The organism is Burkholderia sp. MSMB0856 (assembly GCF_001524645.2).
GTDB classification, from domain to species: domain Bacteria; phylum Pseudomonadota; class Gammaproteobacteria; order Burkholderiales; family Burkholderiaceae; genus Burkholderia; species Burkholderia diffusa.
In genome coordinates this window covers 342633-398989 of sequence record NZ_CP013429.1, presented here as the reverse complement: position 1 = coordinate 398989, position 56357 = coordinate 342633, and the positions used below count along the sequence as shown (strand labels likewise).

55 protein-coding genes (2 of these 55 cut by a window edge) are annotated in these 56357 nt (G+C 68.1%); 29 read left to right on the top strand and 26 right to left on the bottom strand.

The window, feature by feature from the left end; translation table 11 throughout:
• Together WS87_RS30565 and WS87_RS30560 are read right to left on the bottom strand one after the other, a co-directional pair.
• On the bottom strand, positions 1–1596 hold the 5' portion of the coding sequence (locus tag WS87_RS30565) for a serine hydrolase (RefSeq protein ID WP_107938232.1). The gene continues 783 nt to the left of window position 1, outside the view; only the first 1596 of its 2379 coding nucleotides appear in the window; the start codon lies at positions 1594–1596; its stop codon lies off the left edge, out of view.
• A 142-nt stretch (positions 1597–1738) separates the two neighbouring features.
• The gene (locus WS87_RS30560) at positions 1739–2200 is read right to left on the bottom strand and encodes a carboxypeptidase regulatory-like domain-containing protein (protein ID WP_059816744.1); all 462 of its coding nucleotides are present in this window, start codon (positions 2198–2200) and stop codon (positions 1739–1741) included.
• A 468-nt stretch (positions 2201–2668) separates the two neighbouring features.
• Between WS87_RS30560 and WS87_RS30555 the strand changes: the two genes are divergently transcribed.
• Positions 2669–3166 carry a lecithin retinol acyltransferase family protein gene (locus WS87_RS30555; protein ID WP_059816746.1) on the top strand — a complete coding sequence of 166 codons (498 nt, stop codon included), beginning with the start codon at positions 2669–2671 and terminating at the stop codon, positions 3164–3166.
• A gap of 263 nt (positions 3167–3429) precedes the next feature.
• Here WS87_RS30555 and WS87_RS30550 read toward each other — a convergent pair whose 3' ends face one another.
• On the bottom strand, positions 3430–5862 hold the full coding sequence (locus tag WS87_RS30550) for a YadA-like family protein (RefSeq protein WP_082750571.1): 2433 nt from the start codon (positions 5860–5862) through the stop codon (positions 3430–3432).
• Positions 5863–6029: 167 nt separating this feature from the next.
• Between WS87_RS30550 and WS87_RS33790 the strand changes: the two genes are divergently transcribed.
• Entirely contained in the window at positions 6030–6383 is a 354-nt protein-coding gene (locus tag WS87_RS33790; RefSeq protein ID WP_159085721.1) for a hypothetical protein, read from the top strand.
• A 417-nt stretch (positions 6384–6800) separates the two neighbouring features.
• On the opposite strand, the gene WS87_RS30545 is transcribed toward WS87_RS33790, so the two are convergent.
• The 4 genes from WS87_RS30545 to WS87_RS30530 all read right to left on the bottom strand — a co-directional run bounded on the left by WS87_RS30545 (position 6801) and on the right by WS87_RS30530 (position 10142).
• Complete coding sequence (locus tag WS87_RS30545) at positions 6801–6989, bottom strand: hypothetical protein (protein ID WP_059700890.1); 189 nt, start codon at positions 6987–6989, stop codon at positions 6801–6803.
• Between the two features lie 45 nt (positions 6990–7034).
• Entirely contained in the window at positions 7035–8300 is a 1266-nt protein-coding gene (locus tag WS87_RS30540; protein ID WP_059816754.1) for a putative glycoside hydrolase, read from the bottom strand.
• Complete coding sequence (locus WS87_RS30535; protein ID WP_059816757.1) at positions 8297–9088, bottom strand: polysaccharide deacetylase family protein; 792 nt, start codon at positions 9086–9088, stop codon at positions 8297–8299. The genes WS87_RS30540 and WS87_RS30535 overlap by 4 nt, the downstream gene beginning before the upstream one ends.
• A gap of 118 nt (positions 9089–9206) precedes the next feature.
• Complete coding sequence (locus WS87_RS30530; protein WP_059542047.1) at positions 9207–10142, bottom strand: 1-phosphofructokinase family hexose kinase; 936 nt, start codon at positions 10140–10142, stop codon at positions 9207–9209.
• A gap of 216 nt (positions 10143–10358) precedes the next feature.
• On the opposite strand from WS87_RS30530, the gene WS87_RS30525 reads away from it, so the two are divergent.
• Positions 10359–12155: an adenosylcobalamin-dependent ribonucleoside-diphosphate reductase gene (locus tag WS87_RS30525; protein WP_059816760.1), complete on the top strand. Its 1797-nt coding sequence runs from the start codon at positions 10359–10361 to the stop codon at positions 12153–12155.
• A 52-nt stretch (positions 12156–12207) separates the two neighbouring features.
• On the opposite strand, the gene ftsH is transcribed toward WS87_RS30525, so the two are convergent.
• The 3 genes from ftsH to WS87_RS30510 are packed head-to-tail and all read right to left on the bottom strand — an operon-like array spanning position 12208 to position 15344.
• Positions 12208–14115 carry an ATP-dependent zinc metalloprotease FtsH gene (ftsH, locus tag WS87_RS30520; RefSeq protein ID WP_059816762.1) on the bottom strand — a complete coding sequence of 636 codons (1908 nt, stop codon included), beginning with the start codon at positions 14113–14115 and terminating at the stop codon, positions 12208–12210.
• Between the two features lie 32 nt (positions 14116–14147).
• Complete coding sequence (locus WS87_RS30515) at positions 14148–14657, bottom strand: BCAM0308 family protein (protein ID WP_059542048.1); 510 nt, start codon at positions 14655–14657, stop codon at positions 14148–14150.
• Positions 14658–14696: 39 nt separating this feature from the next.
• A complete protein-coding gene (locus WS87_RS30510; protein ID WP_059537371.1) occupies positions 14697–15344 on the bottom strand; it encodes a BON domain-containing protein in 648 nt (215 codons plus the stop codon).
• A 289-nt stretch (positions 15345–15633) separates the two neighbouring features.
• On the opposite strand from WS87_RS30510, the gene WS87_RS30505 reads away from it, so the two are divergent.
• The 10 genes from WS87_RS30505 (at position 15634) to WS87_RS30460 (ending at position 27307) form a co-directional block, all read left to right on the top strand.
• Positions 15634–15822 carry a DUF2964 family protein gene (locus WS87_RS30505; protein WP_059816764.1) on the top strand — a complete coding sequence of 63 codons (189 nt, stop codon included), beginning with the start codon at positions 15634–15636 and terminating at the stop codon, positions 15820–15822.
• Between the two features lie 222 nt (positions 15823–16044).
• Complete coding sequence (locus WS87_RS30500; protein ID WP_059816766.1) at positions 16045–17538, top strand: efflux transporter outer membrane subunit; 1494 nt, start codon at positions 16045–16047, stop codon at positions 17536–17538.
• A complete protein-coding gene (locus WS87_RS30495) occupies positions 17535–18608 on the top strand; it encodes an HlyD family secretion protein (RefSeq protein ID WP_059693100.1) in 1074 nt (357 codons plus the stop codon). The genes WS87_RS30500 and WS87_RS30495 overlap by 4 nt, the downstream gene beginning before the upstream one ends.
• Positions 18605–21418 carry a ribosome-associated ATPase/putative transporter RbbA gene (rbbA, locus tag WS87_RS30490; protein ID WP_059816769.1) on the top strand — a complete coding sequence of 938 codons (2814 nt, stop codon included), beginning with the start codon at positions 18605–18607 and terminating at the stop codon, positions 21416–21418. Before WS87_RS30495 ends, rbbA begins: the two co-directional genes overlap by 4 nt.
• Positions 21419–21420: 2 nt before the next feature.
• Positions 21421–22545: an ABC transporter permease gene (locus WS87_RS30485; RefSeq protein ID WP_059816771.1), complete on the top strand. Its 1125-nt coding sequence runs from the start codon at positions 21421–21423 to the stop codon at positions 22543–22545.
• Between the two features lie 156 nt (positions 22546–22701).
• The gene (locus WS87_RS30480) at positions 22702–22887 is read left to right on the top strand and encodes a DUF2964 family protein (protein ID WP_059536579.1); all 186 of its coding nucleotides are present in this window, start codon (positions 22702–22704) and stop codon (positions 22885–22887) included.
• Positions 22888–22919: 32 nt separating this feature from the next.
• Positions 22920–24056 carry an ABC transporter permease gene (locus WS87_RS30475; protein WP_059816773.1) on the top strand — a complete coding sequence of 379 codons (1137 nt, stop codon included), beginning with the start codon at positions 22920–22922 and terminating at the stop codon, positions 24054–24056.
• On the top strand, positions 24053–24757 hold the full coding sequence (locus WS87_RS30470; protein ID WP_179952360.1) for an ABC transporter ATP-binding protein: 705 nt from the start codon (positions 24053–24055) through the stop codon (positions 24755–24757). Before WS87_RS30475 ends, WS87_RS30470 begins: the two co-directional genes overlap by 4 nt.
• Positions 24754–25839: an HlyD family secretion protein gene (locus WS87_RS30465; protein ID WP_059700881.1), complete on the top strand. Its 1086-nt coding sequence runs from the start codon at positions 24754–24756 to the stop codon at positions 25837–25839. The genes WS87_RS30470 and WS87_RS30465 overlap by 4 nt, the downstream gene beginning before the upstream one ends.
• Complete coding sequence (locus tag WS87_RS30460) at positions 25817–27307, top strand: efflux transporter outer membrane subunit (protein WP_059816777.1); 1491 nt, start codon at positions 25817–25819, stop codon at positions 27305–27307. Before WS87_RS30465 ends, WS87_RS30460 begins: the two co-directional genes overlap by 23 nt.
• Positions 27308–27348: 41 nt before the next feature.
• Here WS87_RS30460 and WS87_RS30455 read toward each other — a convergent pair whose 3' ends face one another.
• Positions 27349–27798, bottom strand: coding sequence for a hypothetical protein (locus tag WS87_RS30455; protein WP_059816779.1), 450 nt, complete (start codon positions 27796–27798; stop codon positions 27349–27351).
• Positions 27799–28067: 269 nt separating this feature from the next.
• Here WS87_RS30455 and WS87_RS30450 point away from each other — a divergent pair, with 269 nt between their 5' ends.
• Positions 28068–29471, top strand: coding sequence for an MBL fold metallo-hydrolase RNA specificity domain-containing protein (locus WS87_RS30450; RefSeq protein ID WP_059817341.1), 1404 nt, complete (start codon positions 28068–28070; stop codon positions 29469–29471).
• Positions 29472–29552: 81 nt separating this feature from the next.
• Here the strand turns inward: WS87_RS30450 and WS87_RS30445 are convergent, their stop codons facing one another.
• The 5 genes from WS87_RS30445 to WS87_RS30425 are packed head-to-tail and all read right to left on the bottom strand — an operon-like array spanning position 29553 to position 34701.
• Positions 29553–30593 (bottom strand): zinc-dependent alcohol dehydrogenase family protein, encoded by a 1041-nt coding sequence (locus WS87_RS30445; RefSeq protein WP_059816781.1) that lies wholly within the window; start codon positions 30591–30593, stop codon positions 29553–29555.
• Complete coding sequence (locus tag WS87_RS30440) at positions 30590–31621, bottom strand: bifunctional enoyl-CoA hydratase/phosphate acetyltransferase (RefSeq protein WP_059816783.1); 1032 nt, start codon at positions 31619–31621, stop codon at positions 30590–30592. Before WS87_RS30440 ends, WS87_RS30445 begins: the two co-directional genes overlap by 4 nt.
• Positions 31618–33438: a PHA/PHB synthase family protein gene (locus WS87_RS30435; RefSeq protein ID WP_059816785.1), complete on the bottom strand. Its 1821-nt coding sequence runs from the start codon at positions 33436–33438 to the stop codon at positions 31618–31620. Before WS87_RS30435 ends, WS87_RS30440 begins: the two co-directional genes overlap by 4 nt.
• Positions 33435–34181 (bottom strand): beta-ketoacyl-ACP reductase, encoded by a 747-nt coding sequence (locus tag WS87_RS30430; protein ID WP_059816788.1) that lies wholly within the window; start codon positions 34179–34181, stop codon positions 33435–33437. The genes WS87_RS30435 and WS87_RS30430 overlap by 4 nt, the downstream gene beginning before the upstream one ends.
• Complete coding sequence (locus tag WS87_RS30425; protein ID WP_059816791.1) at positions 34171–34701, bottom strand: hypothetical protein; 531 nt, start codon at positions 34699–34701, stop codon at positions 34171–34173. Before WS87_RS30425 ends, WS87_RS30430 begins: the two co-directional genes overlap by 11 nt.
• A 190-nt stretch (positions 34702–34891) precedes the next feature.
• Here WS87_RS30425 and WS87_RS30420 point away from each other — a divergent pair, with 190 nt between their 5' ends.
• From WS87_RS30420 to WS87_RS30405, 4 genes are all read left to right on the top strand, one after another.
• A complete protein-coding gene (locus WS87_RS30420) occupies positions 34892–35731 on the top strand; it encodes a universal stress protein (protein WP_059816794.1) in 840 nt (279 codons plus the stop codon).
• 8 nt (positions 35732–35739) lie between these two features.
• Positions 35740–36942, top strand: a complete 1203-nt coding sequence (locus tag WS87_RS30415) for an acetate/propionate family kinase (protein ID WP_059816797.1) — start codon at positions 35740–35742, stop codon at positions 36940–36942.
• A 69-nt stretch (positions 36943–37011) separates the two neighbouring features.
• Positions 37012–37515, top strand: a complete 504-nt coding sequence (locus tag WS87_RS30410) for a universal stress protein (RefSeq protein ID WP_059816799.1) — start codon at positions 37012–37014, stop codon at positions 37513–37515.
• The gene (locus tag WS87_RS30405; protein ID WP_059452445.1) at positions 37512–38345 is read left to right on the top strand and encodes a universal stress protein; all 834 of its coding nucleotides are present in this window, start codon (positions 37512–37514) and stop codon (positions 38343–38345) included. The genes WS87_RS30410 and WS87_RS30405 overlap by 4 nt, the downstream gene beginning before the upstream one ends.
• Positions 38346–38395: 50 nt before the next feature.
• Here the strand turns inward: WS87_RS30405 and WS87_RS30400 are convergent, their stop codons facing one another.
• Positions 38396–38866 (bottom strand): universal stress protein, encoded by a 471-nt coding sequence (locus WS87_RS30400; RefSeq protein WP_059816801.1) that lies wholly within the window; start codon positions 38864–38866, stop codon positions 38396–38398.
• Positions 38867–39113: 247 nt separating this feature from the next.
• Here WS87_RS30400 and WS87_RS30395 point away from each other — a divergent pair, with 247 nt between their 5' ends.
• The 3 genes from WS87_RS30395 to fnr all read left to right on the top strand — a co-directional run bounded on the left by WS87_RS30395 (position 39114) and on the right by fnr (position 42949).
• Positions 39114–41108: a PAS domain S-box protein gene (locus tag WS87_RS30395; RefSeq protein WP_059816804.1), complete on the top strand. Its 1995-nt coding sequence runs from the start codon at positions 39114–39116 to the stop codon at positions 41106–41108.
• A complete protein-coding gene (locus WS87_RS30390; RefSeq protein ID WP_059816805.1) occupies positions 41105–41752 on the top strand; it encodes a response regulator in 648 nt (215 codons plus the stop codon). Before WS87_RS30395 ends, WS87_RS30390 begins: the two co-directional genes overlap by 4 nt.
• Before the next feature lie 423 nt (positions 41753–42175).
• On the top strand, positions 42176–42949 hold the full coding sequence (fnr, locus tag WS87_RS30385) for a fumarate/nitrate reduction transcriptional regulator Fnr (RefSeq protein ID WP_059816807.1): 774 nt from the start codon (positions 42176–42178) through the stop codon (positions 42947–42949).
• 25 nt (positions 42950–42974) lie between these two features.
• On the opposite strand, the gene WS87_RS30380 is transcribed toward fnr, so the two are convergent.
• Positions 42975–43964 (bottom strand): zinc-dependent alcohol dehydrogenase family protein, encoded by a 990-nt coding sequence (locus WS87_RS30380; RefSeq protein ID WP_059816809.1) that lies wholly within the window; start codon positions 43962–43964, stop codon positions 42975–42977.
• A 172-nt stretch (positions 43965–44136) separates the two neighbouring features.
• On the opposite strand from WS87_RS30380, the gene WS87_RS30375 reads away from it, so the two are divergent.
• From WS87_RS30375 to WS87_RS30355, 5 genes are all read left to right on the top strand, one after another.
• Positions 44137–45144 (top strand): Acg family FMN-binding oxidoreductase, encoded by a 1008-nt coding sequence (locus tag WS87_RS30375; protein WP_059816812.1) that lies wholly within the window; start codon positions 44137–44139, stop codon positions 45142–45144.
• 19 nt (positions 45145–45163) lie between these two features.
• Positions 45164–45499: a c-type cytochrome gene (locus tag WS87_RS30370; RefSeq protein ID WP_059816814.1), complete on the top strand. Its 336-nt coding sequence runs from the start codon at positions 45164–45166 to the stop codon at positions 45497–45499.
• Positions 45500–45521: 22 nt separating this feature from the next.
• Complete coding sequence (locus WS87_RS30365; RefSeq protein ID WP_059816816.1) at positions 45522–46550, top strand: LOG family protein; 1029 nt, start codon at positions 45522–45524, stop codon at positions 46548–46550.
• Between the two features lie 140 nt (positions 46551–46690).
• Complete coding sequence (locus WS87_RS30360; RefSeq protein ID WP_059816818.1) at positions 46691–46924, top strand: hypothetical protein; 234 nt, start codon at positions 46691–46693, stop codon at positions 46922–46924.
• Positions 46925–47088: 164 nt separating this feature from the next.
• Positions 47089–48846, top strand: coding sequence for a SulP family inorganic anion transporter (locus WS87_RS30355; RefSeq protein ID WP_059816821.1), 1758 nt, complete (start codon positions 47089–47091; stop codon positions 48844–48846).
• 90 nt (positions 48847–48936) lie between these two features.
• Here the strand turns inward: WS87_RS30355 and WS87_RS30350 are convergent, their stop codons facing one another.
• Complete coding sequence (locus tag WS87_RS30350; RefSeq protein ID WP_059816823.1) at positions 48937–49176, bottom strand: hypothetical protein; 240 nt, start codon at positions 49174–49176, stop codon at positions 48937–48939.
• 48 nt (positions 49177–49224) lie between these two features.
• Positions 49225–49875: a BON domain-containing protein gene (locus WS87_RS30345; RefSeq protein ID WP_059452433.1), complete on the bottom strand. Its 651-nt coding sequence runs from the start codon at positions 49873–49875 to the stop codon at positions 49225–49227.
• Positions 49876–50105: 230 nt separating this feature from the next.
• On the opposite strand from WS87_RS30345, the gene WS87_RS30340 reads away from it, so the two are divergent.
• Positions 50106–50771: a nitroreductase family protein gene (locus WS87_RS30340; RefSeq protein WP_059816830.1), complete on the top strand. Its 666-nt coding sequence runs from the start codon at positions 50106–50108 to the stop codon at positions 50769–50771.
• 105 nt (positions 50772–50876) lie between these two features.
• Here the strand turns inward: WS87_RS30340 and WS87_RS30335 are convergent, their stop codons facing one another.
• The 4 genes from WS87_RS30335 to WS87_RS30320 all read right to left on the bottom strand — a co-directional run bounded on the left by WS87_RS30335 (position 50877) and on the right by WS87_RS30320 (position 52923).
• Positions 50877–51311, bottom strand: coding sequence for an Hsp20/alpha crystallin family protein (locus tag WS87_RS30335; RefSeq protein WP_059452431.1), 435 nt, complete (start codon positions 51309–51311; stop codon positions 50877–50879).
• A gap of 177 nt (positions 51312–51488) precedes the next feature.
• Positions 51489–51764, bottom strand: coding sequence for a DUF1488 domain-containing protein (locus WS87_RS30330; RefSeq protein WP_059452516.1), 276 nt, complete (start codon positions 51762–51764; stop codon positions 51489–51491).
• Between the two features lie 41 nt (positions 51765–51805).
• Entirely contained in the window at positions 51806–52279 is a 474-nt protein-coding gene (locus WS87_RS30325) for a universal stress protein (protein ID WP_059816831.1), read from the bottom strand.
• A 203-nt stretch (positions 52280–52482) separates the two neighbouring features.
• Entirely contained in the window at positions 52483–52923 is a 441-nt protein-coding gene (locus WS87_RS30320) for a hypothetical protein (protein WP_059816832.1), read from the bottom strand.
• 319 nt (positions 52924–53242) lie between these two features.
• Between WS87_RS30320 and WS87_RS30310 the strand changes: the two genes are divergently transcribed.
• Complete coding sequence (locus WS87_RS30310; RefSeq protein ID WP_059816833.1) at positions 53243–54835, top strand: bifunctional aminoglycoside phosphotransferase/ATP-binding protein; 1593 nt, start codon at positions 53243–53245, stop codon at positions 54833–54835.
• A 61-nt stretch (positions 54836–54896) separates the two neighbouring features.
• On the opposite strand, the gene WS87_RS30305 is transcribed toward WS87_RS30310, so the two are convergent.
• Positions 54897–55346 carry a CBS domain-containing protein gene (locus WS87_RS30305; protein WP_059817342.1) on the bottom strand — a complete coding sequence of 150 codons (450 nt, stop codon included), beginning with the start codon at positions 55344–55346 and terminating at the stop codon, positions 54897–54899.
• Positions 55347–55637: 291 nt separating this feature from the next.
• Between WS87_RS30305 and WS87_RS30300 the strand changes: the two genes are divergently transcribed.
• Complete coding sequence (locus WS87_RS30300; RefSeq protein ID WP_059816834.1) at positions 55638–56231, top strand: rhomboid family intramembrane serine protease; 594 nt, start codon at positions 55638–55640, stop codon at positions 56229–56231.
• A 31-nt stretch (positions 56232–56262) separates the two neighbouring features.
• Here WS87_RS30300 and WS87_RS30295 read toward each other — a convergent pair whose 3' ends face one another.
• Positions 56263–56357: the 3' portion of a hypothetical protein gene (locus WS87_RS30295; protein WP_059452427.1), read on the bottom strand. 370 nt of this gene lie beyond the right edge of the window; 95 of the gene's 465 nt are visible here — the last part of the coding sequence; the start codon falls outside the window, past its right edge — the gene reads right to left on this strand; it ends in the stop codon at positions 56263–56265.

The window sequence follows — 56357 nt, the reverse complement described above, 5'->3', positions numbered from 1 at the left end:
GAAGCGTACGCCTGCGTCCTGCAGGTCGAGCACCAGCACGTCGACATCGGCGAGCAGCACGGGCGCGATCCGGCGTCGATCGCCGTAGAGACTGTGAACGACCACACCGGTCGCGGCGTCGAGCGTGTCGCCGAATGTCTCGTCGACGTTGGTGCCGAGCCCGTGCTCGGGCGCGAACAGCGCGACGAGCCGCGCGCCCGGCGCCTGCGCGAGCAGGTCGACCGTGCGCCGGCCGAACCGGTCGAAGCCGCTGCGGTTCGTGACGAGCGCGATGCGCTTGCCCGCAACGGCCGCGAAGCCGCTCGCCGCGAGCACGTCGATGCCGGCCAGCACCGGCCCGCGCGATACCGGCAACCGGGCGGCTTGCGCGACGGCTGCCGCCATCGCGGGCACGCGCGTCGCAATCCGCGACGACGTCACGGGCGCGGCCCCGCTCGATACGACGCCGAGCACGAGCGAGCGCAATGGCATCGCCGTGCCGGTTTCGTCGGGATACAGCCGGCTGGTGAGCACGATCGCGAAGCGGCGCGTCACCGGATCGATCCACAGCGCCGTGCCGGTGTAGCCGAGGTGTTGCAACGCGCCGACCGGCGGCAGCCGATAGCGGTTCGCGACGAGCGGCGGCCCGACCGCCCAGCCGGGCGTGTGCAGATCGCCTTCCGCGTCGAGCGTGGCCGGCGTCTCGAGCGCGGCGACGCTGCGGCGCGCCAGCACGCGCACCGGACCGAGAGCGCCGCCGTTCAGCAGCATGCGCGCTAAACGCGCCAGGTCGTCCGCACTCGCGAACAGGCCCGCATTGCCGGCGACGCCGCCCATCGCGGCCGCGACGGGATCGTGGACGCTCCCGCGCAGCAGACGGCCATCGCGAACGGTGGTGGGCGCCACGCGCGCGAACAGCGACGCGGATAGCCGAAACGCGGTGCTCGCCATCCCGAGCGGCGCGAACACATGTGCGGCGCACCACGCGTCGAGCGGCCGGTGCGACACGCGCTCGACGATCTCGCCAAGCACCACGTAGTTGACGTCGCTATAGCGCACCTGCGTGCCGGCCGGTGTGCCGGGGGGCATCGCGACGATGTCGGCCAGCACGGCGGAGCGGCTGCGCAGCGCGCGGGGCGACGACACGCCGTCCGGCAGCCCCGACACATGCGCGAGCAACTGGCGGATCGTGATGCCGGCCTTGCCGTGCGCGCCGAACGCGGGCCAGTAACGCGCGGCCGGCGCATCGAGGCGCAGCATGCCGCGCTCCGCGAGCTGCATGATCACGACCGCCGTCGCCACCGGCTTGGTCAGCGAAGCAAGATCGAAGACGGTATCGGCCGTCATCGCCTCGGCGTGCTCGCCCGTCACGCGCAGGCCGCGCGCGATGCGCACGCGCACGCCGTCCGCGTCGCCCGTCACGACCACGGCGCCGGCAAGATGGCCGTCGGCGATCTCGGCGGCGATCGCCTCGTCGATCGCGGTGGTCTGCTGCTGCGCCACGGCCGTATCGGATTCCGCGCGCGCACCGGCTGACGCAAGCGTGAACAGCAGCGCGCCGGTCAGCGCGGCAGCGCAGCGGGATCGTCGTGATCGAGCCTGTTTCACTGCGTTCATTTCTTCGTGATGGCCGCATCGATTGAGTCGAGCTGCGCGCGGAGGTCTGCCACGTCGATGGCGTCAGGATCCGCGATCGGCCGACGCAGCGTCGCTTCTCCAGCCACGCCGGTCCTGAACGAACGCGCCGCTAGCGGGCCGGTTACTGCGGCGATGCGGAACAATCGGCGCACAGACGTATCGCGCCGTGCCGGTCCGGGTCGTGCCAGTAGAAGCGCACATCGACCGCGCCCCGCGCCGGTACGACGACGTGCCGGACTTCCTGAACGGCCCTGTCGTGCGCGGACACGGTATATCGCCCCGGCGGCACTCGCGCGAACAGGAACGGGCCGTTCGTGTGCGCGTCGAGAATCGTCGACTTGCCGGACGACAGCGTGACATCGACATCGGAAAGATACTGGCCCCGCTTCGATGCGAACGTGATCCGCAGGTTGTAGCGAGGCGCGACATCGCGAAACGCAGTGACCTCGTCCTGGCCGATTCCGCCGGTGATGTAAGCGACACCGTTGTGCACGACCGGCTCGGTCGACGGGTCAGCCAGCGCGTTCGCACCGATGTTCAGCAGGCAGGCTGCCAGCAGCATCTTCACGGTTCCGGTCCACATCTTCACTCTCCTGATTGAGCCAGCACGGCTGCGATGCCGCTCGTCCGGTCGCGGAACGGGCTGCGTGCGGTGACGTCGCGCATTCGCGTCGACGACGATGCCAGCGTCGCGCGGAACGTCGATTTTCCGTTGACTCAAGTCAAGTGCGCGCCTGTCGAAACCGAACGAAGCCGGACGGGCCCCGCGAGACAGTCATCGCGCCCCATCTGCCCGAGCGCCGCGGCACGCCTGAAAACACGGGGGAGCAGGCTCCGGGCGGCGCAATCGTCCGTGAAGGCTGTCAGCCGATATTGCACGGCCCGTCGGAAATTTCCGACACGGCGGCCCGACGTCGGACAGCAAGCTCAGGCCACGCTGATTGTTCCGCGCGGCTCCACTGCCAATACTGGAGACGTGACAGGACGCAACGTGTTTCGCGGCCGGCGCGCGGCTCTTCCGCCCCGCCGCCGCAGGACCGAGGAGCTGGCGATGATTGATCCGACCGCAGCGCACGCCGACGACGCCATGCTGGATGGCGAACCGCCGGTCGGTGCCCACCTCGTGACCCGCCGCCCCGGCTATCTGCATCACGGGATCTACATCGGCAATGGCAACGTGATTCACTACGCGGGATGGTCGCGCCATGCGAGCGGTGGTCCAGTCGAGATCGTCACGCTGGACGGCTTCCGTGCCGGTTTCGGGCTCGCGATCATTCGCCACGCGAGCGCGCTGTACGATGGAACGGAAGCGGCGCGCCGCGCGGCATCGCGCCTTGGCGAATGCCAGTACCGGTTGCTCACGAACAACTGCGAGCATTTCTGCCTGTGGTGCCTGTTCGGTGTGGCGAGGAGCGAGCAGGTCGCATCGTGTCTGCGCAACCCGGTGCACGGCATCGCGGTGGCTGTCATGCTGATGGCGTGCGTTCTGGCCACGCGATTGCATCCGGAAATGACCGGGCGCGACTGCCCGGTGCGGTGTATGGCCTAACAGTCCGTGCACATCGACAACCATGGGCGCCCACACGCCACCCTGGAATACAAAACGCCCGATGCGGTGCATCGGGCGTTCTAGCGTCTGAATACTGTCAACCTATTCCAGGACTTGACACAGCCAATCGAGCCGCTTGCCTGATGAATGCGTTGAATTGTGACGCGATTTCCTCGCCAGCACGGCAACGGCGCGACCGGGCGCAACAGACATCATCACGCGCCGATCGCGCCGGTTGAATCCCGACTCGCGAGGCTTGCGGGTCAGAACTCGTAGCCGACCTGGGCACGCACGCCCGCATCGCCCACCGACGTGATCGACACCGCGCCATTCATCAGCCAATTGCCGTTGCGCGACCGGTAGGTGGCGCCGGCCGCGACGGCCGAGCCATTCTTGAAGTTTGCGGCGCCGACCGCGACCACCGTCTTGCCCGGCTGCGACGGCGTCATGTTCGGCATCGCCATCGCGGCTGCAATACCGGCGTATGCATTCTTCGCCACGTCGTTGATCATCCGGTTCGTATCCCCGAAGCGCTGGTCGATCGACTGCATTGCGCCATCGAGCTGGCGTTTGTTGATGGCGTCGGTTGGCGCCGTGCCGTCGGCGACGTTCGTGATCTGGCGCTCGTTGCCGACCGAGCCAACCGACACAGTGTTGTCTCGATTCGCGACCGAACCCTGGCCGAGAGCGACCGAGCCGCTGCCGGTAGCCGTCGAGCCCTGGCCGATGACCGTGCTGTTTTCGCCCGAGGCGACTGAACCCTGACCGACAGCAGTGCCGTTCCCGCCGGATGCGACCGAGCCCTGGCCGATGGCCGAGCTGTTCCCTCCTGATGAATCCGAACCCTGTCCCATGGCAGAGCTGTTTTCACCCGATGCGCTCGAACCCATGCCGTTGACGGTCGAACCGTCGCCCCCCGTGCCTGGGCCACCTGTGCCTGAGCCACCCGTGCCGGGGGTGTTCTCGCGATCGGTGACGCGATCAGACAAGTCGTCAACACGGACGCTCAGCTCCCCGAACTGCTTCGCGAACTGCTCTTGCAGCCCGAAGAGCTGGCTGCCGTTGATGGCCTCCATGCTGTTGGCGCTGACCTCGCCGGCCGCGACGCCCCGCAGGGTCGTGCCGAGCGCGCCGGCAAAAGTCACGCTGTCGAACGACAGGCCGCTGTCGTAGGTGACGGCACCGACTTCCTTGCCGGTGTAATCGATCAGGCCGGTTGCGCGGAGCTGCGCGATCGTCACCGCTTCGTCGTCGTTCACGCCGTTTGCGATGCCCGACAGCGTGCGTGTGCCGCCGGTGCCTGCGAAGTTCACCACCGAGCCGCCGCTGTTCGCACCGACCGCGATCATGCCGGTCGTCTGATCCAGCTGAACGACGCCGATCGTACCGATGCCGATCCGGTCGGCGAGATGCTTGAGGTCACCTTCGTTGACTGTCGTGCGACCGTCGAGATTCGATACCGCATCCGAAAGTGTATTGACAGTGGTCGTGCCGCCCTTGCCGTCGCCGATCGTGAAGGACGGTGCGGAAATCGTGCCGTCCGCGTTCGCCTTGGAGTCACCGCCGATGGCCGCGGCGACGCTGCCCGCGACGCCGTGCAGTTGCGAGCCGTTGACGGCGTCGGTGCTGAGTGCGGATACATCACCGGCAGCGATGCCGGTGAGCTTGCGCCCGCCCGCGGTGCCGGCAAAGTTCACCGCAGCACCATCGGTATCCGCACCAACCTTGAGATCGTCACCCGCCTTGGCCTGCTGAACGAGGCCAGTCGTGCCGGTGGACAGATTGTCGAGTCGCTTGGTGATGGTCGAGATATCGGACGTTTGCATCGCGATGTTGTTTTTCGCGGTCGTCATGTCGCCGTCGAGCTGCTTGATGCTTGCCTCGTTGGCCGTCGTGCGGCCATCGATTGCAGTTATCTGGGTATTGGTCGTCGACAGTCCCGTTTTGACGTCAGCAATCGCGGTGGTCGTCGTTGACAGGCCGGCGTTCATCTGGCCGACGTTCACGGCGTCGGTATCCGCCGTACCTTTGGCCAGGTTCGTAATGCGTCGCTTCACAGTCTCCGAACCCACGGAAACGGTATAATCTTCGCTCGCGACAGAACGATCTCCCAGCGCGACGCTGTAATGCCCCCTCATTTCGGCACCATCGCCCAGTGCCACGCCTCGCGCTGACACCGTGGTACCCCGACCGATTGCAATGGCCCCACCGGCGGGCTGTTCCGTTACAGACGCGCCATCACCAAAGGCGATTTGCCCGAAACCACCCGCCGTATTTGCTTTCGCTCCAATAGCGATGTTGGTCTGGCCGCCATCACCGCCGGTTGCGCGCGCAATCGCGCCATCGCCGATCGCGATTGAACGAGTTCCTTCGCCCTTCGCGGCTGTCGTCGTGCCGCGAACCTGGAGGTACGTGTCTTCGATCGCGGCCCTCGTTCCGACCTGCGCACGGATACCACCTTGGTCCGATCCTGCCGGTTTGCATGTTCCCGCCGCATCGACGGTGCCGGACGATCCGTCGCTCGTCGTGCACACGTCCGCCATCGCATCGCCCATCGTGACGCCGCCCAGTGCGATCGCAATCATGGCTGTCCGCGTCGCGCGCGACGCTCCTTGCGAATGCGACTTCGCCGTTTCGGCCACTGCCGTCCACGTGTTGGTCGCGGTGTTCCAAATGCTTCGGTAGGTCTTGTTCAAGGCTTTGTTCCTTTCAGTTTTCTGGGTTAAGCGCGACGCCGTAGCCTGGCTTGATATACATCGATCGAGCTGTTCCGCGTCCGGGTCCGGGTCCGGGTCCGGGTCCGGGTCCGCTGCTTCGGCAGCACCAATCGCGACCCGCTTCGCGTACGAGTCGAGCAATCGACATGGCTGTGCATGACCGGATGGCGTTACATCGTGCGCTGAGAATCGAGCGTGATCGCGCTACGAACTCGCTGCATCCTTCAGTTGTCCGAATTTCGGATCTGATCCGCATGGCGCCGATCGCCTCGATGAGACGGAACGGAGTAACCCCGATCGTCATCCGAGCGACATCCGATCCATATCTTCGGATTTATCAATACAAATCCGCGCGTGACAAATCGTGTGAACAATCGATTTTCGACGTCACATCGGCACGGAACCATTCCGCTCTGGAATTCCGAGGCTCGCCGAGCAAGGCCAATGGATCGTTGCTTGCCGTCGAGACGAACAATGATTTCGCATTGCTCGCTGCATGAGATGAGCCACGCGTGAAACCACTCGATGCCAGGATGTCGACATGAGATTCACTTCATGCCCTATATCGATCAAACGGCCATGGCGTCACCAACTTGACGCAGCAGCAAAGGACCAAATCGTCCGTGAAGCATGGACATGTCTCTGCCGATTCATCAACGTCGATCGGATACCGTTGACCTGCAACGCATCGCTCATCCGGCAATTCTGATCAGATGGCGAGTCCGCGAATATAAGAATCGTCCTAAATGGAGGGTGTACCGGCGCAAGCGTGGCGCTGCGTCCGGTATCTCGAAAGCGAGCCCGACTTTTCAGAGATTGATCGGGTATCGCAAGCGACAGCGGAGAACAGGCCATCGCATCAGCAGAAGCGAGTGCCCTGAAGACGCGTGTATTCGACACGATTCGAACACGACACCTCACCCGCGGCCACGAAAAACGGCATGTGCACGCCCCCACCGTTTCGCCTGCGCAATCGCGATGCGGATCGCGCTGCCCTCGGTGCGCCCCTGGCGCAGCAGCGCGTTGGCAATCTCGATCGCCTTGCCGCGAACCGGCGGCGGCAGATTCCGCATCGAAGGCGGATAACGCTCGTCATTCCACGGCATGATCGATCGGATGCCTACATGTTCTCGCCGGTCCGCACCTGCCGCTCAGCGCGGCAAATCGGCAGGATCGTAGCGATTGCGCGGGTTCCACAGCATCCAGCCGTCCGTGCCCGCCGCATCGGCCGCGTCGACCTGTGCGCGGATCTCGTCGGCATCGAACGGCCGGTGGTCGAACGCATAGTCGCGAAACGCCTGGAGCCACGGCCGGAACCGGACCCCGTCCATTCCGGTCCGGCGCTTCGCCTCGGCCAGCGACCGCGAAACGATCTCGCCCGGATGCTCGGTCGGCTTCCGGCAACCGGGCAGGCCCCACGTGAAGCCGGACGGATACAGCATCGGCGACACGTAGTCGACAACCGGTCCGAGCGCGTCGAGCCGCTGTCCGATCGCGGTGTCGTCGGTGTTCCAGCAGACGTACCCGAAGATGTCGGCCGACACGTAGAGGTTGTACGGACGCAGCCGTTCCCGCGCACCGGTCAGGAATCCCGAGATCGCCGCGACCCGGTTCGCCTCGGTATTCGCCTCGGCGAACCGGAGGCCGTTGGCATCGGGAAAACGCAGGTAGTCGAACTGGATTTCGTCGAAACCCATGCGGGCCACCTCTTCGGCGACGTCGTAATTGTGTTGCCAGGCCGCGCGCGAGGTCGGGTCGATCCAGCGCTGATGCTCGCGGTCCTGCCAGATCTCGCCGGCCGCATCGCGCACGGCCCACTCGGGATGAGCGCGCGCCAGCGGGTCGTCCTTGAACACGACGATGCGGGCGATCAGGTAAAGGCCGCGCGCGTGGAACGTCCGCACCAGCTCCGGCAGATCGGGCGGACGAACGATGGCGCCGGCGACATTGTTCGCGGCGCCGGAGATCTCACGCGCCAGGCTGCGATACGGCGTCACGCCGCTGTCGCCCTTCACGTCGATGACGAGCGCGTTGATCGCCGTCTTGTCCTGGAGGGACAGCGCCGCCTCGCGCAGCGTGCGGTCCGCGACGCCGTAAGCGGACAGATAGACGGCTTTCGGCCGCACCGGCGTCATGCGGATCGTCTGTGCGCCGCCGGCGGGTGCCAGCGTGACTTCGGTTCGCGCGTAGCCGGGCGCACGCACGCTCAGGCGTGCCCCCGCCGCGTCGATCTCGAGTGAAAACGCGCCGTCGCGATCCGCGGTCCGGTTCGCGCCCGACGCGTGGCCGATCGCGCCGGCGAGCGGGCGCCCGTTCGTCGCATCGACGACGGTGATCGTGACGGGCGCCGCCCGGGCGGCGAATCCGGTGAATCCGGCGAGCGACACGAGCAGACAGACGATCAGACGCGCAATCACGGCTTCCCCCCGGCGGTTCTCAACAATCCATTCATGCATCGTATGTCGCAGGCGTCTGTCATCAGATAGCGCGGCAGCGCCATGGCCGGGTCGGTGACACGAACGGGGCGCGCGTCGAGCGTGAATGCCGCCACGTAGCCTTCGCGAGCGGCCAGCTGATCGGTCTGCGCATCATGGACGCCGAACGGCCAGGCCAGCATCCGGACCGGCTGGCCGGTTTCGGATTCGAGCCGTTCGCGCGACCGGCTCAACTGGAACGACACGAAGCGCAGGTAGTCGTCCGGCGTGAGTCGGGCGCGTTCGGTGCGGAAATTCGGATGCCAGTACGTGTGGGACTCGATGTCGACGCCGCCGGACTGCCCGAGCGTGCGCAACTGGTCCCATGTCATCGCATAGCTGGCGTTGGAGATGGCCGACGGATAGATGAACAGCGTGACCGGCATCGGATGGGCGGCCAGCAACGGGCGCAGCACGTCGTAGACGGAGCGATGACCGTCGTCGACGGTGATCGCGACCGCGCGCGCCGGCACGGCATCGGCCTGGCCGCCATGCCAGCGCACGACGTCGGCGAGCGGCACGACGCGGTAGCCGTTCGCCTCGATCGCCTGCAGCTGGTGGCGGAACGTCTCGGTACGGACCGTCATCGAATCCAGTTGCGCGCTGGCGAACCGGTGGTAGACCAGGATCAGCACACGCTGCGATGGCGAATCGACGGTCGCGACGTCGGCGGACGAAGCCGGCGGCATACACGACAACAAGAGCAGGCAGGCGATCAGGCGAAAGGCCATGGCGGGTCTCGTGGAATGGCTGCCCCATTTTTCTCGATCGCGGCACGAAAACCGCTGAGCCAGATCAACGATCGATCGTGCGTCGACGCGATCGTGCGCGCGTCACGCCGCGTGGCCGTCAGCTTGCCTGCGCAACCAGTTCGGCATGAATCCGCTCGACGTCCTCGCGCGTGCATAGCGCCGTCCCAGGGTGCTCGACCGACGCGGCCGATGCCGCCAGCGCATAGCGGCACGCTTCGTCGAACGGCACGCCGCGCGCCAGCGCCCAGACCATGCCGCCGACGAAACTGTCGCCGGCGCCGACCGTGCTGCATACCGCTGCCGGCCTGCCGGGCAGGCGCAGCGCGCCGTCGCGCGTGACGACCCATGCGCCGCGCGCGCCGAGCGTCAACGCGACGATGTCGGCTTGCCCTCGCGCGACGAGTTCGCTGGCCTTCCGGCATGCCGACGTGTCGTCGAGCGGTTCGCCGGCCAGCGCGCTCAGTTCGCCGAGACTGGGCTTCACGAGATGAACGCCGGCCTCGAGGGCCGCTTGCAGCGCCCTGCCCGCCGCATCGACGACCACCCGGCTGCCCCTTGCACGGGCGGTCCGCGCGAGCGTCGCATACAGGTCGTCGGGCGCGCCGGGCGGCAGGCTGCCGCTCAGCACGAGATAGCGCGGCGCCGGTTGCATGGCGTCGATGCGGGCTGCGCAGTCGCGCCACTCGGCCTCGGTGACCATCGGCCCCGGCATCAGGAACCGGTATTCGCGCCCGGTCGCGGTCTCGGTCACGCAGACGTTCTCGCGCGTCTCGCCGGCGATCCGGATGCGCACCGCCGGCAGGCGCTCGGCTTCGAGCAGCAGCGTCAACACGTCGCCCGTCGGCCCGCCGGCCAGGTACAGCGCGACGCAGTCGCCTCCGAGGCGGTGAATGGTTCGGGCGACGTTGATCCCGCCGCCGCCGGGGTCGCGCCGCGGCCGTGCGCAGCGCAGCTTGTGCGTATCGACGATGTGCTCGACGGACGTCGCGACATCGACGGCCGGATTCAAGGTAACGGTAACGATATCGGTCATGGTGCGTGGTTCGCAGTCGATGGCTGGCGCGACGGACGCCGGCGCGGCGATTCGCGGCAATCGCCGCGTGCCGGCCGTGGCTCCACCTTACGTTCGACGCCCGTCGCGGCGTTGACCGCCGTCAAGCGATGTCGTGAAGGTGCGCGGTTGCGCTCGATCAACGACACGTTCGGGCAGGCTCTTACAGTGAATCATTCATCGTTGCCGAGCCCCGCCATGGATGAGCAGCCGCTTTGCACCACAGTGTTCGCCGAACGCTATGCGCAACCCGGCGAAACGTCTCGCGCGGCCGTCTTCCATCGCGTCGCGCGTGCGCTGTCGCTCGCCGAGCCGGCCGAGCGCCGTGCGCAGGCGGAGCGCGCGTTCTTCGTGAACCTGCAGCGTGGCGCGATCGGCGCGGGCCGCATCCTCGCGAATGCCGGTGCGGACAACGGCGGCACGATGATCAATTGCTTCGTCCATCCGCTCGCGATTCCTGCCGACACCCCCGTGCAGGCCGTCGACACGGCGCTCGCGCAGGCGCTCGACGACGCACGGGTCACGCTGCTGATGGGCGGCGGCATCGGCTACGACTTCTCGCCGGTGCCGCCCGCCGACGCGTACGAACGACGCCTGTCATCCGGGCGCGGCGCATGCGCGGCGATCGACCGCTTCGATGCGATGTGCCGGGCGCTGCCGTTCACCGGCCCGCGCCGCGGCGCGCAAATGGGTGTGCTGCGCTGCGATCATCCGGACCTCGTCGCATTCGTCGCGGCCAAGCGCGGACGCTCGCGCTGGCCGACGTTCAACCTGTCGGTCGGCGTCACGGACGCGTTCATGGAGGCGGTCCGGCACGACCTGCCGTGGGCGCTCGTTCATCATGCGCCGCCCCGCAACGCATCCGGCACACCACCCCGGCGGCCGGACGGACGTTATCTTTACGCGACGGTGCCGGCCCGCACGCTCTGGCACGAGATCGTCAACGCCGCGCGCGACAGCGCCGAACCCGGCCTGCTGTTCCTCGACACGATCCGCGACGCGAATCCGCTGCGCGAACACGAGCGAATCGACGCGACGAACCCGTGCGGCGAACAACCGCTGCCGCCGTACGGCAGCTGCGTGCTCGGGCCGATCGACCTGTCGCGATTCGTTCTTTACCCGTTCGGCGCCGACGGGAAGCCGCGCTTCGATGTCGCGACGCTCGCCGACGCGGTGCGCATCCAGGTCCGCATGCTCGACAACGTGCTCGACCTGACCGCGTGGCCGCTCGCCGCGCACGAGCACGAGGCGCGGCGGACACGGCGCATCGGGGTCGGCGTGACCGGGCTGGCCGACGCGCTGACGATGCTGCGGCTGCGCTACGACAGCGCGGAAGCACGCACGCTCGCACGCGGGATCGTGCTGACGATGCGCGAGCATGCGTTTGCCGCGTCGGCCGCGCTTGCCGCCGAGCGCGGCGTGTTTCCGGCCTACGACCCGGCCGCCTATCTGACCGGCCCCGCGTCTCGCACGCTGTTGCCGCTGAAGGTGCATCACGCGATCGCGCGGCACGGGCTGCGCAACAGCCATCTGCTGTCGTTCGCACCGGCCGGCAGCGTGAGCCTCGCGTTCTGCGACAACTGTTCGAACGGGATCGAGCCGGCCGTCGGCTGGACGCAGCGTCGCATGGTCCGTACCGCCGACGGGCAGGTCCGGCCGTTTCGGGCGGAGAATCACGCTTACCGGCTGTTCCGCGCGCTGCATGGCGAGACCGTCAAGCTGCCGGGCTATTTCGTCACGGCCGCGGAAATCGCGCCGGCAGATCATGTCGCGATGCTCGCGGCGCTGCAGCCGTGCGTCGACGCCGGCATCTCGAAGACCGTGACGATGCCCGGCCAGTGTTCGCTCGCGGAGGTCGACGCGTTGTTCTTCCAGGCGTGGCGCGATGGGCTCAAGGGCATCACGGTTTTTCGGCCGGATCCGCGGCTCGCGTCGGTCGTGACCGACGACGCGGCGCGCGCGCGGCGCGACGGCCCGGTCTGCATCGGCTGTTGAACGAGACGATGGCCGGCGGCAAGCGGCCGGCGCGATCGCGCCGGTCGTTGCTTCAGGCGGAGACGCCCGTGGTCGTTTCCGAGTCGGCTTCCGCCGGCCGGGGTGTGTCGCCGGCATCGTCCGGCGGCGCGATGAGCGCCACCAGCATGTCGTGATCGATCGATTCGTGTTGCAGCAAGCTGCACGCGATCCGTTCAAGCGCATCGCGGTGCGCGCCGAGCGTCGCCGTGACCCGCGCATGCGCCTCCTCGAGCAGCGCGCGCACCTCTTCGTCGATCAGTTGCGCCGTGTGCTCGCTGCAGTGACCGTCGCCCGGCGTCCACACGCCTGGCGCCCCGCCCTGGCGTGCACCGTCGTCGAGCGTCGCGAGGCCGACCTTCTCGCTCATCCCGTACTGCATCACCATGTGGCGCGCCAGCGCGGTCGCGCGTTCGAGATCGTTCTGCGCGCCCGTCGACACGTCGCCGAACGCGATTTCCTCGGCCACCCGCCCGCCGAGCAACACGTCGAGCCGGTCGAGCAATTCGCTCCTGCGCAGCACGTAGCGATCCTCGGTCGGCACCTGCTGCGTGTAACCGAGCGCCGCGATTCCGCGCGGGATGATCGACACCTTCTTCACGGGGTCGCAGTGCGCGCGGCTTTGCGCGACGAGCGCATGCCCCGACTCGTGATACGCGATGGTCCGCTTTTCCTGTTCGTTCATCACGCGGCTCTTGCGCTCCATGCCGGTCATCGCGCGATCGATGGCTTCGTCGAAATCGGCCATCCCGATCGCGGGCTTGCCCAGTTCGGCCGCATGCAACGCGGCTTCGTTGACGACGTTCGCGAGATCGGCGCCGACGAAGCCCGGCGTGCGCTGCGCCAGCTCGGCCAGATCGACTTCCGGCGCGAGCTTCACGCGCTTCGTATGCACGGCAAGAATCTGCTTGCGTCCGGTCAGGTCCGGCCGGTCGATCGCAATGTGACGGTCGAAACGCCCGGGGCGCAGCAGCGCGGGATCCAGGATCTCCGGCCGGTTGGTCGCGGCCATGATGATGACGCCCGAATTGGCCTGAAAGCCGTCCATCTCGACGAGCAACTGGTTGAGCGTCTGCTCGCGCTCGTCGTTGCCCGACATCAGGCCGACGCCGCGCGCCTTGCCGAGCGCATCGAGTTCGTCGATGAACACGATGCACGGCGCGCTCTGCTGCGCCTGCTCGAAGAGATCGCGCACGCGCGCCGCGCCGACGCCGACGAACATCTCGACAAACGCCGAGCCGCTGATCGTGAAGAACGGCACCTCGGCCTCGCCGGCGACCGCACGCGCCAGCAGCGTCTTGCCGGTGCCGGGCGCACCGACGATCAGCACGCCCTTCGGGATCTTGCCGCCGAGCCGCTGGTAGCGTTCGGGGTTGCGCAGGAACGCGACGATCTGCTGCAACTCGGCCTTCGCCTCGTCGATGCCCGCGATATCGTCGAACGTGATGCCGGTTTCCTTCTGCATGTACACGCGGGCGCGGCTTTTGCCCATGCCGCTCAGGTCCCGCATCCCGCCCGGCCGTCGCATCATGAAACTCCAGATCACGACGAAGCCGATCAACGGGAAGATCCAGGACGCGAGCGTCCCGATCCAGCCCGTATCCGTCGCGCCGCGGTAGCGAATTCCGGCGGCCGTCAGCGCGGCGACCAGGCCTTCGTCGCTCACCCGGTTCGTCGTGAAGCGCCATGGCGGGCCGATCTCCTTCACCTCGGCCGCGTCGGACGCGGGCAGCGCTGCGCCGGCCTGCGGCATGCGCAGCGTGCCCGAGATCGACGTTTGGCCGATCTCGAGATCGTCGACGAGCCGTGCGTCCACCAGGTGGTGAAAATCGCTGTAGGAAATCGCCGTCGCCGCCGGCTGGCGCGCCAGCAGTTGAACCGCGACCAGCACGGCGAACGCGATCGGGATCAGCAACCCGGAGTAGTCGAATGATTTTTTCATGGGATCGAACCTGCCCGGCGGACCGCCGCCGCTCACGCGTCGTCGCGCTTCCAGTGCGCTCGCAGCACGTCCTCGCCGTCGCGATAGTTGATCGCGAGATCGCCGTGGTGTGCATGCAGCAACGCTTCGCCGAGGCGACGGACCATATGCACGCCCGTCGTTCGAACGATCAGCGAATCGGCGGATTTCTCGATGTCCATGATGCGTTCGAGTGCGTGCTCGCTCGTCTCGAGATCGGCCTGACGCTCGAGCAGCTCGAGAATCGTCGAGCGGTGCGCGCGCAGATACTCGCCGCGCAATACCAGCTCGCCCGCCGGCACGTTTTCCCGCATGCGCTTGCAGGCCGGGCATTCGAGCTGGCGCCGGTCGAGCGCGGTCGCGGACCAGGTCCAGCGGCCCGCTTCGCAGACCGCGCCGCAGCCTTCGCAGATGCGGTCGCCCGTCGGCCGCTTCGGATCACGGTAACTGTCTTTCGTATGCGGCTGCATGCGCTTGTCGCGGCGCAGATGGTTTCGGCCGGGGCCGGTATGCGGACGGTTCATCGCTGTTTCTCCTGGTAGTAGACAGCACGTGCAAGCCGGTCAGGCAACGGTCAGCCGGTCGACGACCTGCCTGACGCCCCTCACCGACCCCGCCGCGCCGCATGCGGCGCGCCGTTCGGCCAGCGACGCAACCGTGCCCGTCAGCGTGACGATGCCGTCGGTCGCGTCGATCGAAATTCCCGCGGTTTCGCGCTGCGCGCGGCGCGCAAGCGCCTCGGCGATCCGGGCGCCGACGTCCGGCACCGTATGGTCGGCGCGCACCCGGATGCGGTTCGCCACGCCGACGACGCCGATCATCCGGCTCACCATCGCTTCCGCCGCGCGGCTCTGATACGCATGATCGACTTCGCCGTCGAGCGTCACGCAGCCGTGATCGACTTCGACGCCGATCTTGTGATCGCGCAACGCCTCCTGCCATCCGAGCGCGAACGTGATCGCGATCGCCAGTTCCTGGTCCGCGCACGCGTTCTCCGGCGGCGCGACATTCAGTTCGAGCACCAGCGCGCGCGCATCGGCGACGTGCAGTGCCGTTTTCTGCGCCTCGAGCTTCTGGGCCCAGCTGTCGACCGTGCCGCGCAACGTCACGATCCGGTCGCGCACCTCGACGTCGATCCGGCGCGCATCGATCGCCGGATTCCAGAACAACGCCTGCTCGACATCCTGCTTGAGTACTGCATCGGACTTCATGTCGGTCTCCCGTCGGCCCGTGCCGGCCGCAAAGCTGGCGAGCGATGCGTGCGGCACCCTGTTCAGCATCGCGCACGGCCGCGCCGGCGGCTTGACGAGGATCAATCAAAGGCGGACCGACGGCGGCGGCCGACGGGCAGGCGACGGCCGATTTTGTCCATTGACGCAGATCAACCGCGCGACGAGGCGCGACGCGATCATGAATCGGCAGACGTCGTGAAAACCGCGGCAACCGGGGCGTTTCGCATTCGTACGACCGTCGACGCCCACCGCTTTCCGGGAGACCGTCATGATCCAGAAGCAGTACCGCATCGTGCTCGCGACGCTCAGCGTGTTCATCGCGATTGCGTCGCTGGTCGGCATCGTTCACGGGATGCTGTTCGACGAGGAGGTGTTCAGGTACTCGATCGTCACGTTGATCTCCAGCATCCTCGCGTTCGTCGTGCTGCTCAATCCCGGGCCGGGCGACCGGCCGTGACGGGCCTTGCGCGGTTCGGTCCGGCACGCCGTCACGAAGCCGGCCGAGGCACGCCGCGACACGCGCGTCAAGCGAGGCGCCGCTCGAAACGCATTCCCGCCCGAGTGATACAGATCAAGGGGAAACCCTGTAATCGTCGGATATAAGTGAATCCGAAGCGGCGACGCCTGGCGGGCGGCGCCATCCCGTATTCCCGCATTTCCGTATTCGACGAGGCATCCCATGCGCGCTGCCGCGCCTCCCGTTCGCTTTCATCCTGCCGTCGTGCGGCGCATGCGTGCCGTCGCGCTCGCGGCGGGCATGGTGCTGCTGTCGGGCTGCCTGTCGCTTGCGCCGCCGGACGAGCGTCCCGCCGCACCGATTCCCGCATCCTTTCCGGATCCTTCCGCCGACGCGACACTGGCGGCGCCCGTGCCCGATTGGCAGGCCTACTTCGTCGACGCACGCCTGCGCGCGTTGATCGCGCAGGCGCTCGCCAACAACCGGGATCTGCGCGCGGCGGTGGCACGCGTCGAGCAGGCGCGCGCGGTCTACGGCATCCGCAGCGCGGATCAATGGCCGACGATCGGTGCGGGCGCCGCGTATGCGCGGTTTCGCACGCCGGGCGGCTTCCTCACTCCGACGCCCGTCATCGGCCAGATTTACGAAGTGCAGCTGGCCGAGACGCAATGGGAAATCGATTTCTGGGGCCGCGTGCGCAACCTGAAAGCGGCGGCGCTCCAGCGCTACCTCGCGAGCGACGCGGCCCGGCAGGCGGTGACGCTGAGCGTCGTCACCGGTGTCGCGGACGCGTATCTGACCCTGTGCGAGATCGACGAACGCATCGCGCTGACCCGCGCGACGATCGACACACGCCGCGAATCGCTGCGGATTTTCCGGCTTCGTCACGCGGCCGGCGCGATCTCGCGCCTCGACCTGACGCAATCGGAAATCCTGCTGCAGCAGGCGGAATCGCTCGGCGTCCAGTTGCAGCAGGCCCGCGCGACGGCGGCCGATGCGCTGGCGTTGCTCGTCGGTGCGCCGCCGGCGCTGGCCGCCATGCCGCTCGCGCTCGACGACGGCGCGGTGCTGCCGTCGCTCGCCCCCGGCCTGCCGTCGTCGCTGCTGACCCGGCGCCCGGACGTGATCGCTGCGGAGCACGAACTGCAGGCGACCCGCGCGAACATCGGCGCGGCGCGCGCGGCATTCTTTCCGCGCATCGCATTGACGAGCGCGATCGGCTCGGGCAGCACGGCGCTGCACGACCTGCTGTCGTCCGGCACGGGCGTGTGGTCGGTGATTCCCAACGTCACGCTGCCGCTCGTCGACGGCGGCCGCAACCGGTCGAATCTCGCGCTCTCGCATGCGCAACGCGACGAGGCGCTCGCGCAGTACGAGAAGACGCTGCAGCGCGCGTTCCGCGACGTGTCTGATGCGCTCGCGGCGCGCCACTGGCTCGCCGACCAGGTCGCCATCGAGCGCGCCACGCTGGCGTCGCAGGCCGAGCGGGCACGCCTCGCGAAGCTGCGCTACGACAGCGGGGCCACCCGCTTCCTCGAAGTGCTCGATGCGCAACGGGACCTGATGAATGCCGAGCAGCAATTGGTCATGACACGTCGTGCGCTGCTGTCGAGCCGCGTCGCGCTATACGGCGCGCTCGGCGGCGGCGTGATCGACACCGGCAAGACTGCCGCGGCAACGGCTCCCCTTTCGACAGACTCGGACAACACACCATGAAAACCATCCCGCGCCCTCTTCTGATCGGTGCCGGTGCGGCCGTGCTCGCGATCGGCCTCGCGTACTACGGGTGGACGCGCTGGCGCGACGGCCAGACGGATGCGGGGCTCGTCAGCGGCAACGGCCGCATCGAGGCGACCGAAATCGACGTCGCGACCAAGCTGCCGGGGCGCGTGACCGCCATGCTCGTCGACGAAGGCGACTTCGTGACGGCCGGCCAGCCGCTCGCACGCATGGACGTCGTCGTCCTGCAGGCGCAGCTCGACGAGGCACAGGCGCGGGAGCAACAGGCGGTGAACACCGCGGCGAGCATCGACGCGCAGGTCGCGCAGCGCCGCAGCGACAAGGCCGCGGCCGCGGCCGTCGTCGTGCAACGGGAAAGCGAGCTGGACGCGGCCACGCGGCGGCTCGCGCGGTCCGAAACGCTGTCGCGCGACGGTGCGTCGTCGATGCAGGAGCTGGACGACGATCGCGCGCGCGCCGGCAGCCTGCGCGCGACCGTGAATGCCGCGCGCGCCCAGGTGGAAGCGGCCCAGGCCGCCGTCGACGCAACGCGGGCCCAGCTCGTCGCGGCGCGCTCGGCCGTGACGGCCGCGCAGGCGACCGTGGCGCGCGTGCGGGCCGACATCTCGGACAGCGAACTGACGTCGCCGCGCGACGGGCGCGTCCAGTACCGGATTGCCGAATCGGGCGAAGTCCTGCCGGCGGGCGGCAAGGTGCTCAACGTCGTCGACCTGTCCGATGTCTACATGACGTTCTTCCTGCCCGAAGCGGTCGTCGGCCGGGTCCCGCTCGGCGCCGACGTGCGGATCGTGCTCGATGCGGCACCGGAATATGTGATTCCGGCGCGCGTGTCCTATGTGTCGAGCACCGCGCAGTTCACGCCGAAGACGGTCGAGACGGCCACCGAGCGGCAGAAGCTGATGTTCCGGGTCAAGGCGCGCATCGATCGCGATCTGCTGCAGCGCCACCTGAAACTCGTGAAGACCGGCTTGCCGGGCGTCGCCTGGCTGAAGACCGACCCGCACGCGGGCTGGCCGGATCGCCTCGCGATCAGGGTGCCGCAATGAATGCGACGACGCCCGTCGAGACCGATGCCGGATCGATCGACGGTTCGCCGGTGTCGGGCGATCCGCCCATGGTCGCCCGGCTGTCGGGCGTCTCGCTGCGCTACGGCGACAGGTACGCGCTCGACGACGTGACCCTCGACATCCCCGCCGGCCGCATGATCGGGCTGATCGGGCCGGACGGCGTCGGCAAGTCGAGCCTGCTCGCGCTCGTGTCCGGCGCGCGCGCGATCCAGCGGGGCCGCGTATGGACGCTCGACGGCGACCTGTCGTCGCGTCGCCATCGCGCGCGCGTATGCCGGCGCATCGCCTACATGCCGCAAGGCCTCGGGCGGAACCTGTACGCGACGCTGTCGGTCGAGGAAAACCTGCAGTTCTTCGCGAGACTGTTCGGCCACGATGCCGCGGAGCGCCGCCGCCGGATCGACGCGCTGACGCACAGCACCGGCCTGCAGCCGTTCCTGGATCGCCCGGCCGGCAAGCTGTCCGGCGGCATGAAGCAGAAGCTCGGCCTGTGCTGCGCGCTGATCCACGACCCCGACCTGCTGAGCCTGGACGAACCGACGACCGGCGTCGATCCGCTGTCGCGCGCGCAGTTCTGGGACCTGATCGGACGCATTCGCGCCGCGCGCCCGGCGATGAGCGTGCTGGTCGCGACCGCGTACATGGACGAGGCCCGCCGATTCGACCGCCTGATCGCGATGGACGCGGGCCGCGTGCTGGCAACCGGCAGCCCCGGCGAGCTGCTCGAACGCACCGGTTGCGACACGCTGGAGGCCGCGTTCATCGCGCTGCTGCCGGAGGCCCGCCGGCGCGGACACCAGCCGGTCGCGATCGCGCCGTTCCTGCCCGACCAGGCGGCCGGCTACGCGATCGAGGCCGACGCGCTGACGATGCGGTTCGGCGATTTCGTCGCGGTCGACCACGTGAGCCTGCAGATCCGCCGCGGCGAAATCTTCGGCTTTCTCGGCTCGAACGGCTGCGGCAAGTCGACGACCATGAAGATGCTCACCGGCCTGCTGCCCGCGTCGGAAGGCACGGCAACGCTGTTCGGCCGGCCGATCGCCGCGAACGACATCGACACGCGCAGGCGCGTCGGCTACATGTCGCAAGGGTTTTCGCTCTACGGCGAACTGACCGTCCGGCAGAACCTCGTGCTGCACGCGCGCCTGTTCGGCGTCCCGGAACCGGACGTGCCCGCACGCGTGACCGAAATGGTCGCGCGCTTCGGGCTCGCGGACGCGCTCGACGCGCTGCCCGAGCGCCTGCCGCTCGGGATGCGGCAGCGGCTGTCGCTCGCGGTGGCGATGGTGCACAAGCCGGAGCTGCTGATCCTGGACGAGCCGACCTCGGGCGTGGACCCGGTCGCGCGCGACGACTTCTGGCGGCTGATGATCGAGCTCGCGCGCAACGATCGCGTCACCATCTTCATTTCGACGCACTTCATGAACGAGGCCGCGCGGTGCGACCGCATCTCGCTGATGCATGCGGGCCGCGTGCTCGCGAGCGCCGCGCCTGAGGAACTGGTGCGCCTGCGCGGTGCGGCCACGCTCGAGGACGCGTTCATCGGCTACCTGACCGACGCGCAGAAAGCCGATGGCGCGGACGGCGCGACGGCCGCTGCGCCGTCCGACGCCGGCTGGCTCGCCGCACCGCCCGCTGCGGCCGGCGCCGGCCATGCGGCCGCATGGTTCAGCCCGGCGCGCGCCGGCAGCTATCTGTGGCGCGAGGTGCTGGAACTGCGACGCGACCCGTTGCGCGCGACGCTGGCGCTGTTCGGCTCGCTCGTGCTGATGTGCGTGATCAGCATCGGCATCAGTCTCGACGTCGACAACCTGACGTTCGCGGTGCTCGATCGCGATCAGTCGATCCTGAGCCAGGATTATGCGCAAAATCTCGCCGGCTCCCGCTACTTCGTGCCGCGCGCGCCGCTCGCGGACGACCGCGACATCGAGCGCCGCATGCGCAACGGCCAGCTGTCGCTCGCGCTCGAGATCCCGCCCGGTTTCGCGCGCGATGTCGCGCGCGGCCGCCACGTGGAGATCGGCGCATGGGTCGACGGCGCGATGCCGATGCGCGCGGAGACGATCCGCGGCTACGTGGCCGGCATGCACGAAAACTGGCTGCGCGACCAGGCGAAGCGCCGGCTCGGCGTGTCGCTCGTCCCGGCCGTGGACATCGCGATCCGCTATCGCTACAACCCCGACGTCAAGAGCCTGCCGGCGATGATTCCGGCGATCATGCCGATGCTGCTGCTGATGCTGCCCGCGATGCTGACGGCGCTCGCCGTCGTGCGGGAACGCGAGCTCGGGTCGATCGTCAACCTGTACGTGACGCCCGTCACGCGGGCCGAATTCCTGCTCGGCAAGCAGGCGCCATACGTCATGCTGGCCATGCTGAACTTCCTGCTGATGGTTGTGCTGGCCGACGTCGTGTTCGGCGTGCGGATCAAGGGCAGTTTCGCGACGCTGGCGGCCGCGGTGCTGATCTTCAATGTTGTGGCCACCGGCATCGGGCTGTTCGCGTCGACGTTTACCCGCAGCCAGATCGCCGCGATCTTCATGACGATCGTCGGCACGCTGATTCCCGTCGTGCAGTTCTCGGGCCTGCTCACGCCGCTGTCGTCGCTCGAGGGCAGCGGCAAGTGGGTCGGCACCGTCTATCCGGCCACCTACATGCTCGCGATCAGCCGCGGCGTCTACAACAAGGCGCTCGGGCTGGCCGACCTGTCGTCGCAGTTCTGGCCGATGCTCGCGGCCGTGCCGGTCATCCTGGTCATGACCGGCGTGCTGCTGCGCAAGCAGGAGCGCTGACCATGTCGCGCCTGCTCGTCATTTTCCGGCTCGGGGTCAAGGAACTGTCGAGCCTCGCTCGCGACCCGATCCTGCTCGCGCTCATCGTCTATACGTTCAGCGCGTCGATCTACGTCGCCGCCACCGCCCGCCCGGAAACGCTGCACAAGGTGCCGATCGCGATCGTCGACGAGGATGCGTCGCCGCTGTCGGCGCGCATCGCGGCGGCGTTCTTCCCGCCGCAGTTCGCGCCGCCGCCGATCGTCGACGCCCGCGCGGCCGATCGCGGGCTGGACGACGGCGACTACACGTTCTCGCTCGACATTCCGCCCGATTTCCAGCGTGACGTGCTCGCCGGCCGCCACGCGACGGTCCAGCTCAACGTCGACGCGACCCGCATGACGCAGGCGTTCACCGGCGGCGGTTACGTCCAGCAGATCGTGGCGGGCGAGATCGATGCCTTCGTGCGGCGCCATCGCGGCACGTTCTTGCCGCCCGTCGATCTCGCGATGCGGATGCGCTTCAACCCGAATCTCGACGAAGTCTGGTTCGGCGCGCTGATGGAGTTGATCAACAACGTGACGATGCTGTCGATGATCCTCACCGGGGCCGCGCTGATTCGCGAGCGCGAGCACGGCACGATCGAGCATCTGCTCGTCATGCCGGTGACCGCCGCGGAAATCATGCTCGCGAAGGTCTGGTCGATGGGGCTCGTCGTCGCGGCGGCGGCCGTCGCGTCGCTGACGTTCGTCGTGGGCGGCGCGCTGCACGTGCCGATTCCGGGATCCGTGCCGCTGTTCGTGGCCGGCATGGCGTTGCATCTGTTCGCGACGACGTCGATGGGGATCTTTCTCGCGACGCTCGTGCGCAGCATGCCGCAGTTCGGCATGCTGCTCGTCCTCGTGCTGCTGCCGCTGCAACTGCTGTCGGGCGGGCTGACGCCGCGTGAAAGCATGCCGCCCGACGAGCAGGACATCATGCTGGCCGCGCCGACCACCCATTTCGTCGAACTCGCGCAGCGCATCCTGTATCGCGGCGCCGGGCTCGACGCGGTGTGGGCCCAGTTCGCCGCGCTGTTCGCGATCGGCTGCGTGCTGTTCCTGCTGTCGCTGACGCGATTCCGCAAGACGATTGGTCAGATGACTTGACCGGCGCGTCGCGCCCGTGACGCCGGAATTTGTCCGTTGATACAGATCAATCGTGCCGGAGCGCGGCACGCGATCATGGCGCCATGTCTTGCGCAACCAGCGGCAGCGACGTCGACGGCAACGCCGTCCACGGCGGCCGCTTCCCGGGAGAACGTCATGATGGGTCTGCCATACCGAAGCGCGCTTGCGACGCTCTGCGTGTTCATCGCGCTCGCGTCGCTGCTGGGCGTCGTGCACGCGATGCTGATCGACGCGCCGGTCGTTCCGTACGCGATCATCGCGCTGGTTTCAGGCATCGTCGCGTTCGTCGCGCAACTGGATCCGGCGGCGTCCCGGCGATAGCGGCACGGACCGGGCGCGCTGGATTCGCGATCATGAACGGCATTCTGCGTCTCGCGTTCAAGCTGCTCGTCAACGACAGCGCGAAATTCACCGCGCTGACCGTCGGCATCACGTTCTCGGTGCTGCTGATGATCGAGATGACGTCGCTGTTCGCCGGCATCCTGAACAAGTCGTCGGCGTCGGTCATCAATATCGGCGCGAAGGTCTGGGTGATGGACCCGGCCGTGAAGACGATCGCGAACAGCATCGGCATGCCCGACTACGTGCTCGACGCCGTGCGCAGCATCGACGGCGTCAAGTATGCGGTGCCGCTCTATTCCGGCGGCGCGCTCGTCAAGCTGCGCTCCGGCACGTACCAGGCCGTGACGGTCGTCGGCCTCGACGACGCCAGCCTGCTCGGCCGTCCGACGATGCTGCAGGGCCGCATCGAGGACATTTACGCGGAAAACGGCTTCATCGCGATTCAGGATCCCGAGTTTCGGAAGCTCGAGAATCCGTCCGTCGGCACCGATTTCGAGTTGAACGATCATCGCGGCGTGATCGTCGGCATCGCGAAGGTCGCCGCGAGCGGCCTGTTCGGCACGCCGACGCTTTACACCACCTACGCCCGCGCGATCCGCTACATTCCGTCGCCGCGCTTCACGACCTCGTACATCCTCGTCGAGCCGAAGTCGGATGCGGACATCGCCCACATCAAGGCCGTCGTGCAATCGCTCGGCTATCGGGCGTACACGCGCGACGAATTCATCGCGCAGATCTCGCGCTTTTACAAGTACGAGACGGGGCTCGGCACCAACATCATGCTGATGACGATCATCAGCTTCATCATCGGCCTGTCGATTTCAGGGCAGACGTTCTACGCGTTCATCCTCGAGAACCTGGATAAATTCGGCGCGCTGAAGGCGATCGGCGCGAAAAGCCGCGAGCTGGTCGCGATGATTTTGTTCCAGGCCACGTTCACCGCGCTGACCGGCTACGGCATCGGCGTCGGGCTGTGCGTGCTGATGATCAGTCTCGCGAAACTGCGGATTCCCGACTATGCGGCGCTCGTTACGTACGGCAACCTGTTGCTCGCGTTCGGGATGGTGGTCGTGATCGCGACGATCTCGAGCTATCTCGGCGTGCGGCGCGTGCTGCGCATCGAGCCGTTCGACATCTTCCGGGGCTGACGATGGCCGGCATCGCGATCGACGCGCGCGGCGTCAGCAAGTGGTTCGGCGAAGGCGATGCGCGCACGCAGGCATTGCGCGACGTGTCGATGCAGGCGAACTTCGGCGAAATGCTGCTGATCGTCGGGCCGTCCGGCAGCGGCAAGACGACGCTGCTCAGCGTGATCTCCGGCATCCTGCGGCCGGACGACGGTTCGGTGTCGATCGACGGTGTCGACCTGTGGGCGCAGCCGAACGACGCGATCGCCGATTTCCGGCTGAACCGGATCGGCTTCGTGTTCCAGGACTACCACCTGTTCCCGCGGCTCACGACCGCCGAGAACGTCGCGATCCCGCTGATCCTGAGGCGCCGGCCGTGGGATGACGCGATCAAGGAAGCGCACGCGTATCTGGACGTGGTCGGCCTCGCGAACCGCGCGCAATTGCCGCCCGTGAAGCTGTCCGGCGGCGAACAGCAGCGCGTCGCGATCGCGCGCGCGATCGTCAGCCAGCCCGACCTGCTGATCCTCGACGAACCGACCGCGTCGCTCGACGGCGACACGGGCCGCATGATCATCGACTTCGTCAAGCACAAGGTGCTCAACGACACGCGCTGCATCGTGATCGTCACGCACGACGCGCGGATCTTCGAGTACGCGGATCGCGTCCTGCGGATGGAAGACGGCATGCTGAACGGCATCGAGCGTGGAGGTGCGAGATGAAGCACCGGCTCGTGTTCGTGGCGGCCCTGCTCGGCTTCCTGGCAAGCGTCGTCGCCGCGTGGGTCTACAGCCGCCAGGAGCCGCCGCAGCCGCCGGTATTCAAGCCGGCCGCCAATCCGTACGCACGCGGCGTCTATGCGAACGGCATCGTCGAGAGCGAGCAGCCGGCCGGCGCGAACGTGAACGTCTATCCGGACGTCTCCGGTGCCGTGACGCGCATCCTCGTGCACGACGGCGATCCGGTGAAGGCCGGCGACGCGCTGCTGGCGATCGACGACTCGGTGCAACGCGCGACCGCCGCCCAGCTCGCGGCACAGGCCGACGCGGCAGCCGCGCTGCTCGACGAGCTGAAGGCGCAGCCGCGCCGCGAGGTGCTCGACGTGGCCAGCGCGCAGACCACGGCCGCACAGGCGAGCCTGAAGCTCGCGCAGGATCAGTACGACAAGCAGCGGCACGCGTACGACATCGATCCGAAAGCCGTCAGCCGCGACGCGCTCGACACGGCCGCGAACGCGGTGCGCGTCGCGGCGGCCAACCTGGACGTCGTGACGCGGCAGTATCGTCTGACCAAGGCCGGCGCGTGGAGCTACGACATACGCAACCAGGAAGCGCAGGCCATCGCGCTGCGGCGCGCGGCCGACGCGGCGGCCGCCCTGCTCGCCCGCTACACGCTGCGCGCGCCGGCCGACGGCACCGTTCTGGCGATGAACGCCGCCGTGGGGGCCTACCTGACCTCGCAGGGGCTGTACGACACCTATACGCGCGGCAGCACGCCGGTCGTGGTGCTCGGCACACCGGTCGACCGGTTGCAGGTGCGCTGCTACATCGACGAAATCCTGATCCACCAGCTCCCCGATCTGCATGCGTTGAAGGCGCACATGTTCGTGCGCGGCACGTCGGTCGAGGCCGATCTTCAGTTCGTGCGCGTGCAGCCGTACGTCACGCCGAAGATCGAGCTGTCCGACCAGCGCACCGAGCGCGTCGACGTGCGCGTGCTGCCGGTCATTTTCCGTATCGTGCCGAACAGGAATGTGCGGCTGTTTCCCGGGCAGATCGTCGATGTCTACGTCGCAGGCAAATAACGGCGCCCGTTGCGCGCACGCGCTGCGCCGCGGAACCGGCGCGCTGGTCGTCGCCGGGCTGCTCGCCGGATGCATGGTCGGGCCGAATTTCGTCCCGCCGCCCGCGCCGCGCGTCGCGCGCTTCGTGCCGCCCGACGATCCGGGCGCGGCGTCCGGCTCCTGGCGCGGCGATGGCCGGACCCAGGCGTTGTCGGCGGACGCGGCGCTCACACGCGACTGGTGGACGCGCTTCGGCAGCCGCGCGATCGACTCGACCGTCGCCGAAGCGCTGACCGGCAGCCCGACGCTCGATCTCGCCGAAGCGACGCTGCGGCGCAGCGAGCACGCGCTGCGGGCCGGCCAGGGCATCTTCTTTCCGCAGGTGGATGCGCAGGCCGGCGCGTCGCGCCAGCGCGCCACGCCGCTGCGCAACGGCCAGGCGGTGCCGGCGTCGATCTTCAACCTGTTCACGCTGTCGGCGACGGTCAGCTACACGCTCGACCTGTGGGGCGGCGAACGGCGCCAGGTCGAAGCGCTCGCGGCCGACGTCGATGCGCAGCGGCAAGCGCTGGCGGGCGCCTATCTGATGCTGACCGCGAACGTCGTCAATACGATGGTCGCGCGCGCGGCCTATCGCGACGAAGCCGAGGCGACGCGCGAAATGATCGGCCTGCTCGACGAGCAGATTCGTCTGACGCGCGCGCAGGTGACGGCCGGCGCGGCGGCCTACGTCGCGGTGCTGACGCTGGAATCGCAGCGGGCGTCGTTCGAGGCGACACTGCCCGCGCTCGACCAGAAACGCGCGCAGGCCGACGATCTGCTCGCGCTGCTGGCCGGCCGCTACCCGGTCGACTGGCGCACGCCGGACCTGTCGCTCGACGGGATCGAACTGCCCGCCAGCCTGCCCGACACGGCGCCGTCGTCGCTGGTGCGCCGCCGCCCCGACATCCTGCAGGCCGAGGCTCAACTGCACGTGGCCAGCGCGCAGGTCGGCGTCGCGACGGCCGCGCTCTATCCGAACCTCACGCTGTCCGCGTCGGGCGGGTTCGAAAGCGTCGTCGCCGGCAAGCTGTTCGCGCCGGCCGGCCGCGCATGGAGTGTCGGCGCCGGGCTCGCCGCGCCGATCTTTCACGGCGGCACGCTGCTGAACCAGCGGCGCGCCGCGCAGGACGCGTACGACGAAGCCGATGCGACCTATCGCCAGGTCGTCCTGTCGGCGTTCTCGCAGGTGGCCGACACGTTGCGCGCGCTCGCCAACGACGCGGCGGCGCTCGATGCGCAGGCGCGCGCGATGGCCGCGGCCCGTGACGCGCTGAAGCTCACGCAGGCCGGTTACGACGCGGGAATCGCCGGTTACGTCCAGTTGCTGGTCGCCGACGTGCAATACCATCAGGCGCGGATTGCATGGCTGCAGACGGTCGCGCAGCGGCTGCAAGACACGGTCGCGTTCTACGTCGCGCTCGGCGGCGGCTGGGGCGACGCGGGCTGACAAGCCCCACCGCACGGGCATTCAGCGCCGTTTAGCCCCATTCAGCCCGTCTGTGCCGCAACGTCGGGCCGCTGCCACGGCGGCAATTCCGCCCAGCCGAGCGGCCCGTAGACGGTGCCGCCGGCGGCCTCGATCCGTTCGACGAACGTGGCGAGCGTCGCCCCGGCCGGCACAGTCAGCGTCAGCGCATCGACGAAATCCTCGCTGCGCAGCCATGGCGCCGCGCCGTGGTTGATCTGCTGGACGCTCCATGCGTGCCCGTGCCGCCCGGCCTCGGGCGGCAACAGACCCGGCGCGTCGAACGCGACCCGCAGCAATTGCGCGCGCGAATCGCTGTACGGCGGTTTCGCGGCATTCTGGTACGGCACGTCCGCCCAGCGCTCGCCGCATTGCTCGTCGAGCGGCAAGCAGGTAAACCACGCCCAGGGCGAGCGGACGAAGCACAGCCGGTAAAGGTGTCCGGCACCATCCAGATTGGCGATCAACGACATGATGGGTTCATCCCGAAAGGTTCGTGATGCCGATACGCGCGGCGCGCACGGCATGCGCGGATAACGGGATCACGACGCCGCAAGCGCGCACGAAATCACTATCCCGCCGCCGCCGGGGCCCGAGGTTGATCGTCGTCAAACCGCACGCCGTCCGGGAATCTCGCCCGGCCGGCATGGCGATCCCGCAATCCCTGATTTCGGTCAACCGCCGCTTGCGCGTTCGGGATGTAATCGACTTACTGTTCCGTCGACTCCCGATGAGGCAATTCATGAAACTGACATTTCTCGGCGCGACCGAAACGGTGACCGGCTCGAAGTATCTGGTCGAGCACGGCAGCCGGCGCGTCCTGGTCGATTGCGGCCTGTTCCAGGGGACCAAGAACCTGCGGCTGCGCAACTGGCGAGCGCTGCCGTTCGCGCCCGACACGCTGGACGCGGTCGTGCTCACGCACGCGCATGTCGATCACACCGGCTATCTTCCGGTGCTGGTGCGCGAAGGCTATCGCGGGCCGGTGTACTGCACGGCGGCCACGGCCGAACTCTGCGACATCATGCTGCGCGACAGCGCGCGGCTGCAGGAGGAGGAAGCCGATTTCGCGAACCGGCACGGTTACTCGAAGCATCATCCGGCGCAACCGCTCTACACGCTGGACGACGCCCAGCGCGCGCTGCGCCTGCTGAAGCCGGTCGCCTTCGACGAATGCACGGCGCTGGGCGGCAGCCTGTCGTTCCGCCTGCTACCGGCCGGGCACATCCTCGGCGCGGCGAGCGTCGTGATGCACTGGGATCACAAGGTGCTTGCGTTCTCCGGTGACCTCGGCCGGTATCACGACCCGATCATGCAGCCGCCGCGCCCGCCCGCGCATGCGGACTATCTGGTCGTGGAATCGACATACGGCGACCGGCTGCATCCGGCGTCGGATCCCGAAGCCGAACTGGCCGCGATGTTCGACAAGACCTTCGCGCGCGGCGGTGTCGTCGTGATGCCCTGCTTCACCGTCGGCCGCGCGCAGGAAATCCTGCATTACATCGCGCGGCTGAAGGCGTCCGGCCGCATGGCGCGCGTCCCGGTGTTCCTCGACAGCCCGATGGCAACCGACGTGACCGAGATCTATCGTCACCATATCCTCGAGCACCGCCTGACCGTCTCGGAGGCGAACGCGCTCGGCCACGCGGCGACGATGATCCGGTCGGTGGACCAGTCGAAGGCGATCGCCGACCATCACGGCCCGATGGTCATCATCGCCGGCAGCGGCATGGCGACGGGCGGGCGCGTGCTGCATCACCTGACCCGCTACGCGCCCGATGCGCGCAACACGATCGCGCTGGTCGGCTACCAGGCCGCCGGCACGCGCGGGGCGGCACTGGCCGCGCATGAACCGACGGTGAAGATTCACGGCGAGTACGTGCGCGTGCGCGCTCAGGTCGAGATGATCACGACGCTGTCGGCTCATGGCGACTACGAAGAGATTCTGAAGTGGCTCGGCACGATGCAGTGCGCGCCCGTGCGAACGTTCGTCACGCATGGCGAACCCGCTGCCGCGGATGCGATGCGCCGGCGCATCGCGGAGACCCTGCACTGGCGGTGCGAGGTGCCGACCTACGAGCAGTGCGTCGATCTGGACGAGGTTGAATCGAACAACACGCCGGAACCTGCCGCGCTGTCGTCCTGACTGCCGGCGAATCGCGGGGCGAAACGCCCGCGCGTGACGGGAGGCGAAGGCTCCCGATTCCCGTCACACGCGGCCCGGCAATCAGCCGACTTCGATGATGACCTTCAACGCGTTGGTTTGCGCAGCGCGCCCGAACGTGTCGTACGCGCGTTCCACGTCGTCGAGCGAGAACCGGTGCGTGATCAGGCGTGCCGGATCGAGGCGCCCGGCGCCCACGGTTTTCAGCAGCATCGGCGTGCTGACCGTGTCGACGAGCCGCGTCGTGATCGAGATGTTGCGATCCCACAGCTTCTCGAGGTGCAGGTCGGCCTTGACGCCGTGCACGCCGACGTTCGCGACGACCCCGCCGGGCGCCACGAGCGACGTGCACATTTCGAACGTCGCCGGAATGCCGACCGCTTCGATCGCGCAATCCACGCCCACGCCGTCGGTCAGCTTCATGACTTCCGCCACCGGGTCGCCATCGCGGCCGTCGAAGCAGTCGGTCGCGCCGAAGCGCCGCGCGACCTCCAGCCGGTTGCTGTCCGGATCGATCATGATGATCCGCGCGGGCGAATAGAACTGCGCGGTCAGCAACGCGGCCAGCCCGATCGGGCCGGCGCCGACGATCGCGACCGAGCAGCCCGGCTGCACCTTGCCGTTCAGCACGCCGCATTCGAATCCGGTCGGCAGGATGTCGGACAGCATCACGAGCGCGTCCTCGTCCGCGCCGGCCGGGATCCGGTACAGGCTGGTCGACGCATGCGGGATGCGCACGAACTCGGCCTGCGTGCCGTCGATCCGGTTGCCGAGGATCCAGCCGCCGGTCGTGCAATGCGAATAGATTCCGCGGCGGCAGTATTCGCAGCGGCCGCACGACGAGATACATGAAATCAGCACGTGATCGCCCGGCTTCAGCGAATCGACCGCGGCGCCGACCTGCTCGACGATCCCCACGCCTTCATGGCCGAGAATGCGGCCCGGTTCGCACGTCGGCACGTCGCCCTTGAGGATGTGCAGATCGGTGCCGCAGATCGTCGTACGCGTCACGCGGACGATCGCGTCGGTGGGCGACTGCAATTCCGGTTTGGGTCGCCGTTCGAGCGCCTTGCGCCCGGGGCCGTGATAAACGAGTGCTTTCATCGCGATTCCTCCATCGAAAGGGGGGCCTGTTCAGGCATCGGGGCGGTGTCGTGCCGGACCTGCGCCAGCAACACCGCGAGCGCACAGGAGGCGACGCGGACGGCGACGCCGTCGGCGCGGCTCGTCAGCACGATCGGCACGCGCGCGCCCACGACGACGCCCGCGTTCGCGGCACCGCCCAGGTATTCGAGCTGCTTCGCGAGCATGTTGCCCGCTTCGATATCGGGCACGACCAGGATGTCGGCACGGCCGGCAACCGGAGAATCGATCCCTTTTTCGCGCGCGGCCCGCTGCGATATCGCGTTGTCGAACGCGAGCGGGCCGTCGACGATCGCCCCCGTGATCTGCCCGCGCTCGGCCATCTTCGCCAAGGCCGCCGCGTCGAGCGTCGAACGCATCGCCGGATTGACGGTCTCGACCGCGCACAGCACGGCCACGCGCGGGCAGGCAACGCCCAGCGCATGCGCGACGTCGATCGCGTTCTGCGTGATGGCCGCCTTTTGCGCGAGATCCGGCGCGATATTGACAGCCGCGTCGGTGAGCAGGAACGGGCGCGGATAGGCGGGCGCCTCGATCAGGAAACAGTGAGACATGCGCTTGTCCGTGCGCAGGCCCGATTCCGCGGCGACGACCGCCCCCATCAGCTCGTCGGTATGCAGGCTGCCCTTCATCAGCGCGCCGGCGCGGCCCGACGCCGCGAGCTCCACCGCGCGGGCCGCCGCCGCGTGGCTGTGCGGCACGTCCTCGATCGTCCATTTCGCCAGATCGACGCCCGCCTCGTCCGCCACGCGCGACACCTTCGCGCGCGGCGCGACGATCAGCGGCTCGATCGACGCGCCCAGCGGCGACGCATCCAGCGCGGCAAGCGCGACGAGACTGGCCGCGTCGCACGGATGCACGATGGCCATCGTCAGCGGCGGCGCATGACGCGCACGCGCGATCAGCTCGGGCAGTTCGCCATCCGCGCGCGGCAACAGGCCGGGCAGGCGCGCGCCGACGGACACATCCGGATGCAGGTTCATGTTCACGTCTCGAGCACGTAGGTGCCGGGTGCCGCGCCGAAACCGGCGGCCGGCACGCGTGCCGGCACGTCGCCCGACGAATGCGCGCGCAACCAGTCGCGCCAGCACGTCCACCACGATCCGTCGACCGCGGGCGTTTCGCTCACGAAGTCGTGCCGGCTCCGGTAAGGCGCGCCGTGCTCGCGCGTCGCGCAGCGATAGTGGCGCCCCGGATGACCGGGCTCGGACACGATGCCGGCATTGTGGCCGCCGGAGGTCAGTACGAACGTCAGCGCATGGTGCGTGAGCAGATGCAGCTTGTAGACGGAACGCCAGGGCGACACGTGATCGCGTTCGGTTCCGACCACGAACGTCGGCACGTCGATATCCGACAGCGCGACCGGTCGCCCGTCGACGCAGTAACGGCCGGCCGCGAGATCGTTGTCGAGAAAGAGCCGCGTCAGGTATTCCGTATGCATCCGGTACGGCATGCGCGTGGTGTCCTCGTTCCACGACATCAGGTCGTTCGGCTTGGTGCGCGTGCCGAGCAGGTATTCGCTCATCATGCGCGACCAGATCAGGTCGCGCGCGTTCAGCAGCTGAAACGCGGCGGACATCTGCGCGCCGTCCAGGTAGCCCTGCCGCCACATCAGCGCGTCGAGCGCGGACAGTTCGCTCGCGTCGATGAAGAGGCCGAGTTCGCCGGGTTCGCTGAAATCGGTCTGGGCCGCCAGCAACGTGACGGACCGCAATGCGTCGTGCTGCCGCCCGTCGCGCGCGAGCGCCGCCGCGCCGATCGCCAGCAGCGTGCCGCCGAGGCAGTAGCCGACCGCGTGGACGGCTTCGCCGCAGATCGACCGGACGGCGTCGAGCGCCGCCATGCACCCGTCGCGCAGGTAATCGTCGAGCCCGAGCTCGCGCGCCTCCGCGCCCGGATTGCGCCACGACACGGCAAACACCGTGTAGCCGGCATCGACCAGGAAGCGGATCAGCGAATCGTGCGGCTGCAGGTCGAGGATGTAGTACTTCATGATCCACGACGGCACGATCAGGATCGGCTCGCGTGCCACGGCGGGCGTCGTCGGGTCGTATTGCAGCAGCTCGCACAACGCGTTGCGCCATACGACGCGACCCGGCGTGATCGCCACGTCGCGCCCCGGCAGATAGGCCTGTGTATCGCGGGCGCGCGTGCCGCTCGTGCGATCGAGCAGCGCGCTCGCGTCGTCCAGCCAGTTCCGGAAGCCTGCCGCGAGATTCGCGCCGCCGCTGCGCATCGTCGCGTCGAGCACGACCGGGTTGGTCGCCAGGAAATTGCCCGGCGAGCACGCGTCGAGCCACTGTCGCGCGACGAATCCGACTAGCTCCTCGTGGTGCCGTTCGACACCCGGCACGTCGCGCGTCGCGTCGCGCCACCAGCGCTGGATCGACAGGAAGCCGTCGCGATACGCGCGAAACGGCCATCCGGACCACGCGGGCGCGGCAAAGCGCGGATCGGCCTGCCCGGCGTGCACGGCCAGGCCGCTCGTGTCGGCCTCGTCGCCTTCACCCTCGCCCCGGCTTGCGGCCGGTGCGGCGGCAGCCAGCCACGCCTGCGTCGCGAGCTCGAAGCATTTTCCCGGCGATACGGCGAGATGCGCGCCCCAGTCGAGCATGGCCAGCGCCATCGACACGGGCGACAGCCCGAAGGTCATCGCGGCCACGTTCGCATGCGCGGCGCGGTTCCATTGTTCGGCGGACGACGTACGGACCGGCGTGCATTCAGCCGCGCGCGACGCCGGTTCGCTCGTACTCGTTGGCCGCATCGTTTCGTGCCCGATCGGCAAGCGCATGACGGATGCTTTCATCGCATGTGCATGCCGCCGTTGACGTCGAATTCCGCGCCGGTCGCGAACGCCCCCGCGTCGGAACACAGGAACGCGACGAGCTCGGCGATTTCGCCAGGATTGCCGAGGCGGCCGACCGGAATCTGCGGCAGGATCTTCGTGTCGAGCACTTCCTTCGGCACCGTCTCGAGCATCGCGGTCGCCAGATAGCCGGGCGCAACGGTGTTGACCGTGATGCCGCGGCGCGCGAGTTCGAGCGCCAGTGTCTTCGTGAAGCCATGGATGCCGGCCTTCGCGGCCGCGTAATTCGCCTGCCCGTAGGCGCCGCGCGTGCCGTTCACCGAGCCGACGTTCACGATCCGCCCGAAGCCGGCCGCGATCATGCCGGGCACGAACGGCTTCGTCATGTTGAACATGCCGTCGAGATTGGTGCGCAGCACCGCATCCCACATGCTCTTGGTCATCTTCACGAAGGTGGCGTCGTGCGTGATCCCGGCGTTGTTGACGAGCACGTCGACATGCCCAAACTCCGCCAGCACTCGCGCCGCGCAGTGCTGGCACGAATCGTAATCGGCGACGTCGACCTCGAACGCGTGGAACGTCCTGCCCGCCTCGCGTTCGTGCGTGAGCCACGTCGCGACGTGGTCGTTGCCTTCCGTATGCGACACCGCCACCTTCATGCCGGCATCGTGCAGGCGCCGGCTGATCGCGGCGCCGAGCCCGCCCATGCCGCCCGTGACGAACGCGACGCGGTCAGCGCACATGGTCGTTCTCCCGTGCGCCGCTCGTGCCATTCAGGCGGCGGGGGGAAACCGGCGCCCCTTCGTTCGCGTCCTCGATTCCGTGCTCCAGTGCCGTCATCCATTCCGCCCACGGCATGCTGGCTTCGTTGACCACGGCCAGTCGCTCCAGATCGGGCAACCAGTCGGTCTGATAACGCGACAGCGCGCCTGCGCCGTATTCGCGCGCCCAAGTGCGCCATGCGCCGGCGCTCTCGTATTGCGCACGCATGCACAGCTCGGTCGCATCCTGCCAGATCGCGACGCTCGCGAACGCGTAGTCGCGCATCACCTGGCGGGTCGCTTCGCCGAAGGCCGTCCACTCCTTCGTATCCGCAAGCGCCTGCTGCAGGTGACGAACCGCGTCGCGGTCGCGCTCGATGCGCCGCCCCGCCAGCGCATGCCATTCATGCTGCCAGTCGCGGTTCAGCGCGACCATGCGCAACGCGAGATCGCAGCCCGCGCGGCAGACGTCATTCGGTGTCGTCAAAGCGTACGTACTCATCGGCTTTCCTCTTTCGATCCGGTCAATGGGTTGGCCTTCCGCCTCATGCCGCCTGCCCGGGATCGGCATCGCGACCGCTTCACTGTGCGGGCATCGCGCAAGGGAGCCGTTGATCTGAGTCAAGTACGCGGAAACCCTGCTCCGTAGACTGGATTGCACTGGCGGTTCCCCCGTCGATGGAGCGATCCCGATGAGCTACAAGAGCATAGTCGTGCACCTCGATTCGAGCGCCCGCGCGCATTCGCGGCTCGAATTCGCGTTGCGTCTCGCCCGGCGCTTCGGTGCGCATCTGACCGGCCTGTACGCGGTCTACACGCCGGAACCGCATTCGTTCTACGTGATGGCCGGGTCCGCCGATTACTTCCGTGAGCACCGCGAACAGCGCGACGAACGGCTCGCGGCCCTGGAACGCCTGTTCCATGCGGAGACGGCCCGCGCGAAAGTGCCGGCCGCATGGGTGTGTGCCGACGATCGCGCGAACCTGGCCGTGCCGCGCGCCGCCCGCCTGGCGGACCTCGTGATCGCGGGCCAGAGCGACCCGAACGATCCCGAGACCTTCATCGACGACCAGTTTCCGGAAAACCTCGTGCTGTCCGCCGGTCGCCCGGTGCTGTTCATGCCGTACGCCGGCGAATTCCCGTCGATCGGCGAACGGGTGTTCGTCGCGTGGGACGGCAGCCGGGAAGCGGCCCGCGCGGCGCACGACGCGATCCCCTTTCTCGAACACGCGAAGCGCACGACGGTCGCCGCCGTGATCGACGGCGATTCGGAAGCGGCAACCACGCGCATTCCGGCCGCCGACGCCGCGCTGATGCTGGCGCGCCATGCACGCGACGTGAACGTGCTCGACATCGATTCCGGCGCCGGCTCGGCGATCGGCGACACGTTGCTGTCGCGCGCGTATGAAACGGGTTCCGATCTGCTCGTGATGGGCGCCTACGGCCATCCGCGCTGGCGCGAGCTGGTAATGGGCGGCGCCACGCGCACGGTGCTGGCGTCGATGACGCTGCCGGTGCTGATGTCGCACTGAGCCGGCCGATGCGTACGCTCGCACTGCTCGTCGTCAATGCCGGTTCATCGAGCGTCAAGTTCTCGATCTTCGCGTATCCGCCGCACGGCGATCCCGTGCGGCGGCCGTTGCACGACGGCGAAGCGGTCGCGGCCGGCAACAGCGTGTCGATCCGCTTCGACGCCGAGCCGGACGGTTCGCTGCCGCTCGGCACGGACGACGATCCCTACCGCGCCGTGCTCGCGCAGATCGCGACATGGATCCGCGTGAAGTTGCCGCATGTCACGCTGGGCGCGATCGCGCACCGCGTCGTGCACGGCGGCGCGCGATACGTGGAGCCGGTGGTCGTCGACGACGACGTGCTGGACGCGCTGCGCACGCTGACGCCGCTCGCGCCGTTGCATCAGCCGCACAGCCTGGATGCGATCGACGCGCTGCGCGACGCGTTTCCGGACGTCCCGCAGATCGCCGTGTTCGACACGGCGTTTCATCGCACGCTGCCGCGCGTCGAGCAGCTGCTGCCGTTGCCGCACACGTGGTTCGACCAGGGCGTGCGCCGCTACGGGTTCCATGGCCTGTCGTACGAATACCTGTCCGTCGCGCTCGCCGAATCGTTCGGCGAGCGTGCGCATGGCCGCGTGATCGCCGCCCATCTCGGCAGCGGTGCGAGCCTGTGCGCGCTGCGCGACTGCCGCAGCGTCGCGACGACCATGGGCTTCTCCGCGCTCGACGGATTGATGATGAGCACCCGCTGCGGAACGCTCGACCCCGGCGTCGTCCTGCACCTGCTCGACGTCGACAAGCTGTCCGGCGACGCACTGGGACACATGCTGTATCACGAGTCCGGGCTCAAGGGCGTGTCGGGGGCATCCGGCGACCCGCGCGTGCTGCTCGCGCGCGAAGCAGCCGGCGACGCGCCGGCCCGCGACGCGCTGGCGCTGTACGTCCATCGCATCGTGCGCGAGACCGGCGCGCTGACCGCGCTGCTCGGCGGTCTCGACATGCTCGTCTTCACCGCCGGCATCGGCGAACACTCGGCGGAATTGCGCGCGCGGATTTGCGCGGCGCTCGGCTGGCTCGGCGTCGCGCTCGACGCGCGCGCGAATGCCGCACATGCGCATGTGGTGTCGTCCGCGTCGAGCGCGGTCACGGTGGTCGTCGAGCCGACCAACGAAGCGTGGGTCGCGGCGCGCGCCGCGGTGCGCGTGCTGCGCGGCAACCGCGACGGTTGATCCAGATCAGCGCACTCGGCGTGCGCGCGCCGATGATGATTGCATCAACATCCGTTCAAGGGAATCGTCATGTACTCGAACATTCTGGTTGCGCTCGACGGCAGCGATACGTCGTCCCGCGCACTCGACGCCGCGCTGAATCTCGCGTCGGAGACGGGTGCACGGCTGACCCCCGTCTATGTCGTCGATTTCCTGGTGCCGGCTTACGACACGTACGGATACGACCCGTCGATCCTGATCGATGCATTCCGCGAGGAAGGGCTGCGCGTCACGGAGGACGCAGCGAAACGCATGAAGGCGCGTGACGTGGCCGGCACGCCGCGGATTTCCAATGTCGCGCCGTCGGGTGAAGACGTCGCGCAACACATTGTCGCGCTCGCCGGCGAGATCAAGGCCGACCTGATCGTGATGGGCACGCACGGCCGGCGCGGCTTCCAGCGCCTCTTCCTCGGCAGCGTGGCCGAGCGCGTGCTGCGTCAGGCCACGTGCCCGGTCCTGATGATTCCGGCGAGCTGCGCCGCGAAGGCGTCCGCCGAGACCACTGCGGCATCAACCGAAAAGGAGCCGTCATGAGCTACAAGACCCTGCTCGTCCATCTCGACGACAGCGAGCGCTGTGCGACGCGCGTCGACCTCGCGCTCGAACTCGCGGGACGCTGGAACGCCCATCTGATCGGCCTCTACGTGGTTTGCCAGGACCTGTTCGAGCCGTTGCGGCGGCCCGACGAACCGCTGAAGCTGGCCGTCTACGAACGCCTGTGCGACCAGCGGCGCAAGGAAGCGGAAGAAAGATTCCTGATCGCCGCCGAACGCGCCGGACGCAGCGTCGAATGGCAGGCGCCGACCGGCAACGCCACCGAGGCCGCGGTCCTGCATGCACGCCACGCCGATCTGCTGGTGCTCGGCCAGGAGAACCCCGACGACCGTCTGACCTACGTCGCACGTCATTTCGTCGAGGACGTCGTGATGGGCAGCGGACGCCCGGCGCTCGTCGTGCCCTACGCGGGCGACGTGCGAACGCTCGGCGAGAACGTGCTGATCGGCTGGGACGGCGGGCGCGAAGCCGCCCGCGTGATGGCCGACGCCCTGCCGCTGCTCGCCCGCGCGCGCTTCGTCAACGTCGAGACGGTCAGCCGCGGGCAACCCGATCCGGACAAGACGCCGGCGGGCGTCGACGTCGCCGCGTATCTCGAACGGCACGGCATTCGCGCGTCGTTCTCGACCACGCCGCGCCAACGGTCGGTGAGCGTGGGCGCGACGCTGCTGAACCGGGTGACCGACCTGCACGCGGATCTGCTGGTGATGGGCCTGTACAGCCACGCGCGCATGCACGAACGCGTGCTCGGCGGTGCCACCCGCACGATCCTCGAAACGATGACGGTGCCGGTCCTGCTGTCTCACTGATCGCGCGAAAACGGGCAGCCGCTTGCGGCTGCCCGCCTCTTGTCACACCCTCACAGCACGCCGGCACACGCGCCCGGCCCTTCGCGTACGACCAGCACCGGCCGGTCCGCGATGCGCACGAGCGATTCGGCGACGCTGCCGAGCAACGCACGGCGCACGCCGCGCCGGCCATGCGTGCCCATCACGATCAGGTCCGCGTTGCATTCGGCGGCGGCTCGCGCGAGCACGTCTGAGATGTCCTCTCCGCATGCGTCGATCGTTTGCGCGACGCCGCGTACGCCGGACAGCTGGAACGCGGTTTCCGCGTCCGAGACCGCGATCGCGGCCTTGTCCGCGTCCAGGCCTGCCGGGTCACGCTGGTCGATATAGCCGCTGTCGACGTCGGCCAGCCGCGGCGCATCCGATACCACGCACATGGCGATGACCAGGCTGCCCGAGTCGCGGGCGAGCGAAATCGCCTCGTCGAGCGCGAGCCGCGCACCGCGGCTGCCGTCGAGTGCCGCAAAGATCCTCTGGTACATGGCGCCTCCCTGCCGTCGTCCCGGTTCGATCGGTTCCTGAAACCAGTCTGATCCCGGCGGGCGCCTTTCCGTTGACACGGGTCAAACACGCACGGCGCCGCCCGTGCGCATCGGTCCCGATTGGCGAACGTCGGTAAACCGCGCACAATCAGGGCGATATTGCAGTTGCGGCCTGCCCGGCTGTTCGTGCCTCGTGTCCGGCCCGCCGCCAGCCAGCCACCGACGAAGTCCGTCAGGATGAACGGCAATGACAACGAATTCGCCCCCCTCCAGGGCCGGGCCGGCGTCGCACCGGATCCCGCCCGCGCGATATGCAGCCATGGCCGCGCTGCTGACGCTGGCGCTTGGCCTGACTGCAACGTTTGCGGCGTCCCGGGCACTGCAGAACGGGGCACAGCGCGCCGCGCAGGCGAGGTTCGAGCAAACCGCGACGCTCGCGACGGCCGACCTGCGGCGCACGCTCCTCGGCGCGGCTGCCGTTTTGCGCGGCGCGCACGGCTTCGCGTCGACGCTGCCCGCGCCGCAATCCGGGGCCGCGTGGCGCCGCTATCTCGCCAGTCTCAATCTGGACGGATTGCAGTCGCCGGTCCGCAGTCTCGGGAGAATCGAGCCGAGCGCGGCGGACGACAATCAATCGACCCGGCAGGCACTTCAGCGCGCGGCGGAAACCGGCAGGGTCACGCTCGCCGCGAACGCGTTCCAGGACAGCACCGATGCGGCAATTGCCCGGACGGAGCTGACGCTGTACCTGCCGATTTATGCGAACGCTGAAGACATTCCTTCGTCGGGGTCGCGGCACGCGACGGCCACCGGGTACGTATATGCCGCGCTGAATCCGGACCGCCTCGTCGATGCATCCGTTCTCGATCGGTTGCACCTGGAAATCACGGCCGACAATCCGGCCGCGCCGGTGTATTCCGGCGGCTTGCGCGCCGGCGACTCGACCGCGGCCGGCGACATGCTCCAGCGAACCGATTCGCTGACGTTCGGCGGCACGCCGCTCTCGCTGCGCTACAGCGCGCCGCGCGCCGACACGTCCGGCGTCATGCCGGCCGTCCTGCTGGCCGGCACCGTGCTCTCGCTGACGCTGGCCGCGCTCGTGCGGCAGGCCGTCGCGAAACGCGGGCTCGTCGATACGCCCGCCGGCGACAGCCAGCCCACCGAGGCGCGGATGATGGGCATCATCCGGTCGTCGATGGAGGCCATCATCACCGTCGACGAACATCAGACGATCGTGATCTTCAACCCGGCCGCCGAGCACGTGTTCGGCGTCTCCGCGATGGAGGCGGTCGGCGCGCCGCTGTCCCGTTTCATCCCCGAGCGCTTTCGCGCCGCGCATGCGCGACACGTCGAGCAATTCGGCGTGACGGGCGTGTCGGAGCGCCAGATGGGGCGGCAACGCGTGCTGTTCGGCTTGCGCGGCGACGGCACCGAATTTCCGATCGAGGCGTCGATCTCGCAGATTCGCGACGGCACCGGCAAGCTGTACACAGTCATGCTGCGCGACGTGACCGAGCGGATGCGCGCGGAAAACGCCCTCAAGCAGTCGCGCGAGGAACTGCGCGACCTGTCCGCCAACCTGCAGAACGTGCGCGAGGAAGAGAAGACGCGCATCGCCCGCGAGTTGCACGACGACCTCGGCCAACAACTCACCGCGCTCAAGATGGATCTCTCCGCCGTCGAGCTGGGGCTCCGTGGTGTCGTCGCCCCCAACACCGGCGTGCGCGAGCAGCTGGGCGGCATGCATCGCCTGATCGATTCGATCGTTGCATCCGTCCGGCGCATCGCGGCCGATCTGCGGCCGGTGATGCTCGACGACCTGGGCCTCGTCCCGGCGATCGAATGGCTTGCAAACGATTTCACGCGCCGCTACCGGATCACGGTCGACCGGGACATCGCCCCCGTCGACACCGCATTTACCGGCACCGGCGCGACCACGCTGTTCCGCATCGTGCAAGAGGCGCTGACCAACGTCGCGCGACACTCGGACGCGACGAACGTGACGCTGGCATTGAAAGTGGAAGACGGATATTGCATGCTGCGCATCGCGGACAACGGTCACGGCGCGCCCGAGCACGCCGGCAATGTGCAGGACCGCCCGTCGTTCGGCCTGATCGGCATCCGCGAGCGCGCGCACATGCTCGAAGGTACGGTGACGATCGACAACCGGCCGGGCGCGGGATTCACGATCACCGTGGCGCTGCCGCTTCACGCCATCCAGCAAGGAGATGTGCTTTCATGATCAGGGTACTCATCGCCGACGATCACGCACTCGTCAGGGACGGTCTTCGACACATCCTGAAGAGCGCGAGCGGTTTCGAGGTCGTCGGGGAAGCGCAGGACAGCGCCTCGACGATCGCGCTCATACGCGACACCGACGCCAGCGTGCTGGTGCTCGATCTGTCGATGCCCGGCCGCAACGGTGTCGAACTCATCAAGCAGATCAAGGAAGAGAAGCCGGGATTGCATATCCTCGTGCTGACGATGCATGCCGAGCAGCAGTACGCGGTGCGCGCATTCCGCGCGGGCGCGTCGGGCTACATGACCAAGGAAAGCGCCAGCGCCGAACTGGTCGCCGCATTGACCAAGATCGCGGCGGGCGGCGTCTACGTCAGCCTGACCATGGCCGAGCAGTTCGCGCAGAGTCTGAACGAGCCGACCGATCTTCTCCCGCATCAGCGCCTGTCCGACCGCGAATTCGACGTCTTCCGGCGCGTCACCACCGGCGAGTCGATCTCCGAAATCGCGCAGGCGCTCTGCGTCAGCGTCAAGACCGTCAGCACGTACAAGACGCGGATCCTCGAGAAGATGCAGATGCCGAACGACACGGCACTCGTGCGCTACGCGATGCGCCACAAGCTGTTCGAGGACCCTGACGAGCTCTGACGGCGGCATCGGGCAGCGTCGCGCCCGGTCTTGATGTCCCGGCAGTATCGTTGACGACGGCCAGACGGGCGCGGCGACTCAGCGGCCGCCCTCGGCGGCCGGCGCACGGCGGCGACGTTTGCGACAAGTTGCCGCGCCTCTGTAGGAAACCCCCTACAAGACTTCCCTCTCACCTACTCCAACTTCAATTCCGGCTGATTTTCTTGACGTTGCGCAACATCCATACTGCACATCAAGAAAAACGAACCAGCGTGCCTCCCGGAGCCAAGGCAGCATCATCGACGAGACCGGTGTATCGGTCTCCCGCAGCGTCCGGTGGGGCTTTCCCGACAGGAAGGCGGCAGACACCAAGGCCGCCGGTACAACGGTCAGCGCGCCCGCGCCCGACGGCGAACCGCAGCTGCCCCCGAACTGGAGCCGATCATGCACAGCAGTGCCGAAATCTCGACGACCATGCCGTTACGCACGTTCATCCCGCTGCATCCCGTCGAACCGACGGATCAGCCCAAGCGCGCCGCGTCCCGCTGTTCGACGTGCGCATTGCGTACCGTCTGCATGCCGCCCGATCTTTCCCCCGAGGATTTCGCGCGCGTCGACGCGATGATCTGCACGACGCGCCACGTCCGGCGCGGCGAAACGCTGTTTCGGGCGGGCGACGCATTCAACAGCATCTATGCAGTGAGAACCGGATCGTTCAAGACCATCGTAATGCATCGCGACGGCGACGAGCAGATCACCGGCTTCCAGATCGTCGGCGAATCGCTCGGCCTCGACGGCGTGCACACAGGGCACCACAACGGCGACGCGATCGCGCTCGAGGACAGCACGGTCTGCATCATCCCGTTCGGCCAGCTCGAGCAGATGTGCCGCGAAGTGCGGCCGATGCAGCATCACGTGTATCAGATGATGGGCGGCGAGATCGTGCGCGAATCGTCCCAGATGCTGCTGCTCGGCACGATGAGCGCCGAGCAGCGCGTGGCCGCGTTCCTGCTGAATCTTTCCGCGCGCTTCAAGGCGCGCGGCTACTCGGCCGCGGAATTCGTGCTGCGGATGACGCGCGACGAGATCGGCGAATATCTCGGCATGAAGCTCGAAACGGTCAGCCGCATGCTGTCGAAGTTCCAGCACAAGGGGCTCGTCGCGGCGCAAGGCAAGCAGATCCGGATCGTCGATTCGGACGGCCTGCGGCAGATCTGAGCGCGCCGCGAAGCCGTCGAGCGGATCAACCGCGCATGCCCAGCACGGCGGCGCCCGATATGCGGCCGCCGCGCAGGTCGTCGAGTGCGCGGTTCGCATCGGCGAGCGCATAGCGCACCGCCTCGACCCGCAGCGGCATCGCTTCGGCGATCCGCATGAATTCGACCGCGTCCGCACGCGTCAGGTTGGCCACCGACGCGATGCGGCGTTCGCCCCACAGCCACGCGTACGGAAAGCCCGGGATGTCGCTCATGTGAATGCCGCCGCACACGACGATCCCGCCTTTGTCGACCGCGCGCAGCGCGGCCGGCACCAGTGCGCCCACCGGCGCGAAAATCAGCGCGGCATCGAGCGGCTCCGGCGGTGCTTCGTCGCTGCCGCCTGCCCACGCGGCGCCCAGCGACAGCGCGAGCTGCTGCGCCGCTGTGTCGCCGGGCTTCGTCAGCGCGAACACCTTGCGTCCTTCGAAATGCGCGACCTGCGCGACGAGATGGGCCGCCGCGCCGAAACCGTAGATGCCGATGCGGCGGGCGTCGCCCGCCATGCGCAAGGTTCGATAACCGATCAGGCCGGCGCACAGGAGCGGCGCGGCTTCCAGATCGGAATAGCGTTGCGGCAGATGCACGCAATAGCGGTGATCGGCGACCGCGCACTCGGCATAGCCGCCGTCGATCGTATAGCCGGTGAATCCGGGGCTGTCGCACAGGTTCTCGCGGCCGGACGCGCAGTACGCGCAATGCCCGCACGTCGAGCCCAGCCAGGGGACGCCCACCCGGTCGCCCACGGCAAAGCCCGTCACGCCTTCACCCAGCCGGCGCACCGTTCCGACGATTTCGTGCCCTGGAATCAGCGGCAGCTTCGGGTGTGCGAGTTCGCCATCGACGACGTGCAGATCGGTCCGGCATACGCCGCATGCGTGTACGTCGATCAGCAGCTGTCCCGCCGCGGACGACGGCTCCGGCAAGCGCGCTTCGCGCAATTGCGGTGTCGTGCCGTCAAACATCATCGCAAGCATGCTCGTCTCCCTGCGCGACGGGTGTCGCGCGCTTCGCTTCCAAGGCTAGTCGCCTGGCCCCGCCCGCGGTTGGCCCGATGACGGGCGCTTGACGTGCATCAACGGCCGCCGGACGGTTGCTGACACGATGAAGTGGCGAGACGCCGCCCGCGCGGCAACCTGGAGATGATCGATGATATCCGTTCCCCCGCTTGCCGCAAGCGCCCATCCCGACCAGCAGTTGAGGGAGTTGCTGGGCTACGCGGTGCTGGCTCCGTCCAGCCACAATTCCCAGCCGTGGCGCTTCCTGGTCAACGGCGCAACGATTTCCGTGTGCGCGGACCGCGTTCGCGCGTTGCCCGTCGTCGATCCGTTCGATCGCGAGCTGATCATCAGCTGCGGCGCGGCGTTGCTCAACCTGCGCGTCGCGCTCGATCACGCCGGGCTCGCGCACACGATCAGCACGTTTCCTTCCGAAGTCGACCCCGATCTCCTTGCGACGGTCCGGGTCTGCGACGACGGCTATTCCGATGCGTCGCTCGGCGCGCTGTTCGATGCGATTCCGGACCGCGTCACGACGCGCGCCCCGTTCGAATCGACGGCCGTGCCCGAGGAAATCCAGCATGAACTGATCGCGGCCGGCGTCGCGGAAGGCGCCGACGTCGCGTGCGTCGACTCGATCGCGCATCGCGCACGTGTCGCGGAGCTGGTCGCCGAGGCCGACCGCCAGCAGTTCTCGGACCCGCGCTTCCGGCGCGAGCTGGCGAGTTGGATCGATCCGCGCCGGCATGTCGACGGCATGCCCGCCTTCGCGGCCGGCGTGCCGACGTTGCTGGACTTCGCCGCACCCGTCGTGACGATGGCGGTACGGACCTTCGATCTCGGCAACGGGCTGGCCGCGCTGCATCACCAGCTCGTCGGCGCATCGCCGTTGATCGTGTGCATCGCGACCGTGCGCGACGATCGCGAAGCGTGGCTCGCCGCCGGCCAGGCGCTGGAGCGCATCCTGCTCGTCGCGACGCGCGCGGGCTATACCGCGTCGTACCTGAACCAGCCGATCGAGACGGCCGGGTTGCGTGCCCATTTGCGCCACATGATCGGGCTGCGCGGCGAACCGCAGTTGCTGCTTCGCGTCGGGCGCGGTCCGCATACGCTGCATTCGCCGCGTCGCCCGCTCGACGAAGTGGTGTCCTTCTCCTGATCTCGACAAGGAAACGAACATGACCATCATGCGTTGCGCCGCCCTCTGCGCGATTGCGCTGACAGCCGGCACGGCCGCCGCGCAGACGACCGTGCCCGAGCCGACCGAACTCGTCAACGCGCAGCACTGCATGTTCTGTCATACGCCGGACATGACGTTCCTCGGGCCGTCGTTTCACGAGATCGCCGAGCGCTATCGCGGCGATCCGCGTGCCACCGCGGAGCTGGAGCGCAAGCTGCGCGTCGGCGGCCGCGTGCACTGGGGCGACACGCCGATGCCGTCGGCCATCGATCGCGGCGGGCCGCTGTCTCGCGACGACGCGCATCTGCTGGTGCAATGGGTGTTGAGCCAGTGACCGTCGCGCGGCGCTTCCGTTGATGTCGACTCCCGTCAAACGCGCTTCCGCCGGCACGGCAAAAGGCGCCGCACGCCGCCGTCCCGCCCCCGTCGCGACGATCGCGAAGGCGCGCGGCAAACGGCTGCGCGTGCGGCCCGATGCCATCGTCCGCAAGGACGGCGTCAAGGCGATCCCGCGCCGCGCGCCGCGCGTCACCCAAAGCCCGAACCGCCCCCCGGCCGACGACGATGCGGCCCTTCTGCGGGGTTCCGGCATGCGCGGCATCCGGCTGCAATTCGATTACTGGAAAGCCGAGGAGCGCCTGCAGAACGAGCGGATCGGCCACGCGGTCGTGATCTACGGCAGCACGCGTATCGTCGCGCCATCGGTCGCCAACGCGCGGCTGGATGAGGCCAATCGCCTGCTCGCGGAGCGTCCGTACGACCCGAGCCGGCGGCGCGCCGTCGCGATCGCCAGCCGGCTCGTCGAATACAGCGTGTATTACCGCGTCGCGCGCGAGTTCGGGCGCATCGTCGCCCATGCCGACCGGTGCACGCGCACCGCGCGGCTCGCCATCGTCACCGGCGGCGGCCCCGGCATCATGGAAGCCGCCAACCGCGGCGCCTACGAGCGCGGCGCCCCGAGCATCGGCTTCAATATCGAGCTGCCGCGCGAACAGGCGCCGAATCCGTACATCACGCCGGATCTCCACTTCCGGTTCCACTATTTCGCGATCCGCAAGCTGCATCTGCTCGAACGCGCGAAAGCGGCCGTCTTCTTCCCCGGCGGCTACGGCACGTTCGACGAGTTGTTCGAGGTGCTGACCCTGCTGCAAACGCGCAAGATCGCACCGCTGCCGGTGATCCTCGTCGGCGAGGCGTACTGGCGCCGCGCGGTCGACCTGGCGTTTCTCGCGGACGAAGGGATGATCGACCGCCGCGATCTGGAACTGTTCACCTATTGCGAATCCGCAGCGGCGATCTGGCACGCGATCGGAAGCTGGTACGCGCGGCGCCGGGAACGCGCGCCGGCGCGCTGCAAGACGCCGGCGAAGCCACGCACGGTGTAGGAATCCGCCGACGAAGCGGGCGCGATTCCTACCGCGACTTCGGGACCGGCTGATTGAATCGGGGGCGCGCGGCAACGATACTGGAATCACGGATACCGGCCCACCGGCACACCGATCGCACAACAACCAGGAGAGACGTCATGTCACACGCCGACTATCGTTCCGATTCGGGGATGCGGGCCGCCACATCCGACACGTCCGACCCCGCCGCGCTCGACACGCTGGCACTCGTCGCGCTCGCCCGAGACGCCGGCATGCTGGTGATACTCGACGGGCAGATCGGACGCGAGCGGTACGAAAGCGTGACCGGATCGATCGCCACGCTGGCCCGCTTCGCGCAGGCGTTGCAGCTTTCCACGGTCAAGGTCGCGTGATGCCGGGCGTCGTGGCGTCGAGCCTCGGTAGCCGTCGCCGGCGCGACGGCCCCTGTCGCTGCGCGGTTTCGCGCGTCCATGCGGGGGCTGCCACGTTCCGATGAGCGCCTGCCTGTCGGGGCACGGCAACCCTTTCACCCCGACCTTTCAGCGATGAAGCCGCGATGAACCGCCCGCTATCCGGACGGATCGTCCGCATGCTCCCGGGCGTCGCGCTGCTCACGCACTATCGGCACGCGTGGCTTTCTCGCGACCTCTACGCGGGGCTCGCGCTTTCGGCCGTCCTGGTGCCGGTCGGCATGAGCTACGCTCAGGCAGCCGGACTGCCCGCCATCACGGGCCTCTATGCGTCGATCGCAGCACTGCTCGCCTATGCGCTGCTCGGCCCGAGCCGGATCCTCGTTCTCGGCCCGGATTCCGCGCTGGCGGCCCTGATCGCGGGCGCCATCGCCCCGCTCGCCGCCCATGATCCGCAGCGCGCGATCGCGCTTTCCGGCGCGCTGGCGCTGTCCGCCGGCGCGATCTGCATCCTGCTCGGTGCGCTTGGCCTCGGCTTCGTCACCGATTTGCTGTCGCGCCCGATCCAGTACGGTTACCTGAACGGCATCGCGATCGCGCTCGTGGTCGGGCGACTGCCCGAACTGTTCGGCATGCCGGTGTCGGGCAGCGACGTGTTTTCCAGCGTGACGCGCATCGTGCATGCCTTCGTCGACGGCCGTTTTTCGATCGCGGCCGGTCTGCTCGGCGTCGCGGTGCTGGCGTCCATATTCCTGATCAAACGCGTGACGCCGCGCTGGCCCGCGATATTGATCGCCGTGCTGGCGGCCACGCTCGTCGCTCGCCTGTCGCCGTTGCACGGCGTCGCGACGGTCGGCGCGTTGCCGGCCGGCTTGCCTGTCCCGCGCCTGCCGGCCGTTTCGCTGGCCGACGTGGGCGCACTCGCATCCGGCGCGATCGCGGTGGCGCTGGTGTCGTTCGCCGACATCAGCATGCTGTCGCGCGCGCTTTCCGCACGGGCGGGCGACGCGCCGGACCGCAACCAGGAACTGATCGCACTGGGCGCGGCCAATCTGCTCGCCGGCGTGACGCAGGGCTGCGCGGTCAGCAGCAGCGCGTCCCGCACGCCGGTCGCGATCGCCGCGGGCGCGCAAAGCCAGGTCACGAATGTCGTCGCGGCCGCGTGCATCGCGATTCTGCTCGTTGCCGCGCCGATGCTGCTCACGTTCGTCCCGCGCACGGCACTGGCCGCGGTCGTGATCTATGCGGCGTTCGGCATCGCCGACGTGCGCGGCGTCGTGCGGCTATACCGGATGCGCCGCGGCGAATGCCTGATTTCGATGCTGTGTTTCGCCGGCGTGATCGCCATGGGCGTCGTGCCCGGTATCCTGCTGGCCAGCGCGCTGTCGCTGCTGTCGTTCGTCTGGCGGGCCTGGCATCCGTACGACGCGGTGCTGGGCCGGCTGACGGGCGTGCGCGGCTACCACGACGTCGCGCGGCATCCTGAAGCCGAGCAAACACCGGGGCTCGTGCTGTTTCGCTGGGATGCGCCGCTCTTCTATGCGAACGTCGAGATCTTCTGCGAGCATCTGGACGCCGCGATCGCACGAGCAGCGGGCCCGGTCACGCGCGTCGTGGTCGCCGCCGAGCCCGTCACCGACATCGACGTCAGCGCCGCGGATCGGCTCGTGGCGCTGCACGAGGAGCTTGGGGAGCGCGGCATCGCGATGAATTTCGCGGAGATGAAGGGGCCGGTGAAGGATCGCCTGCGCGCCTACGGTTTGTTCGACGTGTTCGGCGCGGCCAGCTTCTTTCCGACCGTGACCGACGCGGTTGCCCGTCACGTCCGGCGGCCGGAACAACATGCGCGTGCGTGCAAGAAAAAGCGTGCACGGCGTTGGCGCGTCTCGCACAAGACGCGGTAGACGACCGCGGCACGCATCGGCGCGGGGATCGCCGTACCGCTCATTGCGCGACGGGACCGATGCCTTCGTCGGTCTGCCCCGTCAACCGGTTCAGACCGTGAAGGTATTCGACTTCTTCATCTCGATCCACGTCATCCCGGCGCGCAGTGCGTCGATCGCGGCTTCGCGCTCGGTTGGATGCGTCCTGCCGTGCTCGAACGTCCGCTCGCAAATGCCGTCCGGCGATTTGAGCGTGACGTGGATCCGGCAGCGGAAGCCGCCGGATTCGGCCGCGACCGTTTCGATCGCGACCGACCAGTCCGCTTCGTGAAGTTCACCCGAAACTGTCATCCGATTGCCCTCCTGGTTCGCCGTGGACTGCCCATGCGGCTGCCGGACTTACTCGACCACCAGGTCGTCGACGACGGCACGCACGCCGCGCGCGGACCATGCTGCGCCGCGCACGGCCTTGCGCTCGGAGAACGAGCCGACCTTGCCGGACAGCCGCACGGTGCCGTCGTGCACGTCGATCGCGATGTGCTTCGCCTCGCGCTCCGCGTGACGCATGATCGCGCGCTTGATGTTCCCGCCGATGTCGTCCGCACCGACCGTCCCCTGCACCGCGATGTGGTCGGTCACGCCCGTCACGCTGCGCATCTGCGAGATCGCGCGCACGGCCAGGTGGCTCTGGTACGCCCAGTCGACCTTGCCGGACAACGTGATCCAGCCGCGTTCGACCTGCACCTTGACCGCGTCGTCATGCAGCCCGACCGTCCAGTGCAGCACCGAGCGCACCGCTTTGGCGATGTCCTCGTCGGTGCGCACGTCGTCGTCCGGCAGATGCACGGTCATGTCCACGACGAGCGCCTTCACACCGGCCACGCGGTTCGCCGCGCGCTCGATCGCCAGCTTCTCCGCATAGCTCGGCGGGTGCCCCGAAAGCGTCACGATCCGGTCGGTCACCTCGACACCGATGCGCGTCGAATCGATCGACGGGTCGGACTCCAGTTCGTCCTGGACATCCTGCTTCAACTGCTTGTCGGTTTTCATCGTCTGCTCTCCTGTGAGCCGCGGCGTGCCTGTTCGCCGCACGTAGCCAGATTTGCACAAGCGCGGCGGCCGGGCGCTGATGCAGGTCAACGGATGCCACGCGCCGCACGTCGTGGCCGGCCGGTGCGCCGCTTGACGGAAGTCAAGCCGTGACGGCCCGGCCGTCTTATCGTGAAATCGCCGATGCGCGACGTTCCAGGCACGCGCAATGACGCTTCAAGGAGACTCGAATGACCGAACAGCAGCTGTTGACCTATTCGCCGGCGCCCGTGATGCAGCCGGCGTCGCCCGAGGGCGATTCGCCGGCGATCGTCGACCTGCCGCGCCCGATGCTCGACAACGATGTGCCGCTGATGGCGGCGCTGGCGACTCGAATGAGCTCCCGCGAATTCGCCGCCACACCGCTCCCGCCGATGACGCTCGGCACGATGCTGTGGGCGGCCGACGGCATCAACCGCCCGGCGAGCGGCGGCCGGACGGCGCCGTCCGCGCACGCATTCAATGAAATCGACATCTACGTTGCGCTGCCCTACGGCGTCTATCGCTACGATGCGCCCGCGCATCGGCTCGTGCTGAAACACGCGGTCGATGCGCGCAACCTCACCGGCTATCAGGACTTCGTCGGCCGCGCGCCGCTGGATCTCGTCTACGTCGTCCGGACGGCCGCGATACTCGACATGCCGCCGCCGCAGCGCGACGTGTTCTCGGCGATCGCGGCGGGCGCCATCGCGCAGAACGTCTCGCTGTATTGCGCGGCGGCCGGCCTCGGAACGGTCGTGCGCGGCTGGATCAATCACCGCACGCTCGCCGACGCGTTGCGACTGAACGAGGACGAGCTGCCGATCCTCGCGCAGACGGTCGGCTATCGGCCCGGCAGTACGCCATCGCATGCGTGACGCGCAGATTCGATCGCGCCAACGACATGGCGCGCGGATCGCTCCGCGCGCCGGATCCTCCCGATGGGCGATGCGTGCCTGCATCGCCCATTGCCCGCCGTCCGATCAGCTGATCGTGAGTTTCTTCTGCCCGACCGGCGCCTTCTTCGGCAGCGTCAGCGACAGCACGCCATCCTGATACGTCGCCGTCGCGTTGGCATCGTCGATGTCGCCGGACAGCGAGAACGAACGGCTGATCGCACCGCTGTAGCGCTCGCGCCGGATCACGCGCTCGCCGTCCTTCTGTTCGCTTTTGCGCTCGATCTTCGCGTTGATCGAGACGGTATTTCCCGTCACCTGGACGTCGATGTCGTCCTTTGCGACGCCCGGCAGTTCCGCGTTGACGGTGTACGCCTTGTCGTTTTCGGTGACGTCGATCTTCATCGACGCAAGATCGGGCTCGTCTGCCAGCGCCATGCCGCGCAGCGGCCTGAACAGCCCCTGGAACAGGTCGGATACGGGTTCGATCGAAAACGGATCGTAACGCGTCATGTTGCTCATGGTTCGTACTCCTCATACGGTGACAGACGACCGGCGCTTTCGTCCCGACAGCATCGGCCGCAATGAAGATCGGATGGCGCGACACCACATGCCGCGCATGGGACGAATGATCTTGCGGAATCCAGCGTACCCGCACGCCCCGGCACGCGCTTGATGCGCGTCAAGGGCGGCGGCCGATCACGTACAGAACCGGAAATGACCGCTGTGCAGCAGGATCGGCCGTCCGCCGATTTCCTCGAGCAGGGAGCGGGCCGCGCGCTCGATGGCGGGACGATGGCGCGCGAAGGCGTCGACGAGATCTTGCTCACGAGGCGACGCCGCGCGGAAGTGATCTTCCAGCGCCGCCGATGTGATCGCGCAGCGCACGCGGCGCCCTTCGACGAGCGCCGGAAAACTCAGCGCGGAATCGAGGTCGCAATACGTCGGATGTTCGGAAGGAAACGATATCTGCATGATGATCACCTGGGCGGATGGCGCACTGGCCGGCAGCGACACTAGGCCACCGCGACCGTGGCGGGTGAGGCATCCTCGCCGCGCACGAGCAGGACCGGGCAACTCGATGCGCGAAGGAAGCGTTCGGCGACGCTGCCGAGCACCAGCCGCCGGACACCGCGCCGACCGTGCGTGCCGATCACGGCCAGATCGATCGCATGATCGACGACGTAGCGCTGCAGGCGCTCCGCGACGTCCTGGCCGAATTCGGTCTCGATGACTTCCGTCTCGCCGTTGACGGCCGCGCGCGAGATCGTCCGGTCGGCGTCTCGCAGGATCGCGGCGCCATGGCGCCGGATCTCGTCGAGCAAGGCTTCCGGCTCCATGCGGCCGCCGTAGACGAACAGCGTGGATTTGTCGACGACGAACACGGCAAACAGGCGGGCGCCGCATAACCTGGCCATCCTGAGACCTTCGTCGAGCGCCCGATTCGCCGAAGGACTGCCGTCCGTGGCAACCATGATATTCGTGTACATGCGAACCTCGCTGATGAACCGACGTGCCGGCGGCGTTCGGATTCGCTTCCATCATCGGTGCTTGCCGCGAGCAGGCGTTGACGGAGGTCAACGGTTCGGGGCCGCTACGAAACCGGCACGAGAAGAAACTGGCGGCCATTGGCCGGCATCCGGCCGACCCCGAAACGAGACGCCGCATTGCCAAGAACTGACGGCATTCGACGTTAGCTCGGCGGGTTCTCGTCCGACCGGAAACCTTGCTCGATATCGAGGATTTTCCGGGCGCACACATCGTATTGCCATCCCGGGCCGCCGTTGCTGTCATACATGCCCTTGCACATCGCCTTGAGCCGGATCACCGAGCCGCCGCCGCCCGATTCCGCGCGTGACGCCCAGAGATAGACCTCTCCTGCCAGATACGGCTGCGCCGTTTCGATCCGGTCCGTGCCGAGTCGCGTGACTCGGGTCGACGAATGATCCTGGACGTAGCGCCGCGTGCGGCTCCATGCCCGGTCGCATTCGGACGGCGTCGAGCACTGCAGCGTTGCGGCCTGACGCATCGCAAGCAGGCGCGTTTCCATCGTCCTGAAGGTCTCGGTTCGCTCTGCCCCGGCACATGCGCCCAGCGCGAGGAGCACGCTCATCGCCAACGCCCGTTGTTTCATCGTCAATGCCTCGCCAGGCCGTGAATGCCGCACATGGTTACGCGCGGCTTCGCGCCGACGCTGCAATCGACTGTATTGCCGCCCCGGCGAATGCGGTTGACCTGCATCAAGCGCCCTCTCGCGCGGCGCGCTTGACTGGCGTCAACTCGGAAAACGCCGTGGTCGGTTGCAATAAGATCCGTCGAGTCGGCCATTCCCGGCCTGCCAGCCGGATCAGGCGACATCGGGCAGACGAGAACGTGCAAGCTCGTCTCGAATCCAACCCGCCGGGTGCGGCAACGCTTTCATATGCGCGCCCCGTATAACCGATCCGTTCATCATGTCCCGAGCGCCGCATGTCCCGTTCGCGCTGCATCGCGGAAATGCACGACGAAAGTCGACGCAATTCGATCGCGCAATGCGCCGACCCGCCACCTATCCCCACCCCGCGGGCCGGATCGAGCGGATCGAAACCCATCTGTCCGTCGTTTATCTGGCCGGGCGCTATGCGTACAAGCGCATCAAGCCGGTGCACTTCGCCTTCGTCGATCTGATGCGGCCTGAAGAGCGGCGCCGCTGCGCGCTCGCGGAATGCACGCTCAATCGACCGTTCGCCGGCCCGTTGTACCTGGGTGTCTGGCCGCTCGTCGCGCACGGCCGGCGATGCGCGTTCGCCGCACCGGTGCCGACCGGCGGGCGCCGGCGCCGGCAGCAGACCGCGCCGGGCGAGTACGTGGTGCGCATGCGCCGGTTCGACGCACGGGCGATGTTGTCGGTTCGCAGCGCATCGCGCGACGACGGTTTGGCGGATGCCGATTCCCTCGCCGATACGCTGGCCCATCATCATCTGCACGCGCCGCGCGGCCATCCCGGCAGCGCGGCGAGCGTCGCGGCCCAGTGCCGGCCCTTGCTCGACACGCTCGACGTCGCGGTGCCGGACGAAGCGGCGCTGCGCGCCTGGTACGACGCCGAACTGACCCGCATCGCACCGCTGTTCGCCGATCGGCATGCGCGCGGTTTCGTGCGCGCGTGTCACGGCGACCTGCATCTCGAGAACATCGTGCGCTGGCGGAACCGAATCCTGATGTTCGACTGCATCGAATTCGACGACGCGCTGCGCTGGATCGACGTGGCGAGCGATCTCGCGTTCGCGCTGATGGATTTCTCCGCTCACGGACGCGCGGATTGCGCCCACCGCCTCCTTTCCGGCTGGCTGGCACGCACGGGCGACCATGCGGCACTGGGCGTGCTGCCGTGCTACTTCGTCTACCGTGCGCTGGTGCGCGCGCTGACCGCCCGGCTGCGCGGCGACGAAGCGGCGCGCGCCGGCTATCTGCGCGTTGCGTCGGCGATGGCCGACGCGCGACGCGATGCGCCGCCGGCGTTGCTCCTGTGTCACGGGGTTTCCGGGTCGGGCAAATCAGTGGCCAGCCGTGCGCTGGCCGCGCAACTCGGCGCGATCCGGTTGTCCAGCGACGTCGAGCGCAAGCGCCTGGCCGGTGCATCGACCGACACCCGCCTGTCCCCCGGCGCCTATTCGGAAACCGCGATCGACGAGATCTACGAACGGCTGCTTTCGGAGGCTCGCGTGGTTCTCGGCAGCGGCTACACGGCGATCGTCGACGCGACGTTCCTGCGCCAGCACAACCGGACGGCGTTCATCGCCCTCGCCGCGCGGCTCGGCGTACGCGTCGCGATGCTCGATTTCACCGCGAATCCGGCAACGCTCGCCGCGCGTGTCGCGGCCCGCGCGGCGCACGGACGCGATGCCTCCGATGCCGACACCGCCGTACTGGCCCGACAGATCGAGCATGCCGACCCGCTGACCGAAGCCGAAATGGCGATCGCGATTCGTTTCGACACCGATTGCGATGCCTCGGCGTACGAAAGCCGCGCGTTCTGGGCGCCGTTGCTCGCCACGCTGCGCACGTAAGCGCGCGGAGCGCATGCTTCAAGCAAGCGGGCCGGCCGCGCCGGGCGCCGGCCCCGCAACGTCACGCGCGGAAACGCTGCTCCTCGACCTGCTGCAGCTTGCCGACTTCCACGACGCCGCCGAGCAACCCAGCGAGATGCTCGACGATATCGTCGAGCGTTACGATGCCGGCGAGGCGGCCTGCATCGTCGACGACCGGCAGTCTCCGAATGCCCGAGCGGCGCATCTCCTCGAGCGCGACGCCGATCTCGTCCGTGTCGGATACGACGACGAGGCCCCTCGACATGATCTGGCCGGCTGTCACGTCGCCCGGATCGTCGCCGCGTGCCATGACCTCGATCACCAGGTCGCGGTCGGTCACCAGGCCGATCGGAATGGCTTCGCCATTGCGGTACTCGATCACGACGATGTCGCCGACATGCGCGTGCCGCATGCGATCGGCGAGTTCAAACGCACTGCAGTCGACCGTGCACGATTCGACCGGTTGGGTACTGATTCTTCCGATGTGCATGATGAGGCTCCCGTTGCCCTTCGCGTGGACGATACGCATGCGCAGCGCCCTGCGCGCAACACATGTTTCCCGAGTTCAGGGTAAGCGCGGCGCCCCGGGCAGGGTTGACGCACGTCAACCTGCTGCTCGCCGTCGTGGCCGACAACGCGCGGACGGCAACGCGGCGACCGTCCATGATCTGTCTCAACGGCCACGCACGTGCCACCGCTAACGTGACGGTATGTCGTGCAATTCGATTCCGGCCGCACCGCTGGCCGGCAACGCCACATCCGTCCCGCGGATTCCATCGCCATGACCTACGCATTGATTCTGGTGAACTTCGCCGTGTTCATCGCCGAGGCGAGCGGCTGGCCGGTGCTCATCGACCTGTTCGCGCTATGGCCGCCCGCACGACCGGACGCGCCGGCGACACCGGATTTCCACGTCTGGCAGTTGCTGACCTACAGCGTGCTGCATGCCAGCCTCGCCCATATCGCGTTCAACATGTTCGGGCTCTACATGTTCGGACGCGACGTCGAACGCGTGCTCGGGCGCGCGCGCTTTCTCGCGCTCTATCTGGCGAGCGTGCTGGCCGGCGCGATCACGCAGCTCGCGGTGATCCGGGCTCTGCCGCCCAGCGACGCACCGACCGTCGGTGCGTCGGCCGGCGTTTTCGGTGCGCTGATCGCCTACGCCGTGCTGTTTCCGAAACGGCGCGTCGTGCTGCTGTTTCCGCCGGTGCCGATGCCCGCCTGGCTCTTCGCGACCGGCTATGCGTTGACAGAATTGCTGTCCGGCCTCAGCGGCGACACGAGCGGCGTCGCGCATTTCGCCCATCTCGGCGGAATGCTCGGCGCCCTCGTGTGCCTCGCCTTCTGGCGAACACGCGCGGACGAGCGCGCGTGACGCCTGGTCCCGCCGATGGCGGGCACGGTCGCTAGATGCTGAGATATCCCTGGAACAGCCACGGCGGGCCGGTTCTCTCGCCTGTCGCGCGACCGCTCGCAGCGGGCACGCAGACGCCCGAGAAAC

Coding starts and splice junctions, on each gene's coding strand:
- WS87_RS30560 (WP_059816744.1), bottom strand. CDS start 2,200: ATGTGGACCGGAACCGTGAAGATGCTGCTGGCAGCCTGCCTGCTGAAC.
- WS87_RS30555 (WP_059816746.1), top strand. CDS start 2,669: ATGATTGATCCGACCGCAGCGCACGCCGACGACGCCATGCTGGATGGC.
- WS87_RS33790 (WP_159085721.1), top strand. CDS start 6,030: ATGGCTGTGCATGACCGGATGGCGTTACATCGTGCGCTGAGAATCGAG.
- WS87_RS30545 (WP_059700890.1), bottom strand. CDS start 6,989: ATGCCGTGGAATGACGAGCGTTATCCGCCTTCGATGCGGAATCTGCCG.
- WS87_RS30535 (WP_059816757.1), bottom strand. CDS start 9,088: ATGGCCTTTCGCCTGATCGCCTGCCTGCTCTTGTTGTCGTGTATGCCG.
- WS87_RS30530 (WP_059542047.1), bottom strand. CDS start 10,142: ATGACCGATATCGTTACCGTTACCTTGAATCCGGCCGTCGATGTCGCG.
- WS87_RS30525 (WP_059816760.1), top strand. CDS start 10,359: ATGGATGAGCAGCCGCTTTGCACCACAGTGTTCGCCGAACGCTATGCG.
- ftsH (WP_059816762.1), bottom strand. CDS start 14,115: ATGAAAAAATCATTCGACTACTCCGGGTTGCTGATCCCGATCGCGTTC.
- WS87_RS30515 (WP_059542048.1), bottom strand. CDS start 14,657: ATGAACCGTCCGCATACCGGCCCCGGCCGAAACCATCTGCGCCGCGAC.
- WS87_RS30510 (WP_059537371.1), bottom strand. CDS start 15,344: ATGAAGTCCGATGCAGTACTCAAGCAGGATGTCGAGCAGGCGTTGTTC.
- WS87_RS30505 (WP_059816764.1), top strand. CDS start 15,634: ATGATCCAGAAGCAGTACCGCATCGTGCTCGCGACGCTCAGCGTGTTC.
- WS87_RS30500 (WP_059816766.1), top strand. CDS start 16,045: ATGCGCGCTGCCGCGCCTCCCGTTCGCTTTCATCCTGCCGTCGTGCGG.
- WS87_RS30495 (WP_059693100.1), top strand. CDS start 17,535: ATGAAAACCATCCCGCGCCCTCTTCTGATCGGTGCCGGTGCGGCCGTG.
- rbbA (WP_059816769.1), top strand. CDS start 18,605: ATGAATGCGACGACGCCCGTCGAGACCGATGCCGGATCGATCGACGGT.
- WS87_RS30485 (WP_059816771.1), top strand. CDS start 21,421: ATGTCGCGCCTGCTCGTCATTTTCCGGCTCGGGGTCAAGGAACTGTCG.
- WS87_RS30480 (WP_059536579.1), top strand. CDS start 22,702: ATGATGGGTCTGCCATACCGAAGCGCGCTTGCGACGCTCTGCGTGTTC.
- WS87_RS30475 (WP_059816773.1), top strand. CDS start 22,920: ATGAACGGCATTCTGCGTCTCGCGTTCAAGCTGCTCGTCAACGACAGC.
- WS87_RS30465 (WP_059700881.1), top strand. CDS start 24,754: ATGAAGCACCGGCTCGTGTTCGTGGCGGCCCTGCTCGGCTTCCTGGCA.
- WS87_RS30460 (WP_059816777.1), top strand. CDS start 25,817: ATGTCTACGTCGCAGGCAAATAACGGCGCCCGTTGCGCGCACGCGCTG.
- WS87_RS30455 (WP_059816779.1), bottom strand. CDS start 27,798: ATGTCGTTGATCGCCAATCTGGATGGTGCCGGACACCTTTACCGGCTG.
- WS87_RS30450 (WP_059817341.1), top strand. CDS start 28,068: ATGAAACTGACATTTCTCGGCGCGACCGAAACGGTGACCGGCTCGAAG.
- WS87_RS30445 (WP_059816781.1), bottom strand. CDS start 30,593: ATGAAAGCACTCGTTTATCACGGCCCCGGGCGCAAGGCGCTCGAACGG.
- WS87_RS30435 (WP_059816785.1), bottom strand. CDS start 33,438: ATGAAAGCATCCGTCATGCGCTTGCCGATCGGGCACGAAACGATGCGG.
- WS87_RS30430 (WP_059816788.1), bottom strand. CDS start 34,181: ATGTGCGCTGACCGCGTCGCGTTCGTCACGGGCGGCATGGGCGGGCTC.
- WS87_RS30425 (WP_059816791.1), bottom strand. CDS start 34,701: ATGAGTACGTACGCTTTGACGACACCGAATGACGTCTGCCGCGCGGGC.
- WS87_RS30420 (WP_059816794.1), top strand. CDS start 34,892: ATGAGCTACAAGAGCATAGTCGTGCACCTCGATTCGAGCGCCCGCGCG.
- WS87_RS30415 (WP_059816797.1), top strand. CDS start 35,740: ATGCGTACGCTCGCACTGCTCGTCGTCAATGCCGGTTCATCGAGCGTC.
- WS87_RS30410 (WP_059816799.1), top strand. CDS start 37,012: ATGTACTCGAACATTCTGGTTGCGCTCGACGGCAGCGATACGTCGTCC.
- WS87_RS30405 (WP_059452445.1), top strand. CDS start 37,512: ATGAGCTACAAGACCCTGCTCGTCCATCTCGACGACAGCGAGCGCTGT.
- WS87_RS30400 (WP_059816801.1), bottom strand. CDS start 38,866: ATGTACCAGAGGATCTTTGCGGCACTCGACGGCAGCCGCGGTGCGCGG.
- WS87_RS30395 (WP_059816804.1), top strand. CDS start 39,114: ATGACAACGAATTCGCCCCCCTCCAGGGCCGGGCCGGCGTCGCACCGG.
- WS87_RS30390 (WP_059816805.1), top strand. CDS start 41,105: ATGATCAGGGTACTCATCGCCGACGATCACGCACTCGTCAGGGACGGT.
- fnr (WP_059816807.1), top strand. CDS start 42,176: ATGCACAGCAGTGCCGAAATCTCGACGACCATGCCGTTACGCACGTTC.
- WS87_RS30380 (WP_059816809.1), bottom strand. CDS start 43,964: ATGCTTGCGATGATGTTTGACGGCACGACACCGCAATTGCGCGAAGCG.
- WS87_RS30375 (WP_059816812.1), top strand. CDS start 44,137: ATGATATCCGTTCCCCCGCTTGCCGCAAGCGCCCATCCCGACCAGCAG.
- WS87_RS30370 (WP_059816814.1), top strand. CDS start 45,164: ATGACCATCATGCGTTGCGCCGCCCTCTGCGCGATTGCGCTGACAGCC.
- WS87_RS30365 (WP_059816816.1), top strand. CDS start 45,522: ATGTCGACTCCCGTCAAACGCGCTTCCGCCGGCACGGCAAAAGGCGCC.
- WS87_RS30360 (WP_059816818.1), top strand. CDS start 46,691: ATGTCACACGCCGACTATCGTTCCGATTCGGGGATGCGGGCCGCCACA.
- WS87_RS30355 (WP_059816821.1), top strand. CDS start 47,089: ATGAACCGCCCGCTATCCGGACGGATCGTCCGCATGCTCCCGGGCGTC.
- WS87_RS30350 (WP_059816823.1), bottom strand. CDS start 49,176: ATGACAGTTTCGGGTGAACTTCACGAAGCGGACTGGTCGGTCGCGATC.
- WS87_RS30345 (WP_059452433.1), bottom strand. CDS start 49,875: ATGAAAACCGACAAGCAGTTGAAGCAGGATGTCCAGGACGAACTGGAG.
- WS87_RS30340 (WP_059816830.1), top strand. CDS start 50,106: ATGACCGAACAGCAGCTGTTGACCTATTCGCCGGCGCCCGTGATGCAG.
- WS87_RS30335 (WP_059452431.1), bottom strand. CDS start 51,311: ATGAGCAACATGACGCGTTACGATCCGTTTTCGATCGAACCCGTATCC.
- WS87_RS30330 (WP_059452516.1), bottom strand. CDS start 51,764: ATGCAGATATCGTTTCCTTCCGAACATCCGACGTATTGCGACCTCGAT.
- WS87_RS30325 (WP_059816831.1), bottom strand. CDS start 52,279: ATGTACACGAATATCATGGTTGCCACGGACGGCAGTCCTTCGGCGAAT.
- WS87_RS30320 (WP_059816832.1), bottom strand. CDS start 52,923: ATGAAACAACGGGCGTTGGCGATGAGCGTGCTCCTCGCGCTGGGCGCA.
- WS87_RS30310 (WP_059816833.1), top strand. CDS start 53,243: ATGTCCCGAGCGCCGCATGTCCCGTTCGCGCTGCATCGCGGAAATGCA.
- WS87_RS30305 (WP_059817342.1), bottom strand. CDS start 55,346: ATGCACATCGGAAGAATCAGTACCCAACCGGTCGAATCGTGCACGGTC.
- WS87_RS30300 (WP_059816834.1), top strand. CDS start 55,638: ATGACCTACGCATTGATTCTGGTGAACTTCGCCGTGTTCATCGCCGAG.